We start from the raw sequence: 49,530 nt of genomic DNA on the forward strand, positions 1-49,530 counted from the left end.
CTTGCCCACCCAGTCGAGCGCCCGGACGGGATCGCCCATCAGCTCCCAGAGCCCGACGATGAGCAGGTTGCCGATGACGTGGCCGCGCATCTCGCCCTCGCCGGCGAAGCGGTGCTGGACGACGTCGGCCCACGTGCGGCCCCACTCGTCGTCGCCGCACAGGGCGGCGAGCGCCATCCGTAGGTCGCCGGGAGGCAGCACACCGAACTCGCCGCGGAGCCGACCGGACGAGCCGCCGTTGTCGGCCACCGTCACGACGGCGGTGAGCTCGTCCAGGGTCAGCTCGGCGACGAGGTGGCGCAGCGCGCTCAGACTGGCGAAGAGCCCGTGACCGCCCCCCAGGGCGACCGCGGACTGCGCGGTGGATCGAGCCATCGAGGCGTCACTCCCGCCCGAGGTCGCGATGGCTGGCGCGCGAGTCGATGCCGTGGCTCCTGAGCCGGGCCGCAATTTCCTCGGTCATGGCCACGCTGCGGTGCTTGCCGCCCGTGCAACCGATCGCGACGGTCATGAACCGCTTGCCCTCCGTGAGGTAGCCGCCGGCGACGTTCTCCAGCATCGGGACGTACTGGTCCAGGAACGTCTGGGCACTCGGGCGCATCTTGACGTAATCGGCGACGTCCTCGTCCCGACCGGTCCGCGGGCGGAGCTCCGGCACCCAGTGGGGGTTGGGCAGGAAGCGCATGTCGGCCACGAAGTCGGCGTCGACGGGGATGCCATACTTGAAGCCGAAGGAGACCACCGTGACCTTGAGCGCGGTCGTCTCCGGGGTCCCGAACTGCGCGGCGATCCGGTCGGTGAGCTGGTGCACGTTGAGGTTGGTGGTGTCGATCACGACGTCGCAGTCGCCGCGCACCTCGGCCAGCACCTCCCGCTCGCGGTGGAGCCCGTGCAGCAACCGGCCGCTCCCCTGCAGCGGGTGTGGACGGCGCGCGGCCTCCTGGCGGCGTACGAGCACGTCGTCGGTCGCCTCGAGGAACAGCAGCGTGGTGGGGCGACCGGTGACGCCCTGGTGCCGGTTGGCCTGCAGCGAGTCGAAGAAGGACCCGGAGCGCACGTCCACGACCACCGCGATCGGCTGGGTGATCCCCCGCGAGTCGTCGACGAGGCGGACGACGTCGCGCACCAGCGTCGGCGGCAGGTTGTCGACCACGAAGAAGCCGAGGTCCTCCAGCTCCTTCGCGGCGGTGCTGCGGCCGGCACCGGTCATGCCGGTGACGATGACGAGCTCGCCTGCTGTCGGCTCCATCAGTGCTCCTCGATGATCTCGCCGGTCGCGGTGTTGACCTGCACAGCGGCATTCTTGCGGGTCGTGTCGGCGCCCGCCACGGCCGCCTTGATCGCCTCGGCCGTGCGCGGCCCGATGCCGGGCACCATCGCGATCTCGGCAGCGTCGGCGAGCCGCAGCTTCTTGAGCGAGCCGAAGTGCTTCAGCAGGGTCTTGCGGCGGACCTCGCCCAGGCCCGGGACGTCGTCGAGCAGGCTCTCGACCATCGTCTTGGAGCGGCGCGAGCGGTGGTGGGTGATCGCGAACCGGTGGGCCTCGTCGCGCACCCGCTGGAGGAGGTAGAGGCCCTCGCTCGTGCGCGGGAGGATGACCGGGTCGTCCTCCGCCGGCAGCCAGACCTCCTCGAGGCGCTTGGCCAGGCCGCACACCGGGATGTCGGTGATTCCGAGCTCGGACAGGGCCTGCTGGGCGGCCGCGACCTGCGGCGGGCCGCCGTCGACGACCACGAGCCCGGGGGGGTAGGCGAACTTGCGGGGCCGGCCGGTCTCCGGATCGACCAGCATCGGGCCGGAGTCGGTGGTGACGGCCTGCGACCTCGCCTGCTCGTCGAGCAACCGGCGGAAGCGGCGGGTGATCACCTGGTGCATGTGGGCGACGTCGTTCTGCCCGACCGTGGTCTCGCCCGGCTCGGGCTTGATCACGAACCGGCGGTACTCGCCCTTGCGCGGCAGCCCGTCCTCGAAGACCACCATCGACGCCACCACCTCGGTGCCCTGCAGGTTGGAGACGTCGTAGCACTCGATCCGCAGCGGCACCTCGTCGAGCGCCAGGGCCTGCTGGATCTCCTCGAGCGCACGGTTGCGGGTGGTGAGGTCGCTGGCCCGACGGGTCTTGTGGAGCACCAGCGACTGCTTGGCGTTGCCGGCCACGGTCTCCTGCAACGACAGCTTGACCCCCCGCTGCGGCACCCGGATCACGACCCGGCTCCCCCGCCGGTCGCTCAGCAGCTCCTCCATCACACCGGCGTCGGGCGGCAGCGCCGGGACGAGCACCTCGCGCGGGATGGCGTCGGCCTCGTCGCCGTACAGCTGCAGCAGGAAGTCCTGGACGAGCTCGGGCGTGCCGCCGTCGTCGGTGCGGTCGGCGACCCAGCCGCGCTGGCCCTTGATCCGGCCGCCGCGGACGTAGAAGATCTGTACGGCGACCTCGAGCGGGTCCTCCGCGAGCGCGATGACGTCGGCGTCGGTGCCGTCGCCGAGCACCACCGCCTGCTTCTCCAAGGCCTTGGTGAGCGCCCCGAGGTCGTCGCGCAGGCGGGCGGCCTTCTCGAAGTCGAGGGCCTCCGAGGCGGCATACATCTCCCGCTCGACGCGCTTGACGAAGGCGGTCGTGTTGCCGGCCATGAAGTCGCAGAAGTCGTCGACGATCTCGCGGTGCTGCTCGGCCGTGACGTTGCCGACGCAGGGTGCGGCGCACTTGTCGATGTAGCCCAGCAGGCACGGGCGCCCGATCTGGCTGGAGCGCTTGAAGACGCCGTTGCTGCACGAGCGCATCGGGAAGACGCGCAGCAGCAGGTCGACGGTCTCCCGGATCGCCCAGGCGTGTCCGTAGGGACCGAAGTAGCGGGTGCCCTTGCGCTTGGCGCCGCGTCCGACCATGACCCGCGGGAACTCCTCGCCCACGGTCACGGCGAGCCAGGGGTAGGACTTGTCGTCGCGGTACTTCACGTTGAAGCGCGGGTCGAACTCCTTGATCCAGCTGTACTCCAGCTGGAGGGCCTCGACCTCGGTCTTGACCACGGTCCACTCGACGCTGGCCGCGCTGGTGACCATCGAGGCCGTGCGCGGGTGCAGGCCGCCGATGTCCTGGAAGTACGACGACAGGCGCGGGCGCAGGCTCTTGGCCTTGCCGACGTAGATGACCCGGCCCTTGCCGTCGCGGAAGCGGTAGACACCCGGTTGGGTCGGGATCGAGCCGGGCTCGGGTCGATAGCTGGCGGGTGACGGCACGACCTCAACCCTACGAGGCCGCACCGACACCTCTCGCGTCAGCGAACGAGGACCGTGCTCAGGCCCGTTCGATCAGGGCCGGTCGCACGCCATCCGTGTCAGGCCAGGGTGATGGTGTCCCCGTCAACCGAGATCTCGACCTCGGACAGGGGCGAGGTGGCCGGGCCCTGGAGCACCGATCCGTCCTCGATCGAGAACTCGCTGCCGTGGCAGCCGCACGGGATGACGCCGTCGGTGCTGGCACTGACGGTGCAGCCCTGGTGGGTGCAGACCGAGGTGAACGCCTTGAAGTCGCCCTCGGTGGGCTGGGTCACCACGATCTTGTGCTCGGAGAACACCGCGCACCCGCCGACGGGGATGTCGCCCGTCGCGGCCAGGGCGGCGGCACCGGACTCCGCGCCGTCACCGGTGGTCGGTCGCTCGCTGCCGGAGGGCGTCGAGCTCGTCGGGTCCGTCGCCGAGTCGGGCTCGTCGCTGCCGCAGGCGGCCAGGACGGGCAGGCCGATGGCAGCCGCGGTGGCGCCGCCGAGGACGTTGCGTCGGTTGAGTCCGGTGGTCATGGTCCGAGACTACTTCTTCGCCGCGGCCTTCTTGGCCGGCGCCTTCTTGGCGACCGGCTTCTCCGCTGCGGCCTTCTTGGCCGCGGTCGCTGCCTTCTTCGCCGCCGCCTTGCTGAGCGGTCGCGCCGGGGCTTCCTTCGGGCGGACCTTCCCGCTGGGCTGCTGGGCCGCGCGCCCCTCGAGCAGCGGCGCGAGGAAGGTGCCGGTGTGGCTCTCCGGGTTGGCCGCGACGTCCTCGGGCGTGCCCTCGGCCACCACGAGCCCGCCCCGGGAGCCGCCCTCGGGCCCCATGTCGATGAGCCAGTCGGCGGTCTTGATCACGTCGAGGTTGTGCTCGATGACCAGCACGGTGTTGCCCTGGTCGACGAGGCGGCCGAGCACGAGCAGCAGCTTGCGGATGTCCTCGAAGTGCAGGCCGGTGGTCGGCTCGTCGAGGACGTAGACGGTGCGGCCGGTGGACCGCTTCTGCAGCTCGCTCGACAGCTTGACCCGCTGGGCCTCACCGCCCGACAGCGTCGTCGCGGGCTGGCCGAGTCGGACGTAGCCGAGCCCGACCTCGCAGAGCGTCTTCATGTGCCGGCTGATCGCAGGAACCGCAGCGAAGAAGTCGGCTGCCTCCTCGATCGGCATGTCGAGGACCTCGGCGATGGTCTTGCCCTTGTAGTGCACCTCGAGCGTCTCGCGGTTGTAGCGAGCACCGTGGCAGACCTCGCACGGGACGTAGACATCCGGCAGGAAGTTCATCTCGATCTTGATCGTGCCGTCGCCCGAGCAGGCCTCGCAGCGACCGCCCTTGACGTTGAACGAGAAGCGGCCCTGGAGGTAGCCGCGCATCTTCGCCTCGGGGGTCGAGGCGAACAGCTTGCGGACGTGGTCGAAGACCCCGGTGTACGTCGCGGGGTTGGACCGCGGGGTGCGACCGATCGGCGACTGGTCGACGTGGATCACCTTGTCGACGTGCTCGACACCGGAGATCTTGGTGTGCCGCCCCGGGACGGTGCGGGCGTTGTAGATCTGCTTGGCGAGCGAGGTGTAGAGGATGTCGTTGACCAGCGTCGACTTGCCCGAGCCGGAGACGCCGGTGACCGCGCAGAAGACGCCGAGCGGGAAGCTCACGTCGACGTCTTGCAGGTTGTGCTCCTTCGCGCCGTGCACGGTCAGCTCCCGGCCGATGGTGCGCGGGCGGCGCACGGGCGGGACGGGGATCTCGCGACGGCCGCTGAGGTACTGGCCGGTCAACGAATCGGGGTGGTCGAGCAGTCCCTGCACGCTGCCGGAGTGGACGACCTGGCCGCCGTGCTCGCCGGCGCCCGGGCCGATGTCGACGACCCAGTCGGCGACGCGGATGGTGTCCTCGTCGTGCTCCACGACGATCAGGGTGTTGCCGAGGTCCTTGAGCCGGACCAGGGTCTCGATCAGGCGGTGGTTGTCGCGCTGGTGCAGCCCGATGGACGGCTCGTCGAGGACGTAGAGGACTCCGACCAGCCCGGCGCCGATCTGCGTGGCCAGCCGGATGCGCTGCGCCTCACCGCCCGACAGCGAGCCGGAGGGACGGTTGAGGGAGAGGTAGTCGAGCCCGACGTCGAGCAGGAAGTTGAGGCGCTCCTGGATCTCCTTCAGGACGCGCTCGCCGATCTGCTTCTCGCGCTCCGAGAGCTCGAGGTTGCGCAGGTAGTCGGCCGTCTCGTTGATCGGCATCGCGCAGACCTCGGCGATGTTGAGCCCGCCCTGGTCGCGCGCGCCGAGCGTCACCGCCATCGACACCGGCTTGAGCCGGCTGCCCCGGCAGGTCGGGCACGGCACCTCGCGCATGAAGCCCTCGAACCGCTCGCGGCTCGTGTCGGACTCGGCCTCCTTGTGGCGGCGCTCGATGTAGGGCCGGACGCCCTCGAACGCGGCGTAGTAGGCGCGCTGGCGACCGTAGCGGTTGGTGGTGACGACGTGGACCTTCGTCTTGTGTCCCTCGAGGATCGAGGTCCGCGCCAGCGGGGTGAGCTTCTGCCACGGAGTGTTGAGGTCGAAGCCGAGCTCCTCGCCGAGCGCGTTCATCAGGCGGAGGAAGTAGTCGGAGACGTGGGCGTGGCTCCACGGCTGGATCGCGCCCTCGCCCAGGGTCGCGCCCGGGTCGGGCACGACGAGCTCGGGGTCGACCTCCATGCGGGTGCCGAGGCCGCTGCACTGCGGGCAGGCACCGAACGGGGAGTTGAAGGAGAACGAACGCGGCTCGAGCTCGTCGGTGTCGATCGTGTGCTCGTTGGGGCAGGCCATCCGCTCGGAGAACCTGAGCTCGCGACCGGGGTCCTTCGCGTCGAGGTCGACGAAGTCGAACAGCACCAGGCCGCCGGCGAGGTTGAGCGCCGTCTCGACCGAGTCGGTGAGCCGGCGCTTCGAGCTCTCCTTGACCGCGAGCCGGTCGACCACGACCTCGATGGTGTGCTTCTTCTGCTTGTCCAGCTTGGGTGGGTCATCCAGCGTGTGCGTCTCGCCGTTGACGCGCGCCCGGGAGAAGCCCTGGGTCTGGAGGGTGCGGAACAGGTCGACGTACTCGCCCTTGCGGCCACGGATGACGGGCGCCAGGACCTGGAACCTCGCCCCCTCCTCGAGCGACAGGATCCGGTCGACGATCTGCTGGGGCGTCTGGCGCTCGATCGGCGACCCGCAGACGGGGCAGTGGGCGCGCCCGGCGCGGGCATAGAGCAGGCGGAGGTAGTCGTAGACCTCGGTGATGGTGCCGACGGTCGAGCGCGGGTTCTTGCTGGTGGACTTCTGGTCGATGCTCACCGCGGGCGAGAGACCCTCGATGAAGTCGACGTCGGGCTTGTCCATCTGGCCCAGGAACTGGCGGGCGTAGGCGGACAGGGACTCGACGTAGCGGCGCTGCCCCTCGGCGAAGATGGTGTCGAAGGCGAGGCTCGACTTGCCGGAGCCGGACAGGCCGGTGAACACGATCAGGGCGTCGCGCGGCAGATCGAGCGAGACGTCCTTGAGGTTGTGCTCCCGGGCGCCCCGGATGATGAGCTGGTCGATCACAGTCGTCCTTGAAGGTCTGTGCAAGAGAGTGGGTTCGAACAAGTGTTCGTCACATCACGCGCAGTTGCAACCCGCCACGCGGTCAGGCTCGATCCTACGGGGCTGCACACAGCCTCCCCATGTGTGTTGAATGACAGTCATGACCTCCTCCCCCGCGGCCACGCAGCTCGAGCTCCTCGCAGCTGCCAACCAGCGACTGATCCGCACCGTCGATGCCCTCGACGACGCCGTCTTCGGCGCACCGTCACTGCTTCCCGACTGGACCGTCGGCCACGTGGTCGCCCACCTCGCCCTCAACGGTGAGGCCCTGGCCGGCGCCTTGGAGGGCGTCACCTCCGGCACCGCCCGCGCCATGTATGCCTCCCAGGAGGACCGCGACGGTGACATCGCCGAGCTCGGCGTCGCGTCTCCCGGGGACCTGCGCTCGCGGCTGATGGCCTCGACCGAGCTCTTCGACCGCGAGGTCCGCGACCTCCCCGAGGACAGGTGGACGACGACCATCGAGCGCACGCCCGGTCGGCCGGCGTTCAGCGCGCGCTCGACGGTGCTGATGCGGCTGCGCGAGGTCGAGATCCACCACGCCGACCTCGGTGTCGGCTACACCTCCGCGGACTGGTCGCCGGAGTTCTCGGCGATCGTGATCGAGACCATGGACAAGCGTGACTTCCCCACCTCCTTCCGGGTGCTGGCGCGCGACCTGGCGCAGTCGTGGTCGTACGGCGACGACGACCCGACCACGACCGTCACCGGCGACTCGCACGCCCTGGCATGGTGGCTGACCGGGCGCGGTGACGGCGCCGGCCTCACGAGCGACCGCGGCGAGCTGCCGGCGGTGCCGGCATGGTGACCTACACCGGTGACGTCACGCCCGGCGGCGAGGCGCAGACCCGGCAGGCCGGCTGCGTGACCATCACCAAAGTGGCCGTCGACCCGCAGATGTCCAACAACGCCTACCTCCTGCACTGCGAGGAGACCGACGAGCTGGTGCTCATCGACGCAGCCCACGACGCCCCCACCCTGCTGGCCCTGGTCGGCGACCGGTCGCTGACCGCGGTCGTCACGACCCACCAGCACTGGGACCACCACCGCGCCCTCGCCGAGGTCGTCGCGGCGACCGGCGCCACGGTGGTCGCCGGCGAGCCCGACGCCGCCGCGATCACCGAGCAGACGGGTGTCGCGGTCGATCGCACCGTCACCCAGGGCGACCGGATCGCCGTCGGCACCTGCGACCTGACGGTGATCGCCCTCGCCGGCCATACACCGGGCTCGATCGCGCTCTTCTGGGAGGACCCCACCGGGCAGGGCCACCTGTTCACCGGAGACTCGCTGTTCCCGGGCGGCGTCGGCAACACGTTCGGCGACGCGGACGCGTTCCTGACCCTGATCGACGAGGTCTCCACCAAGATCTTCGACGTGTACGGCGACGACGTCTGGTTCTACCCCGGTCACGGGGGCGACTCGACGCTCGGCGCCGAGCGGCCCCACCTCGACGAGTGGCGGGAGCGGGGTTGGTGACGGATCGAGCGCACCCCGGCGTTGACGCCTACATCGAAGGGCTACCGGACTGGCAGCAGGAGATCTGCCGCAAGGTCCGCGGCATCGTGTGGGCGGCCGATCCGGAGATCGAGGAGACGATCAAGCGGACCGTCCAGCCCTACTTCGTCCTGGACGGCAACGTGTGCGCGTTGCTGTCCACCAAGGACCACGTCAACCTGTTCCTCTACGACCCGACCGTTCCCGACCCGCACAGACTTGTCAACCAGGGACACGGCAACGCCACCGGACGGGCGATCCAGATCTACCAGGACGATCCCATCGACCGCGAGCCCCTCGTCGAGCTGCTGCGCGCCATCGTCGCCAACAACCGGGCCGGCGGGTGGCGCAAGCTCGGCCGCGAGACGCCCCCTCCGGTTAGGGAGAACTCTCACCGCGACCCGTGAGAACTTCGGTTTCGTGACGGCGCTGGCGCGCCTCCTCAACCTCCGACGACCACGCTGGCGCGCCTCCTCAACCTCCGACAACCACGCTGGCGCTCAGCCTCGAGCAGCGGGAGGCCTCAGCTGTAGGAGACCTTGACCGTCTCGGCGGTCGCGGGGACGGACTGGCAGCCGAGGCGGATGCCCTCGTCGAGGTCCTCCTGCTCGAGCACGTCGTTGTGCAGCATCCGCACCTCGCCGGAGACCAGCCGGATGGCGCAGGCGGAACACTCGCCCTCGCGACACGAGTACGGCGCCTTCACGCCCTTGGACTCCAGGAAGTCGAGCAGCTTCTCGCCGGGCTGCCAGTCGTCGAAGACGTGCTCCTCGCCGTCGAGCTCGACCTCGACCTTGACCGGGCCGGACGGGCCGGCAGGCACCGCCTCGTCCGACTCGTCGGCGTCGTCGGCTGCCTCCACGCTCGCCCGGGCGGCCAGCACCTCCTCGACGTCGCCGAAGGGGTTGCCGCCGAGGGAGACGAACTTCTCCTGGTGGCGTCGGTCGCGCGGGAAGTCGAGGGCGCGCAGCGAGTTGGAGACGGCCTTCATGAAGGGCGCGGGGCCGCAGCAGAAGCTCGTCCACGACGTGTACGCCGATGCGAACTCGCGCAGCTGGTCCTCGCTCGGCAGGCCCTGGACCGACTCGAGCCAGTGCACCACCTGGAGCCGGTCGGGGTGCGCGGCCGCGAGCTCGCGGAGCGCGGCGGCGAAGATGACCGAGCCCTCGTCGCGGTTGGCGTAGAACAGCACGACCCGGTTCGAGTGCTCAGCCAGCGCCGTACGCACGATCGACATGATCGGCGTGACACCGGACCCACCCGCGAACAGCAGCAGGTCGGCCGTCCAGTCCTTCGGGGAGAAGATCCCCGAGGGCGGCAGCACCCGCACGGTGTCGCCCGGCTTGAGGTTGTCGTTGAGCCAGTTGGACGCGTAGCCCTCGACGGTCCGCTTGACCGTCACCGTGAGCGGCTCGCCGGGCGGCGTGCAGATGGAGTAGCAGCGCGCGGCGAGCCCGGTCTGGTCCGAGGGCACGCCGACGGTGAGGAACTGGCCGGGACGGTAGGTGAAGGCCTCGGCCGCGTCGGCGGGGACCTCGAAGACGATCGACGACGCGTCGGCGGTCTCCGCGACCACCTCGCGCACCTCGAGGAGGTAGGAGTCAGTATCCATCTTCGGCTCCGATCGTGAGCTGTCCGCCGCGCACGGCGGCATCGATGCTCGCCTGCATGCGGGGACACGATGCCCGGATCGGGCGGCCGGTCGGTGCCGCGTCCAGTCGGCGGAACTCCGCGCACTCTGCCAGCGACTCCGCGTGCCACTGGATGGAGGTGTGGTGCTCGGAGTTCTTCTTGACCCCGACGCGGGCCAGGCAGTCCAGGCACGCGACCTCGGTCAGGCGGGCCTGCGTGTAGAGCCGCTGGTCCTCGAGGGTGTCGGCGCTGGAGGGCACGATGTAGGCCATCAGGTGGTGGCCGTCGCGTCCTCGGCCGACTTCTTCGCGAGGTTCGCCTCGACCTCGGCGCGCCAGAACTCGTTGGCCTTGCTGGTGTCGACCTCGAACTCGAAGCGCTCGGTCATCTCGTCGGTGACGTCGGCGGCGTCGACGTAGAACTGCTCGTACCACCGGCGCAGCTGGTAGACGGGCCCGTCCTCCTCGCAGAGCAGGGGGTTCTGCACCGGCGCCTTGTTCAGCCAGATGTGCACGTCCTGCAGGAAGCCGTCGCCGAACATGTCGGAGTACTTCTTGGCGATGTAGCGCGCGGTCTTGTCGTCGAGTCCGTCGGGCTTCTCGACGGCGAGGCCGTACTGCAGCTTGAACGAGTTGGGCCCGGTCGGGACGTGGCAGTTCACCAGGATGACCTTGGTCAGGAAGCCCTTGTAGTCGGTCTCCAGCCAGTTGATCATGAAGGACGGCCCGTAGTAGGTCGCCTCCGACTTGAGGATGAGATCCTCGTCGCCGTACCCCTCCCCGGCCATGTCCGGACGCCCGGTCGACTCCATGAACTGGGTCGCCATGTGGCCCTCGAAGACGTTGCGGAAGTTCGTCGGGAACGCGAAGTGGATGTAGAAGAAGTGGGCCATGTCCACGACGTTGTCCACGATCTCGCCACAGTGCGCGGTCGGGACGTCGAGGACGTTCCAGGTCCAGTCGGTGTAGCGCTCGGTGCCGATGCCCTCCAGCTCGGGCGGCAGGATGTCGTGGTTGGCGGGGCTGCCCTCCGCGTCGTGCCAGATCATCAGCATGCCGTTGCGGACCACCGACTCGTAGCGCGCGGTGCGGGCGCGCAGCGGCACCCGGCGGGCGTAGGGGATCGCCTTGCACTTCCCGTCGCCGCCCCAGCGCCAGTCGTGGAACGGGCAGGCGATCTCGTCGCCCTTGACGCTGCCCTGGGTGAGGTCGCCGCCCATGTGGCGGCAGTAGCCGTCGAGCACGTTGATGTTGCCCTGCGTGTCGGACCACACCACGAGCTTGCCGCCGAACGCCTCCACGCCGTGGGGCGTGCCGTCGGCGAGGTCGGTGGCCAGCCCGAGGCAGTGCCAACCACGGGCGAAGCGCTCGGGGACGGAACCGGTGTCGAGCATGCGGGTGTCACTCATGGAGCCATTATGGACCAAAACGAGAACACGTTCTAGTGTGGCCGCATGCACGTTGCCCTCTCGCCCGAGCACCTGGCCCTCCAACAGGAGCTCCGGGAGTACTTCGACGCCCTCGTCACGCCCGAGCGGCGCACCGCCCTGGCCCTGGCCACCGGCGAGTTCGGTGACGTCGCGACGTACAAGGAAGTCATCCGCCAGCTCGGCAGCGACGGCTGGCTGGGCATCGGCTGGCCGACGGAGTACGGCGGCCAGGAGCGCTCGATGATCGAGCAGCTGATCTTCACCGACGTCGCCGCGGTGGCCGGGGTGCCGATCCCCTATCTCACGCTGAACACCGTCGGGCCGACGATCATGCGCTACGGCACCGACGAGCAGAAGGACTACTTCCTGCCGAAGATCCTCGCCGGCGAGCTGCACTTCTCGATCGGCTACTCCGAGCCGGAGTCGGGCACCGACCTCGCGTCGCTGCGGACGCGTGCGACCCGCGAGGGCGACGAGTGGGTGATCAACGGCCAGAAGATGTGGACGTCGCTGATCCAGTACGCCGACTGGATCTGGATGGCCTGCCGCACCTTCCCCGACCTGCCGCGACACAAGGGCCTGTCGATGATCCTGGTGCCGGCGGACGCCCCCGGGTTCTCCTACACGCCCGTGCACACCGTCGCCGGCGTCGGCACCAGCGCCACCTACTACGAGGACGTGCGCGTCCCGGCGAGCAACCTCGTCGGCGAGCTCAACGGCGGCTGGTCCCTGATGACCAACCAGCTCAACCACGAGCGCGTCGCCCTGACATCGGCCGCGCCGTTGACGCACTCGCTGGAGCTGGTCGTCGCGTGGGCGAAGGGGACCAAGGACGCCGACGGCCAGCGCATCATCGACCGCGAGTGGGTGCAGGTGCTGCTCGGCCGGGCGCACGCGCGCATCGAGATGCTCAAGCTCCTCAACTGGAACATCGCCTCCGCCACCGGCGACCTCTCCCCCGCCGTGGCCAGCGCGACGAAGGTCTACGGCTCCGAGCTCGCCACCGAGGTCTACCGCTCGTTGATGGAGGTCGTCGGACCGCTGGCGTCGATCACCGGGGACAGCGAGGGGGCGGTGCTGGGCGGCCGACTCGAGCGCTACCACCGCGCGTCGCTGGTGATGACCTTCGGCGGCGGCACCAACGAGATCCAGCGCGACATCATCGGCTACGTGGGCCTCGGCCTGCCTGCAGCGAAGAGGTAACCCCATGGACTTCGACTTCTCCCCCGAGGCGGACGAGGCAGCCGCCCTGGCCGCCCGGATCCTCAAGGACTGCGCGACCCCCGAGCGCATGCGTGCGGTCGAGGAGGCGGGCGATCGCTGCGACCGCGACCTGTGGCGCTCGCTGGGCGAGGCCGGCCTCCTGGGCCTGTCCCTCCCTGAGGCGTACGGCGGCGCCGGGCTCGGCCTCGTCGAGGCGTGCCGCGTCCTGGTCGAGGTGGGGCGCACCGTCGCCCCCGTCCCGGTCGCGACCCACGTCGCCGCATCCCGGCTGATCGCCGAGCTGGGCTCGGCTGAGCAGCAGGGGCAGTTCCTGCCGGCTGCCGCGAGTGGCGCCTCGATCCTGACCGCCGCCATGGCCGAGGACCTCGCTCCCACTCCTGGTCGCCCGACGACCACCGCCACCCGCGAGGGCTCCGGCTGGCGGCTCAGCGGGGCCAAGGCCGCCGTGCCGGCGGGCACGGTCGCCGACGTCTTCCTCATCCCGGCCTCGACCGACGACGGCGTGGCCGTCTTCATCGTCACCGCCGACGAGGTCACCCTCACGCCGCAGACGTCCTCCGACGGTGACGCGGTGGCCCGCATCGAGCTGAACCACGTGCCCGTGGGCGAGGAGCGACTCCTGGCCGGAGCCGGCGAGCGGCTGCGCGACCTGGTGACCCTGGGCGCGTGCGCCCAGCAGCTCGGCGTCACCGAGGGCGCACTGGCGCTCACGTCGACGTACGCGAGGACGCGCGAGCAGTTCGGGCGCCCGATCGGCACCTTCCAGGCCGTGTCGCAGCGGCTCGCCGACGGCTACATCGACACCCTCGGACAACGGTTGACGCTCTGGCAGGCTGCCTGGCTGCTCGACTCGGAGCTCCCCGCCACGAAGGAGCTCGCCGCGGCCGCGCTGTTCGCCGCTGACGCCGGCCACCGAGTCGCGCACACGGCCGTGCACGTCCACGGTGGCGTCGGCATCGACCTCGACGGCGAGACCCACCGCTACTTCACGGCCGCGAAGCGCTGGGAGTTCGCCTGCGGCGGCACCACCCAGCAGGCCCTGGCGATCGGCAAGGCCCTGGCTGCCGAACCCTCCTGATCAGCGCAGCAGCTCGGCGACCCCGTTGGTGAGCTTCACGTTGTAGAACCCCGAGTTGGCGTCGGTGTACCAGACACTGCCGCGCTTGCGGTCCCACGCCGGCGCTGACATCGCGTAGGCGCCGGCGACGTCCGGGAACGTCGGACGACTGCCGGGGCGCTGCGGCTTGTTGAAGTAGGCCACCTCACGCGGGTGCTTCACGTCGCTGATGTCGAAGAGCCGCAGCCCGGAGACGATCATGGAGCATCCGGCGATCTTCGGGTCGTTTGCACGGGGCACCGAGCAGTAGTGCCCGGCGTAGCCCTGTGCGGGGAAGCTGGCGCCCGGGTCGTCGCGCTGCTCGCCGCCGTGCACGTCGGCCTGGTGCACCTCGAGGCGCAGCTGCGAGACCACGAACGGGTTGCGCGGGTCGTCGACGTTGATGATCCGGCCGGCTCCCACCGGCGCGTTGCGCATGTCAGCCAATCCCTTGAGGGAGAACTGGTCGGCGTACTCATCCATCTCGAGGACGTAGTCGTGGCCGTCCTGGGTGAACGGATCGGCCGACTGCGGGATCGACGCATCGGGCCACCTCAGCTCGGACAGCACCGTCGTGACGGCCCCCGGCACCCGGTCGTGCACCTTGCTCACGTCGAGGATGTCGAGCCCTGCGTTGCTGGCCAGGTCGAGCGTTCCCAGGTCAGGCCGGCCGATGTCGGCGGCGTACATGGTGTCGCCGTCGGCGGAGAAGCGCAGACCGTGGTAGCTCACGCCCGACTGGACCATGATCGGCACCGGAGACCTCGGGTTGGCCAGGTCGATGGCCACGAGGGTGCCGACCGTGCTGGCCGTCCAGAAGGTCTTGCCGTCGGGCGCGAACCCGCTCTCGTGCCCGAGCAGGCCGCTCGGCGTGCTCGACAGCAGCTTGGGGTGCCGGCAGTCGGTCTTCACGTCGTAGACGTCGAGGACCCCGGGGTAGGTCAGGGCCGTGCCCAGGGTGGCGGCGAGCAGGCCGCGCTTCTTGTTGAGCAGCAGGGACTCGTGGGGGCTCACCATCGCGGGCGAGGTGAGCACGGTGGTCTGGCGCGGCTTGCGCGGGTTGTCCATCGCGAGCACGACGACGCCGATGCCTGAGGTCAGGTTGTAGACGAGGTCGCGGGGGAAGACGAGCGTGCTGTCGTAGAACGCGCAGGTCTGGCCCTTCGCGTCGACGTAGCGGTGGACCTTGAAGCCCCCCGTCTTCCCGACGTGGGCCAGCGCACGGGCGTTGCAGCGGTAGCCGCGGTCGACGCGGCCCGAGGCATAGTCGCTCGCCGGCACCCTGCCCTGGATGCCGGTCTCGGGGCGCGAACCCTTGCCGCAGTCGGCTCGGGGCACGGGTTGCGGCTCGCGCCCGCCCTGCGCCTGCCCCGTGACGGCCATCGTGCCGCCCATCACCAGGCCGGCGGCCAGCACCGACACCGCCAGCCGTGTTCGGGTGCGTGCTCGACCTGACATCTTCTTCGCTCCCATGCTCACGACAACGGGCTCGATCGTGCCGGGCTACGCACCGGCGATGCCACCGATCCTCGCTGCGGCCTGCTCGAAGCCCGCGACCAGGTCGGCCATCACGTCCGCGACCGGGCGCACCTCGTTCATCGACCCGACGATCTGGCCGACGGGCATCGAGATCACGTCGGGATCGCCGTGGGCGTTCATCCGGTTGTGGGCGTCGGCGACCAGGAGGTTCTGCAGCGGCATCGGCAGCGGCGCGGGTGCCTCGTCCGTCTCCCACGCCTGGGTCCACCGCGTCCTGAGCAGCCGGGCGGGCTTGCCGGTGTAGATCCGGGTGCGCACGGTGTCGGCGCTGGTCGCGCGGAGGAACGCGTCGGTCATGCCCTGGTTGGTGTTGAGCTGCTGGTATTCCTGCGTCGTCAGCCAGACCGAGCCGGTCCACACGCCCTGTGCGCCGAGGGCGAGCGAGGCGGCGACCTGCCGGCCGGTGCCGATGCCGCCGGCGCCGAGCACCGGCACGCCCGGTCCCACCGCGTCGACGATCTCGGGGGTCAGGACCATGCTGGCGATCTCCCCGGTGTGCCCGCCCGCCTCGTAGCCCTGCGCGACGATCACGTCGACGCCGTTGGCGACATGTGACAGCGCGTGCTTGGCCGCGCCCGCGAGCGCCGCCACCTTCACGCCCGCGGCGTGGGCCTGCTCGATGACGTCGACCGGCGGGGAGCCGAGGGCGTTGGCGATCAGCACCGGGCGGTGCGTCAGGGCGACGTCGACGTGCGAGCGCGCGACGGAGTGGAGCCAGCCGAGCACGCCCTCGCGCCCCTCGCCCTCGGGCAGCGGGGGCACGCCCAGCTGCTGCAGGGTGCGGTCCACGAAGGACACGTGCTCCGGCGGGATCATCGTCGCCAGGTCGACGCCGGTCCCCTCGGTGGGCACCGTCATCGGCATGACCACGTCCACGCCGTACGGCCTGCCGTCCGTGTTGTCGTCGAGCCAGGTCAACGTGCGGTCGAGCTCGGCCGGGTCGTTGAAGCGTACGGCGCCGAGCACCCCGAGCCCGCCGGCCCGCGACACCGCCGCGGCGACGTGCTCGGACGGTGTGAAGGCGAAGATCGGGAAGTCGATCCCGAAGAGCTCGCACAGCTCGGTGCGCATCAGACGCGCGCCTCCAGAGCGGCCAGGGCGAGCTCCTTGGCCCGTGGGTAGTTGGCCTTGCCCGTGGCGCTGCGCGGGATCTCGTCGACGAAGGAGACCGAGCGCGGCAGCTTGTAGCCCGACAGCTGGCCGCGCAGGAACTCCCGCAGCCCCTCGAGCGTGGGCTGCGTGCCTTCGCGCGCCTGGACGACCGCGCTGACGGACTGCCCGTAGCTCTCGTCCGCGACGCCGACGACCAGCACGTCGTAGACGTCGGGGTGGCCCTTGAGCGCCATCTCGACCTCTTCGGGATAGACCTTCTCGCCGCCGGTGTTGATGCAGTTGGAGCCGCGACCGAGCAGGGTGACCTTGTTGCCCTCCTCGATCCGCGCGAAGTCGCCCGGCACCGAGTAGCGGACGCCGTCGACGGTGATGAAGGTCTTCGCCGACTTCGCCTCGTCCTTGTAGTAGCCGATCGGCACGCTGCCCGTGCGGGCCAGCCGGCCGATCTGGCCGACGCTGGTCTCCGGGTCGAGGACGCGGTTGTCCTCGTCGAGGATCACCGACTCGAGCCCCAGCGCGATCTGCGGGCCCTCGCCCTTGATGTTCTCCGAGTCCTGCAGGCCGGTGCCCTGGAAGCCGGTCTCGCTCGAGCCGACGGAGTCGGTGAAGAAGGTGTTGGGGAAGGCCTTCATCCAGCGCTCCTTGACCGGACGGCTGAAGATCGCGGCACTGCTCGCGACGGCGATCAGGGTGTCCGCCTTGTAGTCGCCGCGCTCGTACTCCTCGATCAGCGGCCGGGCCATCGCGTCACCGGTCATGAAGATCAGCTGCACGCCGTTGTCCTCGATCGTGCGCCAGACCTCCGCCGCGTCGAACTTGGGCGCCAGGATCGTGCGGTGCCCGGCGAAGAGGTGCATCAGCATCGCCGCCTGCGCCCCGCCGTGCATGAGCGGGCTGAGCGGGAAGGTCACCATCGGCTCGCTGCTCGCGGCCGACTTCGACTGGTCGTGCTCCTCGAGGCGGTTGCCACTCATGAAGTCGATGCCGCCACCCAGCACCCGCCAGAAGTCGGCCTGGCGCCACATCACGCCCTTCGGGAAGCCGGTCGTGCCGCCGGTGTAGACGATGTAGAGGTCGTCCTCCGAGCGCGGCCCGAAGTCGCGCTCGGCACTCTGCCCCGCCAGTGCGTCGTCCCACTCGATCCCGCCGTACGCCGAGATGTCGGCCGTCGAGGCGGGCTCGGTCGGGTCCGGGATGGCCACCACCGTCTGCAACCCGGCGTGCTTGGGCGCGGTGCTCGCGACGAGCGGCGCGTAGGGGCGCTCGTGCAGCAGCGCGACGAGGTCGGAGTTGTCGAAGATGTAGTCGAGCTCGCCCTCGACGTAGCGGTAGTTCACGTTGATCACCACTGCGCGGATCTTGAAGATCGCGAGCAGGGCGACGACGTGCTCGACGCTGTTCTTGGCATAGATGCCGACGTGGTCGCCCGGTGCCACCCCGCGGGACTGCAGGAAGTGCGCGAGCCGGTTGGCGTCGGCCTCCAGGTCGGCGTACGACACGATCCGGTCGGCGACCTGGATGATGCCGCGGTCGGGGACGACGTCGACGGCGTGCTCGAAGAGATCGGCGATGTTGAGGGCCATGGTCGGAGACTAGAACACGTTCTTGTTTCTGACTAGGATCGTTTGCATGTCGGAAGAAGCCCCGCACTGTCTCGTCTCGCTCGACGGCCACGTGCTGACCGTGACCATGAACCGGCCCGCGAAGAAGAACGCCCTGTCCGGCGAGATGCTGCAGCTGATGAGCGAGGCCTGGGACCTGGCCAACTCGTCCGACGCGGTGCGCGTCGTCATCCTCACCGGGGCGGGTGGCGCCTTCTGCGCAGGCGCCGACCTGTCGGCGATGTCGGCCTCCTCGCCGTCGGCGAAGTTCTCGTCCGGTGAGTTCGACCCGGCCGTGATCAAGCCGCTGCTCAAGGGGTTCCGGCTCACCAAGCCGCTCATCGCGGCGGTCGAGGGTCCGGCGATCGCGGGCGGCACCGAGATCCTGCAGGCCACCGACATCAGGGTCGCCGGTGCCTCTGCCCGGTTCGGGGTCTCGGAGGTGAAGTGGGGGCTCTATCCGCTCGGCGGTTCGGCCGTGCGACTCCCCCGCCAGATCCCCTACACCGTCGCCGCCGACCTGCTGCTGACCGGACGGCACATCACCGCCGACGAGGCGTTGTCCTACGGCCTGATCGGCCACGTCGTCCCGGACGGCACGGCGTTGGACAAGGCGCGCTCGCTCGCAGACCTGATCTGCGCCAACGGGCCACTCGCGGTTCAGTCGGTGCTCGCGACGATGCGCACGTCCGAGGGCAAGCACGAGGACGACTGCTGGGCCGACGACGCGCGCGTCGGCGCCGCGGTGTTCGCCTCCTCCGACGCGGCCGAGGGGCCGCGGGCGTTCGTGGAGAAGCGGCCGCCGGAGTTCATGGGGCGCTGAGCCGCGTCGCGGCGCACCGGACGCGAGCGCACTGCGCCACCGGCGCAGGCAATCACGACCAGGCCGCCCGCCAGGGTCAGCCAGCCGACCTGCTCGCGCAGGAGGAGTGCCGCCCAGCCGATCGTCATGATCGGCTGGACCAGCTGCACCTGGCTGACCCGGGACATGGGACCGATCGCCAGACCTCGATACCAGGCGAAGAACCCGAGGAACATGCTGATCGCCGACAGGTAGCCAAAACAGGCCCACTCGACCAGCGTGCCCGAGGGCGGATGGCGTACGGCAGCGACCGCAGTGAGCACGATCATCAGGGGCGCGGCGACCACGAGAGCCCACGACACCGTCTGCCACGAGCCGATCTCGCGCGCCAGCGTGCCGCCTTCCGCATAGCCGACGGCGGCGGCGAGCACGGCCCCGAACAGGAGGAGGTCCGCCCAGCCGACGTGACCGGCTCCGCCGCTGTGCAGCAGGGCGAACAGCACCGCTGCGGTCGCGCCTGCGGCGGAGAACGACCAGAAGGCCCGGCCCGGCCGCTCACCGACCCGCAGCACGGCAGCGACGGCCGTGGCGGCCGGAAGCAGCGCGATGACGACCGCCCCGTGACTGGCTGGCGTCACCGTGAGCGCGTAGGAGGTGAGGATCGGGAAGCCGACGACCACGCCCGCCGCCACCACGCCGATCCGCAGCCACTGGGCCCCCGCGGGGCGCGACTGTCGGGTGGCGGCGAGGGCGGCCCCCGCGAGCAACGCCGCGACCACCGCACGGCCCGAGCCGATGAAGAGCGGTGAAAGGCCCCCGACCGCGACGCGGGTGAGAGGAACCGTCAGCGAGAAGGCGACGACACCCGTCAGCCCCCACCACAGGCCGGCCGACGTGGCCGGTATCGGGATCGTCCATGGGGCAGTAGCGCTACTCTGTCTCGACATGTCCAACGATAGCAGTGGCCGGATCGCCGATGATCTCCGCCGATGGGTGGCGACCGCGGCACCCGGGGCACGCCTACCCTCCTCGCGGCAGCTCGTGACGGAGTACGCCGCCAGCCCGGTCACGGTCCAGAAGGCGCTCCGGTCCCTTGCTCGTGAGGGACTGGTCGAGAGCAGGCCCGGAGTCGGAAGCTTCGTCCGGGCTGCGCGCACACTGCGCCCGCAGGACTACGGCTGGCAGACAGCGGCACTGCGGACGCCGCGGATCGAGCTGCCGCCCCTGTCCGCCGCGATGCGAACCGCTCCCCCGGAAGCGCAGGCGCTCCATTCCGGCTATCCGGACCCCGACCTGCTGCCGGGGCGACTCGTGCGCACAGCCCTGGTGCGCGCTGCCCGCGGCACCGCAGCCACGTCCAGGCCGCCATCCGCAGGACTGCCCGACCTCCGCTCCTGGTTCGCGACCGAGCTGGCCGGTAGCACTCCCGCCGGCGTCGCGGCTCCCACCGCACAGGACGTGCTGGTCGTGCCGGGGAGCCAGAGCGGACTGACCTCCGTCTTTCGCGCCCTCGTACCGCCAGCCGGCCCGTTGCTGATCGAGTCGCCGACGTACTGGGGAGCGATCCTGGCGGCGCGCCAGTCCGGTGTGCGCCTGGTGCCGGTGCCGAGCGACGCCCACGGACCCGACCCGGCGGAGCTGGACCGGTGCTTCCGCGAGACCGGGGCCAGGGCGTTCTACGCCCAGCCCAACTACGCCAACCCCACTGGTTCGCAGTGGTCGGCCGGGCGGGCAGATGCCGTCCTGGATGTCGTCCGGGAGCACGGTGCCTTCCTCGTCGAGGACGACTGGGCCCACGACCTCGGCATCGACACCCGCCCGCGCCCGGTCGCAGCGCACGACGACGCGGGTCACGTCGTCCACGTCCGCTCCCTCACCAAGAGCATGTCGCCGGCGGTCCGGATCGGCGCGGTGATCGCTCGCGGACCTGCGCGTGACCGCATCCTGGCGGACCGCTCCGCCGAGTCGATGTATGTCAGCGGCCTCCTCCAGCAAGCCGCGCTCGAGGTCCTGAGCGACCCGGGGTGGACCACGCACCTGCGGCGACTCCGCACCCAGCTCCACGACCGCCGCGACCTGCTGGTCGACAGCATCCGCGAGCACGCGCCGAGCCTGCGCGTCGACCACGTGCCCCGAGGTGGGCTGCACCTCTGGGCACGACTGCCCGACCACACCGACACGCAACGACTGGTCCGCGACTGCGAGGCCGCCGGCACCTACGTCGCGGCCGGCGACGAGTGGTTCCCCGCCGAACCGTCAGGCCCCTTCCTGCGCCTCAACTTCTCGGGGCCCCACCCGGCGGGGTTTGCCGCTGCTGCCCGGACGATCGAAACCGCCATCGCTGCGCAGTCGTGACGTGGTCCGGGCGCGGCGCCCGGTTTCAGGCCGCCGAGAGCAGCTGGGCCAGCAGGCGTTCCACCGGGCTCATTCCGTCCGGAAGCTTCCTCATCGGACGTCCTCTCGGCTCGATGATCGGCGGAGCCGTCGAAAGGTATCGGTGTCCCGTCGGCGTGATCGTCTCGACGGTGTGCACAGGCCCGGGACGCGGCCATGCCTGCCAGCCGATCGCCTCCTTGGCGTAGTTGCACGCCTCGCACAGTCCCTGCGCGTTGGCCGCGCTGGTGGGACCGCCGTGGGCGGCGGTCACGACGTGGTCGCGGTGGCGCACCGGGGCATCGCACCACGGGGTGCGGCACTGCTGGTCGCGCAGCTCGATGAAGTCGGCGAGGCTGCCGTCGAACGCGCGCCTTCTTGACTCCATCGCCACCAGTGCGCCCGTGCTCGGCTCGGCGAACAAGCGCCGCAGACTGACCTCGACGCCGGCGTCCAGCCCGTCGCGGATCCACTCGCGCAAGAGATCGGCCGGGATCGGACCATAGCCAGGGATCGTGGCGGGGTCATCGCTCTCACCCAGAAGTGTGTCCACGCTGACGACGACGTTGACGGCCAGCGCAGGAACGCCCGGGCCCTCCTGCGCACCACCGTGCAGGACCCGATTGACGAGGGTGTCGGCCATGATCTGGCCGCGGCTGCGCTCGTCACCCGCGGCGATCAGGCGCGTGGCCTCGCGCTTGAGCACTGCGAACACGGCGACCCCGTCGCGCACCGGCAACGAGGCGGTCAGCCAGGTCATGGTGTCGGGCGCGGGACGCACGGTCACCGTCCGCTCGCCCTCCGCGCGACGTCGGCGCGCGGCCACGGAAGCGGGATCGAGTCGAGACGCCAGCCTGCGGGCCTCGCGCTCGGTCTCGAGATCTCCCATGGCTGAGAGTCGATCAGCGTCGGCGGCCAGGATCTTGTCGATCTCCCGGCGGCGCTCGACGTCGAGACAGGCCGTCTCGCGAGCCAGGATCGTCGCCCGCCACTCGGTGATGAAGCCGCCGCGCAGCGCACGCATGGTGTGCGGCATCTCCGCCTTGAGGATCTTCGCCAGGCCGAGGTGTCGGCTTCCCTTCTGCGGGGACTCGCGGCGTGCCAGCGCGATCTGATGACCGATCCCGTCGCCCTGCTTCTCGGACCGGACTCCGCGCTCGCTGGCAACCTGCCGCTGAGAGGCATCGAAGCCAACGGCGATCGCGGCCTGCGCACCCTCGACCGCACACTTGAGCTGCTCCAACCCACGGAGCACGTCCATGCGGGCGACGTCGTCAGCCGGCAGCGCCGCGGTCGTCACCTGCGACAGCATCAGCTCGACCTGAGCAGGGTCGAGAACCAGAGACGGTGTGCCGCCTCCGGGGCGCTCCCGCCCGGTCGTCCTGATCATGTCTTCGACCCTAGACGTGACCACCGACATCGATCCTCGGCGCAGAATCCGTTCGCCGAAGCCACCCAGAACCGCGAGACTCCCCCCGTGGATGACGCGACGCTGGCCCGTTCCCTGCCCGCCTTGCTGGCAGATCTGTGGGGCCTCGAGGACGTGGACGTGCGGCCACTCGGCGGCGGCATGAATTCTGCGACCTGCCTGGTCACCGCCACGGGCGGCGATCGCTTCGTCGCGAAGTGGTCGAGTGATGCCGAGTCCCTCGAAGCCGGCTGCTCGGCTGCCACCCTCCTCGGACGGCAGGGAGTGCGCACTGGCGAACCGGTCGGCTCAACTGCCGGTGCCCCGGTCGTAGCAATGGCCGGAGGCGCACTCGCACTGCTGCGCCACGTGCCCGGTCGCGAGCTCGACGGCGATTCAGGGCACGAGCAACAGCTGATCGGAACCGCCCTCGCGACGGCGCACACCGCGGGATGCCCCGCATCGGACACCGGTCCGTTCATGAGTGAATGGCTCTACCCCGCGGAGGATGTGCTCGCCGTCGCGACCTGGCTTCCGCCCGCGCTGGCCGAGATCCGACGCGAGTACAACGCGCTTCCGCAACTCACCTGGACCCAGCTGCACACCGATCCGGCACCTGAGGCCTTCATCCACGACGACGCCACCGGGTCGACGGGTCTCATCGACTGGGCTGGGAGCCGCCGTGGTCCGGCGCTCTACGACGTCGCCTCCGCTGTGATGTATCTCGGCGGACCCCAGCAGGCCGAGCAGTTCTTGTCGTCGTACGCCGATCGCGGTCCTGTCGAGAACGACGAGCTGGCCCTCCTCGACATCTTCCGCCGGTTCCGCTGGGCCATCCAGGCCAGCTACTTCGCGGGCCGCATCGTGGCGGACGACCGGACGGGGATCGTGGACGACACGGACCACAACACCGAGGCGCTCGCACGTGCTCGGCGCGGCCTTGCGGAGGCCCGCTGACTGCGCCACGTACGCTGAATTCATGAGCACGCGAGAGCTGACAGCTGAGTCCTTCGAGGAGACCATCTCCGGCGAGGGCATCGTCCTGGTCGACTTCTGGGCCGAGTGGTGTGGTCCGTGCAAGCAGTTCGGGCCGGTCTTCGAGGCAGCCGCGGAGGCCAACCCCGACATCACGTTCGGCAAGGTCGACACGGAGGCCGAGCAGCAGCTCGCCGCCCAGGCCGGCATCTCCTCCATCCCCACGTTGATGCTCTTCCGCGACGGGGTCCTGCTCTTCAACCAGGCCGGCGCACTGCCGCCCCAGGCGCTCGGCGACATCATCAAGCAGGCGCGCGACCTGGACATGGACGAGGTACGCCGCCAGGCCGGCGCCGCAGCGCAGGCAGCCGAGGCGGGCGAGGTGGGCCTGGACGACTTCGCGGCGGCCCACGCGGCCGGTGCCGTCGTGGTGGACGTCCGTGAGGACCACGAGTTCACCGCGGGGCACGTGCCCGGTGCGGTGCACGTGCCGATGGGTGAGCTGCCCGGCCGCGTCGCGGAGCTGCCGACGGACCAACCCTTCTTCGTGATCTGCGCCGTGGGCGGCCGCAGCCGCCAGGTCGTCGATCACCTGCGCGCGCAAGGCCTCAACGCGTTCAACGTCAGCGACGGCACCAACGGCTGGGCCCAGCGCGGCTGGCCCCTCGAGCGCTGAGGCTCACCACATCCGCGGCAGCAGCCGCTTGCCGACCACGAGCGCGACGTGCGCAGCCAGGACGACGAAGAACGCGACGTGTGCTGCGACGTGCAGCCACAACAGGTCGTCCTCACTGCTGAGCACCAGCACAAGGCCGGTCGCGGGGATCACGAGCAGCAGCCCCATCAGGCACCGCTCGGTCCAGGTCGCGAGCGTCCGCTGCCGAGCGCCCAGCCGATCCGACCACGGGGGCAGTCCGTCGACCCGGCGCCAGGCCAACCGCGCCAGCGCGAGCACGATGATCAGGACACCGAGCGAGACGTGCAGGGTGAGCAACCGGTCGTCGAGCACGCCGTAGCCCTCCTCGCCCCCACGCCCGCGTCCGCGCCCGGAGCCACCGCCACGACCCCGGCCGCGCCCTCGGCCCCCGCCATCGACGTCCATCGCGTAGCCGACGACGAACTGGGCGACCAGCGCCAGCACGGTCCCCCAGTGCAGCACCTTGCTGAGCCAGCCGTAGCCCTCCGGTCCGTTGTGCAGCACGGCGACGACGCTAGCCGGAGGCGAACCGCGCGCGCAGCGCCTTCTTGTCCGGCTTCCCCAGTCCGGTGAGCGGGATCGCGTCGACCGCGATCACCTGCTTGGGGGCGTGCAGCGAGCCCTTGCGCTCCTTCACCAGCGCGACGATGCTCGCGACGTCCGCCTCGCTCAGCGTGGACCGGGGCACGACGAGGGCGGTCACCGCCTCGCCGTACCTCTCGTGCGGGACGCCGATGACCGCGACCTGCGCGACCGCGGGATGCGTGGCGACGACGTCCTCGACCTCGCGCGGGAAGACGTTGAAGCCGCCGGTCACGATCATGTCCTTCGTGCGATCGACGATGTACCAGAACCCGTCTTCATCCTCGCGCGCGACGTCACCCGTGTGCAGCCAGCCGTCGCGGAAGGTCTCGGCCGTCTCGTCGGGCAGCTTCCAGTAGCCACCCGCGAGCAGCGGCCCGGCCACGCAGATCTCCCCCGGTTCACCGACGGCGACCGGCGTGCCGTCGTCGGCGAGCAGCGCCGTACGGATGAAGGCACTGGGCCGGCCGCAGGACGCCAGGCGCTCGGGGGTGTGGTCGGCCTTGGCGAGGTAGGTGATCGCCATCGGCGCCTCGGACTGGCCGTAGGACTGCGCGAAGATCGGCCCGAACCGCTCGATCGCCTCGGCCAACCTGGTCGGGTTGATCGCCGAGGCGCCGTAGTAGACCGTCTCCAGCGACGACAGGTCGCGGGTGTGGCTGTCGGGGTGGTCGAGCAGGGCGTAGAGCATCGACGGCACGAGCATCGTGGCGGTGATGCGGTCGCGCTCGATGGCCTCGAGCACCAGTGCCGGGTCGAACTTCGCCAAGACGTTCAGCGACCCGCCCCGGATCACCGTCGGCACGAAGAACGCGGCGCCGGCGTGCGACAGCGGCGTGCACATCAGGAACCGCGGAGCGACCGGCCACTCCCACTCCGCCAGCTGGATCTGGCTCATCGTGTTCATCGCCTGCGCGGTCCCGATGACGCCCTTGGGCCTGCCGGTGGTGCCGCCGGTGTAGGCGATCGACACGATGTGGTCGGGGGGCAGGTCGAGGGCCGCGAGCGGTCGTGTGTCGTACGTCGCCGCGCTGGCCACCAGGTCGACGGCGACGTCCGCCAGGGCCGGCGGCACCGGGCCGATGGTCAGCACCTGCCGCAGCCCGGGGCAGCGCTCGAGCAGGCCCACCGCACGCTCGGCGAAGACGGGGTCCACGATCAGCGTCGTGATCTCTGCGTCGTCGATGACGTAGGCGTGGTCATCGAGGCTGCCGAGCGGGTGCAGGCTCGTGCGCCGGTAGCCCTGCGTCTGCCCGGCGCCGAGGATGACGAGCACCTCGGGCCGGTTGGGCGAGAGCAGCGCGGAGCCACCACCGTCGCCCAGCGCTTCGAAGGCCTGCACGTAGCGGCTGATCTCGTCGGCCACCTCACCGCCGGTGAGCGTGACGTCGCCGAGGTGCAGGACCGGCTGGTCGTGGTGCCGCTTCAGTGCGGCCACCATGAGGTGGCCGTTGTGGATGGGCAGGCGCAAGGAGTCGGTCACACCCCGCACACTAGAACGCGTTCTAGTGTGCGGCAACGGTTCAGCGGTGCCGGCCCAGCCAGTCGATGACGTCAGCGGTGACCGCAGCGCGGTTGGTCTCGTTGAAGATCTCGTGCCGGGCGCCGTCGTAGGTCTTGACCGTCACGTCCTTCACGCCCGCCTCGCGGTAGCGGTGGCCGAGCAGCTGGACGAGCTCGCCACCCCCGGCCAGCGGGTCGGCGGAGCCGGAGACGATCAGGATCGGCAGGTCGGACCGGATGCCCGCGAGCGCCTTCGGGTCCGCGAGCGTGGCCGCGGCGCCGAACAGGCTGGGCACCGTCTCGTCGGGCAGGTCGAATCCGCACAGCGGGTCGGCGACGTACGCATCGACCTCGGCCTCGTCGCGCGAGAGCCACTCGTAGCCCGTGCGGTGCTCGAAGCCGGCGTTGAACGCCTCGAGCCCGGCCGGGTCCTCGGACTCGGCGAGCCCGGCGGCGAGCACGTCGAGCGCGGTGGAGCCGGACAGCACGACGCCGGCATACAGGTCGGAGTGCTCCAGCAGCACCGACTGCGCGGCGAACGACCCCATCGAGTGGGCGATCAGGAAGAGCGGCAGGTCGGGGCGGTCCTCGCGGAGCGTGGCGCCGTACGCCGCCGTGTCGGCGATCAGGGCGTCGAACCCGCCCTTGCCGAAGTCACCCGGCGTGCCGTCGATCGACTTGCCGTGTCCGCGGTGGTCGTGGGCGTGCACGAGATAGCCGGCGCCGTTGAGCGCCTGCGCGAGCCGGTCGTAGCGGGCGGAGTGCTCGGCGAGGCCGTGGGCTATCTGGACCGCGGCCGCGGGGACGAACAGATTGTCCCAGCTGTAGGTCGCGAGGATGGTCGCGTCAGTCGGCGAGGTGAAGGTGGAACCCGAGGCGGTCATGGCGACACGCTAGGCCTTAGGCGAGCACTTCGGCGATCTTGGCGACCTCCTCGGCGGTTCGGCACGACAGCAACAGGGTCGTGACACCGGTGGTTTCCCACTCCGCAGCGCGCTCCTTGACGTAGCCCGCGTCGCCGATGATGTGCATGTCGTGCACCAGCTCGTCGGGGATCAGGGCGGTCGCGTCCGCCTTGCGGCCCTCGAGGTAGAGCCGCTGCACCTCGTCGGACAGCGCCTGGTGGCCCATGCGCTCGAAGACCTGCTTGTGGAAGTTGGCGTCCTTGGCGCCCATGCCGCCCATGTAGAGCGACACCACGCCCTTCATCGTGTCGACCACGGCGGCCCGCTCCGCGGCCGAGGTGGTGACCTGCACGTGACAGGTCGCTGCGATCTCGAAGTCCGCCCGCGTGCGGCGGGCTCCCGGTCGGGCGAAGCCCTCGTCGAGCCACGGCTGGTACATCGCGGCGGAGCCGGGCGTGTAGAAGATCGGGATCCAGCCGTCCGCGATCTCCGCGGTGAGCGCGACGTTCTTCGGCCCCTCGGCGCCGAGCCAGATCGGGACGTCGGCGCGCAACGGGTGCACGATCGACTTGAGCGGCTTGCCGAGCCCGGTCGCATCGGCGCCGGAGTAGGGCAACGGGTGGTGCGGACCAGCGCTGGTCACCGGCGCCTCGCGGGCGAGCACCTGCCGGATGATGTCGACCACCTCGCGGGTGCGCGCCAGTGGCTTGGCGAACGGGGCGCCGTACCAGCCCTCGACGACCTGCGGACCGCTCACGCCCATGCCGAGGACGACCCGGCCGCCGGAGAGGTGGTCGAGGGTCAGGGCGTGCATCGCGATGCTCGCCGGGCTGCGCCCCGACATCTGCACGATCGAGGTGCCGAGCCGCACCCGCGACGTCTCGCGGCCCCACCAGGCCAGCGGCGTGAACGCGTCGGAGCCCCAGGCCTCGGCGGTGAAGATCGCGTCGAACCCCGATGCCTCGGCGGCCGCAACGAGCTCGGCGACGCCGGAAGGGGGCTGCGCGCCCCAGTAGCCCAGCTGAAGTCCCAGTTTCATGGTCACACTCTCGCAGAAGCATTGCCCGCAAAACTAGAACGTGTTTCACTCTTGCCATGGCGCGCACGCTCTCCCAGCCCGTGACGGTGACCTTCGACTACACCCGCTCGACGGGCCCGGTCATCGGCCGCTTCCTCACCGGGCTGCGCGACGGCGTCGTCCTCGGAGGTCGTACGGCGGATGGCCGGGTGCTCGTCCCGCCGCCGGAGTTCGACCCGCAGACCCATGCCGCGACCACCGACTTCGTCGAGGTCGGTCCGGGCGGTGTCGTGGACAGCTGGACGTGGGTGCCCGAGCCGGTCGCCGGGCAGCCGTTCGACCGGCCCTTCGCCTGGGCGCTGGTGCGGTTCGACGGCGCAGACTGCGCGATGCTGCTCGCCCTCGACGCCGACCACGACGCGATCGCGACCGGGATGCGCGTCACCGTCCGGTGGGCCGACGAACGGGTCGGGGCGATCACCGACATCGCGTGCGTGGAGCCTTCGGCCGGGGACCTCGGTTTCGACACGCTCGCTGCACTCGCTGCTCAACCAGCGGCCGGGGAACCCGTCACCGGCGTCGTCTCCCCCATCTCGCTGGACTACCTCTACGCCGCGTCCCCGGAGGAGTCGGCGTTCTTCTCCGGCCTTGCCGAGGGCCGGATCATCGGCCAGCGCTGCCCGGTCTGCCACAAGGTCTACGTCCCTCCACGCGGCGCGTGCCCGGTCGACGGGGTCCCGACGACCGACGAGGTGGAGCTGCCGGACAGCGGCACGATCACGACGTTCTGCATCGTCAACGTGCCGTTCCTGGGGCAGCGGATCAGCCCGCCCTACGTCAGCGCCTACGTCCTCCTCGACGGCGCAGACATCGCGATCCAGCACCTGATCCTGGAGGTCCCGGCCGACGAGGTGCGGATGGGCATGCGGGTCGAGGCGGTGTGGCGACCACGCGACGAGTGGGGCACCACGATCGAGAACATCGCGCACTTCCGCCCGACCGGCGAGCCCGATGCCGACTACGAGACCTACCGGATGCACCTGTGAGGGACGTTGGCGTCGTCGCCTTCGCCCAGCGGCAGATGCGGGAGTTCGACGGCTCCCCCACGTGCGTCGAGCTGCTCGTGCCGATCTTCGCCGAGTGCTACGAGCAGACCGGCTTCACCCGCCAGGACATCGGCTTCTGGTGCTCCGGCTCGAGCGATTACCTCGCCGGCCGCTCGTTCTCCTTCGTCAGCGCGGTCGACGCGATCGGCGCCCTCCCGCCGGTCAACGAGTCCCACGTCGAGATGGACGCGGCCTGGGCGCTCTACGAGGCCTGGCTCAAGATCCAGACCGGCGAGGTCGACACCGCGCTGGTCTACGGGTTCGGCAAGTCCAGTGCGGGCACGCTGCGCCGTACCCTCGCGCTCCAGCTCGACCCCTACACGATGACGCCGCTGTGGCCCGACACCGTCTCCATCGCCGCGCTGCAGGCGCGGCTCGGCCTCGACGCGGGGCTGTGGGACGAGGCCGCCCTGGCCGCCGTGGCCGACCGCTCGCTGCGCGACGCGGAGCACAACGAGTGGGCGATCCGCCGCGGCGGCTCGAGCGTCGAGGACCTCCTGGCCCGACCGTTGTACGCCGATCCGCTGCGCAAGCACGACATCGCACCCGTCTCCGACGGAGCGTCCGCGATCGTGCTCGCCGCCGGCGACCGGGCGCGCGACGCGTGCGAGCGGCCGGCGTGGATCACGCACTTCTCGCACCACATCGACCCGTTGCACCTCGGTGCGCGCGACCTCACGACGTCGCTGTCGACGCGGCGTTCGGCACCGGCGACCCGCGTCGACCTCGCCGAGCTGCACGCGCCGTTCTCCCACCAGGAGCTGGTCCTGCGCCGCGAGCTGGGCCTGGGTGAGGACATCGTGATCAACCCGAGCGGTGGGGCCCTCACCGCCAACCCGATGTTCAGCGCCGGCCTCAACCGGATCGGCGAGGCGGCCGGGCGGGTGTGGGACGGCACCGCCGACAGGGTGCTCGGGCACGCCACCAGCGGCCCCGCCCTGCAGCAGAACCTCGTGTGCGCGATGGGAGCAACACCGTGACGAAACAGCCCGCAGCCGTCATCGGCATCGGCCAGACCCACCACCGCGCCAAGCGCGAGGACGTCTCGATGGCGGGGTTGTGCCGCGAGGCGATCGACCGTGCGCTGCTCGACGCCGGCATGACGTTCGACGACATCGACGCGGTGGTCGTCGGGAAGGCGCCCGACCTCTTCGAGGGCGTGATGATGCCCGAGCTGTTCCTCGCCGAGGCGCTCGGTGCGGCGGGCAAGCCCCTGCTGCGGGTGCACACGGCCGGCTCCGTCGGCGGCTCGACCGCGATCGTGGCGGCCTCGCTCGTCCAGGCCGGCGTGCACCGGCGGGTGCTGACGGTGGCGTTCGAGAAGCAGTCGGAGTCCAACGCGATGTGGGCGCTCAGCGTCCCGGTGCCGTTCGTGATGCCCGTCCACGCAGGTGCCGGCGGCTACTTCGCCCCGCACGTCCGTTCCTACATCCGACGCTCGGGGGCACCGACCCACGTCGGCGCGATCGTGGCGGCCAAGGATCGGCAGAACGCGCTGCTCAACCCCTACGCCCACCTCAAGAACCCCGACACCACAGTGGAGTCGGTGCTCGCCAGCCAGATGCTGTGGGACCCGATCCGCTACGACGAGACCTGCCCGTCCTCGGACGGCGCGTGCGCCCTCGTCATCGCCGACGCCGACACCGCGGCCTCGATCACCGACCCGGCCTGGATCCACGGCACCGTCATGCGCAGCGAGCCGACCACGGCGGCCGAGCGGGACCAGGTCAACCCGCTCGCCGGGCGCGCGGCCGCAGCCGCCCTCTGGAAGCAGGCGGGGATCACCAACCCGCTCGAGGAGATCGACGCCGCCGAGATCTACGTGCCCTTCTCGTGGTTCGAGCCGATGTGGCTGGAGAACCTCGGCTTCGCCCCGGAGGGCACCGGCTGGCAGCTGACCGAGGCCGGGGACACCGCCCTCGACGGCCGACTGCCCGTCAACGCGTCCGGTGGCGTGCTGTCGTCCAACCCGATCGGGGCGTCCGGCATGCTGCGGTTCGCCGAGGCTGCCCTGCAGGTCCGGGGGCAGGCCGGCGAGCACCAGGTCGACGGCGTACGGCGAGCGCTGGGCCATGCCTACGGCGGCGGCTCGCAGTTCTTCGCGATGTGGGTCGTCGGCGCCGAGAAGCCTTGACTCACGCGTAGCGGACCGGAAGCTCCTTGATCCCGTTGATCCACCCGGACCGCAGCCGCCGCTCGGGACCGTTGGCCACGATGTCGGGCATCCGGTCAGCGATCGCGTTGAACATGATCTCGACCTCGAGCCGGGCCAGGTTGGCACCGATGCAGTAGTGCGCACCGTGGCCGCCGAAGGCGACGTGCGGGTTGGGGTCGCGGGTGATGTCGAAGGCGTCGGGGTCGGTGAAGACCTCGTCGTCGTGGTTGGCGCTGGCATAGAAGATCCCGACACGCTGGCCGGCCTTGATCTGCTGGCCGCTGACCTCGGTGTCGACCGTCGCCGTACGCTGGAAGACCGTCACCGGCGTGGCCCAGCGGATGATCTCGTCGACCGTCGTCTTCGGACGCTCCTTCTTGAACAGCTCCCACTGGTCGGGGTGGTCGAAGAAGGCCTTCATGCCGTGCGTGATCGCGTTGCGGGTCGTCTCGTTGCCGGCGACCGCGAGCAGGATGACGAAGTAGCCGAACTCGTCGTCACCGAGGTGTCCGTGGCCGTCGATGTCGGCCGTGACGAGCTTGGTGATGATGTCGTCGCGCGGGTTGGCGCGACGGTCCTCGGCCATCCCCATGGCGTAGCCGAGGATCTCGGCCGCGGCGACGGCCGGGTCGACGTCGTAGTCGGGGTCGTCGTAGGCCAGCATCTGGTTGGACCAGTCGAAGAGCTTGCGGCGGTCGTCCTGCGGCACGCCGAGCAGCTCGGCGATGGCCTGCAGCGGCAGCTCGGCGGCGACGTCCTCGACGAAGTCGCCGGAGCCCTTCGCGATCGCGTCGTCGACGATCTTCTCGGCCCACTCCTGCAGCGTGCCGTGCAGGGCTCCGATGGCGCGCGGCGTGAAGCCGCGACTGATGATCTGCCGGCTCTTGGTGTGGTCCGGCGGGTCCTGGTTGATCAGCATGACCCGCTGGAGCTCGACCTCCTCACGCGTGATCTCGGAGTTGAGCCGGATGATCGCGGTGTTCTCCGAGGTGACGAAGTCCTTGGACTTGGAAACCAAGGAGACGTCCTCGTGGCGACTGATCGCCCAGTAGCCGGTGCCGCCCTCCATGCCGGCACGCGCCTCCGGCGGCTGCTCGACCCAGAAGACCGGGGCGTTCTTGCGCAGCGCGAGGAACTCCGCGTGCGGGACGCCGATCTCGTTGATGGCCGGATCGGTCGGGTCGAAGCCCGTGGGCAGGTCGAGGTCGTGGAGCTGTGCGGTCACGTGGACAGGTTGCCACGGGGCTTGTCCGAATACAAGAACGTGTTCTAGTTTTGTCGCATGGGCACCCCTGTGATCGTCGAAGCCGTCCGTACGCCGCTGGGCAAGCGCCGAGGCTGGCTGGCCGGCGTTCACCCGGCTGAGCTGCTCGGGGCGTCGCTCGTCGAGGTCGTCAAGCGCTCCGGGGTGGACCCCGCGCTGGTCGGGCAGGTCGTCGGCGGCTGTGTGACCCAGGCGGGCGAGCAGTCGAACAACATGGTGCGGCGCGCCTGGATGCACGCCGGGCTGCCCAACGAGGTGGCCTCCACCGTCATCGACGCGCAGTGCTCGAGTGCCCAGCAGGCCACCCACCTCATCAACGCCATGATCACCGCCGGCGTGATCGACGCCGGCATCGCGTGCGGGATCGAGTCCATGTCACGCGTCGGCCTCGGCGCCAACGTCCCTCCCGGCACGGGCGACCCGCGGCCCTCCTCGTGGGACATCGACCTGCCCAACCAGTTCGAGGGAGCCGACCGGATCGTCCGCGACCGCGGGTTCAGTCGTGCGCAGGTCGACGAGTTCGGACTCTGGTCGCAGCAGAAGGCACGGGTCGCGCTCGACGAGGGTCGGTTCGCCCGGGAGACCTTCGCGGTGACCGCCCCCCAGCTCCTCGAGGACGGCAGCGTCGGCGAGACCCGGTCGGTCGACACGGACCAGGGGGTCCGCGACACCTCCCTCGACGGCCTCGCCGCGCTCAAGCCGGTGCTGGAGGGCGGCATCCACACGGCCGGCACGTCGTCCCAGATCTCCGACGGCTCCTCGGCGCTGCTGCTGATGGACTCAGCCCTCGCGGCCTCGCTCGGCCTGACCCCCCGGGCCCGGATCGTCGCGTCCTGCCTCGTGGGCGCCGACCCCTACTATCACCTCGACGGACCGGTGCAGGCGACGTCACGCGTGCTCGCGGACTCCGGCATGTCGATCGCGGACCTCGACATCTGCGAGGTCAACGAGGCCTTCGCGGGGGTGGTCATGTCCTGGGCGAAGGTGCACGCCGTACCGCCCGAGAAGATCAACGTGAACGGCGGCGCGATCGCGCTCGGCCACCCGGTCGGCTCGACCGGGACCCGCCTGCTCACGACTGCCCTGCACGAGCTGGAGCGTCGCGACGCCTCCACCGCACTCGTCTCGATGTGTGCCGGTGGCGCCCAGGCGTCCGCCACGATCATCGAGCGGATCTGATGCCCTCGCGGCAGGTCAGTGCATGACGGAGTCGGCGCGCGTGAGCCGCTTGAGCGAGTCGGACGCGCCGGCGGGCAGGAGCGAGAAGAGGCGCCCCTGGACCGCGATCTCCTTCGGGACGCACACCTCGAGCTCGTGGGTCCGCATCGCCTCGACGACCCGGTCCGCGACCATGCTGGGCTCGACGACACGCACACCCATGGCGGCGTTGAAGTCCTTCGTCATCTCGGTGCGGATGACACCGGGCATGACGACCGAGGTCTTCACCCCGGTGTCGCGCAGCTCGCCGCGCAGGGCCCGGGTGAACCCGAGCACCGCGTGCTTGGTCGCGGAGTAGACCGCGCCGTTGGCCGTGGCGATCATCCCCGCACTCGAGGCCATGTTGACGATGTGCCCCTGGTCGCGCGGCAGCATCCGGTCCAGCGCCAGCCGGGTGCCGGTCAGGACACCGCCGATGTTGACGTCGAGCTGCAGCTGGACGTCCTCGGCCGGGAGCTCGCTGAAGGGACCCATGCGCAGGATGCCGGCGTTGTTGACGAGGGCGTGGAGCGGTCCCTGCTCTGCCTCGACGGTGTCGAGGAAGCGGCGGAAGTCCGCCTCGTCGCGCACGTCGACCGTCAGCCCCAGCACGTCGGGACCGATCTCGGCGGCAGCTTCCTTCACGAGGGTCTCGTCCAGGTCGCCGATGGCCACCGACATGCCGGCCCGATGGCACGAGCGCGCGATCTCCAACCCGATTCCGCGCCCCCCGCCGGTGATGGCGACGACGAGACCGGTGAGGTCCTGGTTCTTCATAGCGGGCACGAGATCCTTCTTCCGAACAGCTGGCGGGCAGACCCCTCATCGTCTCCCGGGACGTCCCGGGAGGGCTTGACTCACCAGGACAGCTAGTTGACTTCTGCGGACACTCGCAAGGCAAGACGGGCTGCCCGGGGAGATGCTGCGAACCAGTGCCGGCAGCGTCTCGAGAAGGTGCTCTGCTCGGAGTAGCCCAGCAGTCCGGAGATCTGGCCGAGCGGCATGTCGGTGTCCCGCAGGAGCTTGCCGGCGACGTCTCGGCGCACCGAGTCGACCAGCTGGTCGAACGTGTGGCCCTGGGCTGCGAGCTGGCGCTGGAGCGTCTTGGGGTGCAGGGCGAGGTGTGCCGCCACCACACCGATCATGAGGCGTCTGGTCGGAAGGAGGTGCCTGACCAGGGTCGTGACCGACGCGACCAGGTCGGATCTCTCGTCGGAGGGCGGCTCGTCGGCGAGCGCCCGGTCCAGGTAGCTGGTGACGCACCGGTGGAGCTCGCCACCGTGTCCCAGGGGCCTGTCGAGGTCCCGGGTCCGGAGCGTGAACCCCATCGAGGGCTCCGCGAAGCGGACCTGAGCGCCGAGGTGGCGCTCGTAGGTGTCCGGTGCGGACACCGGGTCATGCGGCACGTGCACGCACAGGGGTCGCGAATCACTCAGCAGCCGCATGATCTTGAGCGTGAGGCCCAGCGTGAGCTCGGTCGTCTGCCGGTGCGCGGGCGGGTCCTCGATCATGAAGGCCAGGCCGAGGAGGACACGCTCGGGTTGGTCGGTGGCCGCCAGCGACACCCGGAGGCCCCGGCTGTAGAAGGCGAGATAGCGCCCGATCGCCGCGATCCCCTCCCCCACGGTCGGAGCGCTGAGGGCGACCGCGCTGACCGGCCCGAGGATGTCCATGTCCTGCCGCTGGGCGAGCTGCAGGCCGAAGTCGGGCGCGCCCGTGACCCGCGCCGCGGACTCGAGGGTGTCCATCACGTGGGAGTAGCCGACGAAGGAGTCGATGTCCCCCACCGCGTCCAGTGCGATCCCGGATGCCCGCAGGACCGGCTCGGGATCCGCACCGAGGTCACGCATCAGTTCCGGGAAGCCCACCAGGCAGGTCCCGCGGATGAGTGTCACGGGGGCAAGCGTCAGAGGCAGGAGTGTCCCTGTCAAGCCGCCGGGTGCGAGATCGGGATCCGCACCTCGAACACGGTGTGCCCCGGCTCGGGATGGATCACGATCTCGCCACCGTGCCGCTCGACGACGATGCGACGCGCGATGTCCAGGCCGAGACCGGTCCCCTGGCCGACGTCCTTCGTCGTGAAGAAGGCCTCGAAGGCACGCTCCGCGACGTCCGGGGCCAGCCCCGGTCCGGTGTCCCCGACCTCGACCACCACCTGGTCGCCGTCGCGGCGGGTCGCGACGTGCAGGACGCCGGTGTCCCCCATCGCGTCCAGCGCGTTGTCGACCAGGTTGGTCCACACCTGGTTGAGCTCTCCCGGGAACGCGTCCACCAGCGGGACGTCGTCGCCGTACACGCGGACCACCCGCACACCGTCGGGCACCTTGTGGCCGAGCATCACCAGCGTGCTGTCGATGCCCTCGGTGACCTGCGTGGGCTGGCGCGAACCGCGGTCCATCTGCGAGTAGGAACGGACTGCGGAGACCAGCTCGGAGACGCGCCGGGTCGACTCACGGATCTCGCCGAGCGTCGAGGACAGCGAGATGGTCGCCGACACCCAGCTCAGCCCGGCCCCGAGGGCCGGCCCGAGCAGGTCATCGGCGCGCTCGCACCACGCGACGTCGGCCCCCGCCGCGGCGAGCGGGGACGCGAGCTCCCACCCGCACTCGACCCCGCGTCGCTCCAGCCAGCGGTCGAGCAGGTCCTCGGTGTCGGCGAGGACGAGCGCGTCGGCAGAGTGCGGTCGTTCGTCGAGCTCGCGGCGCAGCAGGTCGAGGCCGGCGAACTGCTCGGCCGTGATCCGCAGCTGGGCGAGGTCGCCCAGCGAGGCCAGCAGCGACGTACTGTGCGCCTCCATGGCCGCGACGGCGCGCACCGCTGCCGCGGCCGGGTTGTTCAGCTCGTGCGCGAGGCCTGCGGCCATTCGGCCCAGGGTCACCAACGAGTCGCGCTGGCGTGCGGTCGCCTCGATGCGCCGCGCCGTACCGAAGATGCCGTTGACGATGTGGACACCGAACGGGAACCACTCGTCGAGGAGCGTGCGCAGGGCCGCCGAGGGCAGCCGGAACATCCGTCCCGGCTCGACCCCGCGGGCGGTCGCGAGATAGACGCCCTGCTCGTCCCACGCCCGGAACCCGCCGGCCCAGAGCCCGGCGCGGGCCATCCGACCGACCACGACGTCCTCGCGACCGACGTGTCGCACCAGCTCGATGGCGCCCTCGACCAGCACCCACCAGAAGTCGGCGTGCTCGCCCTCGCTGAACAGCTGGACGCCGTCGTCGATCGCGACCTCCTCACCGGCCGCGAGCAGCTCCGCCAGCTGTGCTTCGTCGAGCCCGTCGAAGAGCGGGATCGGGCGCAGCTCCTCCGCGCGCATCACGTCGTCCCGAGGTAGCGGTGGACGTGGTAGACCGACATCGCACCCTCGCCGACCGCCGACGCGACGCGCTTCATCGAGTCGAGCCGCACGTCTCCGGCGGCGAAGACGCCCGGGATGCTGGTCTCGAGGGAGTACGGCGCCCGCTCGAGCGGCCAGCCGGCGCCCACGTCCGGTCCGGTGACCACGAACCCGTGGCTGTCCCTCGTGACGCTCCCGCCCAGCCAGTCCGTGCGCGGCTCTGCACCGATGAAGACGAACAGCCAGCTGGCCGTCACGACCTCCGTGGCGCCGGTCGTGCGCTCGGCGATGGTCAGGCACTCGAGGTGCCGGTCACCGCCGACGGCCACGACCTCGCTGGAGAGGCGCACCTCGATGGTCTGCGCCTCCCGGATCCGGTCGACGAGGTACTGCGACATTCCGGCCTCGAGCGTCGGTCCGCGCACCAGCAGCACGACCCTCTTCGCGTGCTTGGCCAGGTTGAGCGCCGCCTGGCCGGCGGAGTTGGCGTCCCCGACGAGGTAGACGTCGTCGCCGGTGCACTGGGACGCCTCGGTGGCGTCGGCACCGTAGTAGACACCGCGACCGGTGAGGGCCTCGACGCCCTCGGCACCCAGCCGTCGGTAGGACACCCCGGTCGCCACGATCACGGACCGGGCCTCAATCTCGGCGGTCTGGCCGGCCTCCTCGTAGAGGACCACGCGCGCAGGCCCGCGCGCCTCCAGTCCGGCCACCTCGCGGGCGAGCACCAGCTCGGCGCCGAAGCGGGTGACCTGCGCCAGCGCGCGGTGCGTGAGGTCGGCGCCGCTGAGCCCGCGCGGGAAGCCGAGGTAGTTCTCGATCGCGGCACTCTGCCCGGCCTGCCCTCCGGGAGCCTCCCGCTCGACGATCACGGTGCTGAGGCCTTCGGAGGCGGCGTACACCGCAGCCGCGAGGCCGGCCGGGCCGGCGCCGACGATGCAGACGTCGTAGAGCTGTTGCTGCGCGGTGGTGCGCAGCCCGAGAGCCCGGGCGACCTCCAGCGGGTGCGGGCTGATGAGCGGTTCGCTGTCGGCGACGAGCACCATCGGAAGTGCGCCGGGGTCGAGGCCAGCGGCGGCGAGCAGCCGCTCCCCCTCCGGGTCGGTCTCGACGTCGAGCCACTTGTACGGCACGTGGTTGCGGGTCAGGAAGCGTCGGAGCTCGTGGGCACGCTCGGACCAGCGGTGACCGACGATGCGGACCGCGACCGTGCTCTCGGGGTTCTCGGCACGCCAGTCGGAGAGCAGGTCGTCGATGACCGGGTAGAGCCGATCCTCCGGCGGGTCCCACGGCTTGAGGAGGTAGTAGTCGAGGCCGATGTCGTTGATCGCCTGGATGGCGACGCCGGTGTCGGCATAGGCCGTGAGCAGGAGGTACTTCGCCGTGGCGGCGTGGGCGCGGGCCTGCCCCAGCAGCTCGATGCCCGTCATCTGCGGCATCCGCTGGTCGGCGGCGACCAGCGCCACCGGCTGGTTGCGCAGGCTCATCCGGGAGAGCAGGTCCAGCGCCTCCGCGCCGGAGGTCGCGCGCACGATGCGGTAGTCGCGGCCGTACCTGACGCGCAGGTCCCGGCTAATCGCGGCCGAGACGCCGACGTCGTCGTCGACGGTCAGGATCGCGGGCTTGACGGAGTCCATCACGGGGACGCTAGGACGAGTGCGGACCCCGCCGGCGAGGATGGGCCCGGCTTACCCAATCAGGGTGAGGATCTCGGCCCCGTCCTCGGTGATGGCGATCGTGTGCTCGCTGTGCGCCGTCCGGCAACCGGTCGCGCTGCGCAGGGTCCAGCCGTCGTGGTCGGTGACGAGCTCGGCGGTGTCGGCCATGACCCACGGCTCGAGCGCCAGCAGCAGCCCCGGACGCAGCGTGAAGCCGCGGCCCGGGCGCCCGGTGTTCGAGATGTGCGGGTCCTGGTGCATCGTCGAACCGATGCCGTGGCCGCCGAACTCGGTGTTGATCGGATAGCCCGCCTCCGTGAGGACCGTGCCGATGGCGTGGGACAGGTCGCCGATGCGAGCCCCCGGTCCGGCCGCGGCGATCCCCGCGGCCAGCGCGCGCTCGGTGGCCTCGATCATGGCGACGCTCTCCGGCGGCCTGGTCTCGCCCACGATGAAGCTGATGGCGGAGTCGGCGGCGATCCCGGCCTTGGACACGGCGAGGTCGAGGGTCAGCAGGTCGCCGTCGGCCAGGGCGTAGTCGTGGGGCAGGCCGTGGAGCACGGCGTCGTTGACCGCCGTACAGATGTAGTGGCCGAACGGCCCGCGGCCGAAGGACGGCGCGTAGTCGACGTAGCAGGACTCGGCCCCGGCCTCGGCGATCATGGCCTTCGTCCAGCGGTCGATGTCCAGCAGGTTGGTGCCGACCACGGCGCGGCTCCGCATGGTCCGCAGGATGTCGGCCACGAGGGCGCCCGACTCCCGGGCCAGGGCCACCCGGGCCGGATTCAGGATCTCGATCATGCGAGGACCACCTTTCCGCCGTCGACCTGCCAGCGCTGGTCGAGCTTCACGTTGGCGAGGAGCCGACGGTCGTGGGAGACGAGCAGGAGCGTGCCGTCGTACGACTCGAGAGCCTGTTCCAGCTGCTCGATCGCCGGCAGGTCGAGGTGGTTGGTGGGCTCGTCCAGGACGAGCAGGTTGACCCCGCGGGCCTGCAGGAGCGCCATCGCGGCGCGGGTGCGCTCGCCGGGCGAGAGCCGCTCGACGAGGCTGGCGACCTGGTCGGCCTTGAGCCCGAACTTCGCCAGCAGGGTGCGCACCTCAGCCGGGGTCATCGCGGGCACGACGGCCTCGAAGGCGTCACCGAGCGGCAGGTCCTCGGCCAGGGAGGTGCGGGCCTGGTCGATCTCGCCGATCGCGACGGTGGCGCCCAGGGAGGCGCGTCCCTCGTCCGGCTCGGTGTGGCCGAGCAGGAGCCGCAGCAACGTCGTCTTGCCGGCCCCGTTGGGCCCGGTGATCGCGATCCGGTCGCCGGCCGTGACCTGCAGGGAGACCGGGCCGAGCACGAAGTCGCCGAGCCGCTTCGTCGCGGCGTCGAGGGTCGCGACGACGCTCGAGGAGCGCGGCGCGGCGGCGATGTCGAACTGCAGCACCCACTCCTTGCGCGGCTCCTCGACCTCGTCGAGACGGGCGATCCGCGACTCCATCTGCCGGACCTTCTGGCCCTGCTTCTCCGACGACTCGGTCTGCGCCTTGCGGCGGATCTTGTCGTTGTCGGGCGACTTCTTCATCGCGTTGCGGACGCCCTGCGAGCTCCACTCGCGCTGGGTGCGCGCCCGGGACACGAGGTCGGCCTTCTTGTCGGCGAACTCCTCGTAGGCCTCGCGGGCGTGCCGCCGGGCGACGGCGCGCTCCTCGAGGAAGGCGTCGTAGCCACCGTCGTAGACCGCGACCTGCTGCTGGGCGAGGTCGAGCTCGACGATCCGGGTGACGCAGCGGGCCAGGAACTCGCGGTCGTGGGAGACGAGCACGACACCGGCGCGCAGGCCACGCACGAAGGACTCGAGGCGCTCGAGGCCGTCGAGGTCGAGGTCGTTGGTCGGTTCGTCGAGCAGCACGATGTCGAAGCGGCTGAGCAGCAGCGCCGCGAGGGCGACCCGCGCTGCCTGCCCGCCGGACAGCGAGGTCATCAGAGCGTCCGTGCCGACGCCCAGCCCGAGCTCGGCGAGGGTGGCGGGCGCCCGGTCCTCCAGGTCGGCCGCGCCGCTGGCCAGCCAGTGGTCGAGCGCGACCGCGTAGTTGTCACCCGCGTCGGGGTCGTCCGACTCCAGCGCCGCGGCTGTCTCCTCCATCGCGGCGGTCGCCGCGGCTGCGCCCGTACGGCGGGCAAGGTAGCCGCCCACGGTCTCCCCCGGCACGCGCTCGTGCTCCTGCGGGAGCGAGCCGACGAAGGCGTCAGCGGGCGCGGTGGACACCGTCCCGGCCATCGGCGTCGTCTCGCCGGCGAGCAGTCGCAGCAGGGTGGACTTGCCGGCGCCGTTGGCGCCCACCACGCCGACCACGTCGCCGGGCGCGACCGTCAGGTTCAAGGACTCGAAGAGGGTGCGGTGACCGTGGCCGCCGGCCAGGTCCTTCGCTATCAGGGTGCCACTCACCGACGCAGCCTAGCCGTGGCTCACCCGACGTCGATGCTGCCCTCGATCCGCGTCACGGCGTCGCCCGAGACCCAGACCTGCGTGCCGGCGGACTCGATGTGGACGCGCCCGTTGCGGCCGATGACCGACCCCTGCCGCGCGACATAGCTCTCGGGCAGGGCACCCGTCCCGATGAGCCACTGCGCGAGCGCGGCGTTGGCGCTGCCCGTGACCGGGTCCTCGCCGAAGTCGCGACCGTCGGCATAGAAGGCGCGCACCTCGACGTCGGCCCCGAGGTCGGCTGCGCTCGCGTCGTCCCACCGACCGACGATCGCGACCTTGAGGTCCGCGAAGGCCGCGACGTCGGGGACCACGTCGACGACCGCCCGGGCGGCGCCGAGGTCGACGCCCACCCAGCCCGGGCCGTTGTCGGTCCAGGCCATGTCGAGGACCGCGGACTCGTCGACGGCGAGCGCCTTGACGATGCGCGCCCGCAGCTCGGGCTCCACCTCACCCGAGCGTCGCAGCGGTGGCGCGACGAAGCCGAGGCGCGGCTCGCGGCGGACCTGGACGAGCCCGACACCGCACTCCTGCACGATCACGTCGCCCCGGGGCGAGCCGCCGGCCTCGAGCCACGCGTGGGCGCTGCCGATCGTCGGGTGTCCCGCGAAGGGCAGCTCGCCGCCCGTCGTCCAGATGCGCACGCGGTAGTCGGCTGCCGGGTCGGTCGGGGAGCACAGGAAGGTCGTCTCCGACAGGTTCGTCCATCGGGCGATCGCGGCCATCTGCGCGTCGCTCAGGTCGTCGGCGTCGTGGATGACGGCGAGCGGGTTGCCCAGCCACGGCTCGGCGGAGAAGACGTCGACCTGTCGGAAGGGCAGCATGTCGCCATCTCACCAGAGTGCTCACCCGTTTGCTTGGATGACGACATGACCAACTCGCTGCTGAGCCCGTCGACCCTGCCCTTCGCCCTCCCGGACTACGCCAACCTGTCGGACGCTGACTTCCGCGAGGCGATCGAGCGGGGCATGGCCGAGCACCTGGTCGAGCTGGACGCCGTGGCGCAGGACACCGAGCCCGCCACCGTCGCCAACGTCCTCGAGGCGTGGGAGCGCAGCGGCAGCCTGCTGACCCGGGCGATGAACGCCTTCTGGGTCGCCAAGGCCGCCGACACCAACGACGAGCGCGACGCGATCGAGGAGGACATCGCACCCAGGCTGGCCCAGCACGAGGACGCGATCCTGCTCAACGCGGGGCTCTACGCGCGGCTGACCCAGCTGCGCGCCCGCCGCGACAGCGGCGAGGTCACCCTGGACGCCCAGGAGACCCACCTGCTCGCCGAGCAGCTCAAGGACTTCGAGCGCGGCGGCATCGCGCTGCCCGAGGACGAGCAGGCGCGGCTGCGCGAGCTCAACACCGAGCTGGCGACGCTGGCGACGAAGTTCGACCAGCTGCTGGTCGCCGGCCGCAACGCCGCGGGTGTCCTGATCACCGACGAGGCCGAGCTCGACGGCCTCGACGACGGGGAGCGGGCCGGGGCGAAGGAGGCCGCCCAGGAGGTCGGCGAGGACGGCTGGCTGCTCACGATCACCAACACCACCGGCCAGCCCGTGCTCGCCTCCCTGCGCAACCGCGCCGTCCGCGAGCGCGTGTGGCGGGCCAGCGCCGAGCGCGGACTCGTCGCCGGCGACCACGACACCCGTGGAGTGCTCCTCACGATGGCCAAGCTCCGCGACGAGCGGGCGCGGCTCCTGGGCTACCCGCACCACGCGGCCTATGCCGCCGAGGACGGTTGCGCCGGCAGCACCGACGCCGTCAACGAGATCCTCGGCCGTCTCGGCCCCGCCGCCTACGACCTCGTCCGCGCCCGCGGCGAGCAGCTCCAGGCCCACCTCGAGGAGCTCGAGCCCGGCGCCACCCTCGAAGCCTGGGACTGGGCGTACGTCGACAGCCAGCTGCGGCACGAGGAGGCCGAGCTCGACCAGGGCGCACTGCGCCCCTACCTCGAGTTCGACCGGGTGCTGGAGCACGGGGTGCTCGCCGCCGCGACCGCGCTCTACGGCATCACCTTCCACCGGCGCGAGGACCTCGTCGGCTACACCGCGGACGCCCGCGTCTACGAGGTCCGCGAGGAGGACGGCGACCACCTCGGTGTCGTGGTCATCGACCCCTACACCCGCTCGACCAAGCAGGGCGGCGCGTGGATGACGAGCATCGTCGACCAGAGCGAGCTCCTGGGCGACTCCCCCGTCGTGACGAACACCTGCAACTTCCCGCCGCCGGCGCCCGGCAGCCCGAGCCTGCTCTCGTGGGACAACGTCATCACGCTCTTCCACGAGTTCGGACACGACCTGCACGGCCTGCTCTCCGACGTGCGGTTCCCGAGCCGCAGCGGCACGTCCGTGCCGCGGGACTTCGTCGAGTTCCCCAGCCAGGTCAACGAGATCTGGGCCCGCGAGCCCAGCCTGCTGGCGACCTACGCCCGCCACCACGAGACCGGCGAGCCGTTGCCCGACGAGATGCTCGCCCAGCTGCTGGAGACCTCGGGCAAGGAGACCTTCCGCTACGCCGAGCTGCTGGGCGCGATGATCCTCGACCAGGCTTGGTACCAGACCCCCGCGACCGACCTGCCCTCCGATCCCGAGGGCGTCGAGGCCTTCGAGCTCGCGGCGCTCGAGAAGGCCGGTGTCCACTACGCGCCGGTGCCGCCGCGCTACCGCTCGACCTACTTCCACCACATCTTCGGCGGCGGCTACTCCGCGGCCTACTACTCCTACCTCTGGTCGGAGATCATGGACGCCGACACCGTCGCGTGGTTCGAGGGCCGGGGCGGCATGACGCGCGAGGCCGGCGAGCACTTCCGCCGCACGCTGCTGGCGCCGGGCGGATCAGTCGACGCGATGGAGTCCTACCGCGCGTTCCGCGGCGGCGACCCGGACCTCGGCCACCTGCTGGAGCGGATCGGCTAGAAGGACCGGAGGCGGTGCCACGCCAGGCTCACACCGGCCCGCACCGACCGGGGCGCGGGCACCGCGTCGAGGAGCGGTGCGTGCTGGCGGGTCCAGTCGGGGTCGCTCGGCATCGGGCCTTCCAGCCCGATCCCGTGCACAGCGCGCTCCATCCCCTCCCGCACGGTGAGCAGTGCGTCGCCGGACGCCGGCACCCAGGTCGCGGACGGTCGACACACCATGTCGTGGCGCAGTGACGCCACGAGCGCGGTGACGGTCCAGAAGGGTGCGCGGACGAGACCCGCCGTCCCGGCCGCGACCAGCACGGTCGGTGCGAGCAGCACCGGCACCCGCACCCGCAGGAGCTGGGCGGCACGCGCGTGGGCGGCCAGGAGTCGCGGGTAGCGGATCACGTCGGGGCCGCCGATGTCGAGGGCTCCTGTCATGGGCGGGTCGCAGGTCAGTGCCTCGACGAGCGCACGCACGGCATCGGTGACCGCGATCGGCTGGACGCGCGAGCGCAGCCACGAGGGGACCGGCTGGACGACCAGCAGGGTGCTGAGCTGGCGGACCACCTCGAAGGACGTCGAGCCCGCGCCGATGATGACGCCGGCGCGCAGGGCCACGCTCGCGGCCGTCGAGCGCAACAGCTCCTCCTCGACCTCCAGCCGGGAGGCGATGTGGGCGGACAGTTCGGCGCGCGGGACGTCGGGGACAAGCCCGCTGAGGTAGACGAGCCGGGGTACCGAGGCCGCATCGACCCCGCGGCGTACGACCTCGGCACCGACCCGGTCCGGGCCCGCGAAACCCCTCCGGTCGAAGGAGTGCACGAGGTAGCAGACGGCGTCGACGTCGACGAGCGCCGCGTCCACGTCCGCACGCGACGTGACGTCGCAGCGCACCCAGTCGACCGACGCGCCCCAGTCGAACCGCTCCGGCGCGGGTTCCGACGACGAGGCCGCGACCACTGCGTGGCCCTCGTCGAGCAGGGCCGGGACCAGTCGTGAGCCGACATAGCCGGTGGCACCGAGCACGAGGATCCGCACGTCACTCCCCCAGGTGGCGCAGCATGTTGGCGGCGAACCGCTTGCCCATGGCCGCGACGACCCCGCCCATCACCGTCTCCACGGCGATCCGCGAGATCCTGGGCAGCGGCAGGTCGCACCAGACCTCGAGGTCGATCGCGACGTGCGTCCCGGAGCCGGCCGGCGTGAGGAGGTAGGTGCCCTCGACGCCGGTGCGTTCGTCGGTCTTCGCCGGGTCGTGCGCGAAGACGATGCGGGTCGGCTCCTCGAAGGTCATCACCTCGGTGAAGGTGGGCGTGATGGTCGCGCTCATCACCGGGATCCGGGTGAGGTGCCACGTCCAGCGGTCGCCGTCGACCTCGATGCGCTTGAGGTACGGCGTGAGCCGTGGGAGCAGCTCCGGGTCGGTCAGGACGTCCCACACCCGGTCGGGCGCGGAGCGCAGGTTTGCCTCGGAGCTGTTGTGCGCGCGGAAGCGGTTCACGCGACCGAGCCTAGGAGACCCCGTAAACCGGCTCCGGTGTCGCGCCCTCCGCGACCAGCTCGCGCATGGCCGCGCCGACCTCGGCCGCATCCCAGCGCCGGCCCAGGTCGCGGGAGGCGCCATGGCGCCAGCCGTCCTCGAGGGTGAGCTTCCCGCCCTCGATCTCGATGACCCGGCCGGTGAGCTCGCAGTCGGTCGAGGCCAGCCAGGCGACGACCGGCGAGTTGTCCTCGGGCTCGGGCAGCTTCGCCGCGAACACGCCCTCGGTCATCCGGGTCTTCGCGACCGGTGCGATCGCGTTGACCGCGACCCCGACGCGACCGAGCTCCGCCGCCGCGACCAGTGTGAGCCCCGCGATCCCGGCCTTGGCCGCTGAGTAGGCGGCCTGCCCGATCGAGCCCTGCAACCCGGCGCCCGAGGAGGTGTTGACGACGCGCGCGACGCGCTGGCGCCCGGCCTTCGACTCCAGCCGCCAGTACGCCGCGGCGTGCCGCAGCGGAGCGAAGTGCCCCTTCAGGTGGACCCGGATGACCGCGTCCCACTCGTCCTCGGTGGCGTTGACCAGCATCCGGTCGCGCACGAAGCCGGCGTTGTTGACCAGGACGTCGAGGCCGCCGAAGGTGTCGATCGCCTGCTGCACCATGGCCTCCGCCTGGGCGAAGTCCGCGACGTCCGCCGCGTTGGCCACGGCCTCGCCGCCGGCCTCGCGGATGAGCGCGACGACCTCGTCGGCCGGCGAGACGGCGTCGGAGGGCTTCTCGCCGGCCAGCGAGACGCCGAAGTCGTTGACCACGACCTTGGCGCCCTGGCGGGCGAGCTCCAGGGCGTGCGCGCGGCCGATGCCGCGGCCGGCTCCGGTGACGATCGCGATGCGGCCTTCAAGGAGGGTCATGAGGACTCCAAGCTGTTGACGTGGGTGGAGATGGGGGGTGCGCCCACCCTACCAAGCAATTGCTTGGTCGGGGTGCCGGTCCGTGTCCTCACCGTCGGGGCCAGCGTCGACCACCGCAGCGTCTAACCTCTGAGCGTGCTCATCTCCGACCAACGCCGGATGCTCTTCGTCCACATCCCGAAGACCGGCGGCGCCTCCGTGGAGCAGCTGCTCCGCGAGATGTGCCCGGACGCTCGCTCGGTCGGCAAGCAGCGGCACGCGCGGCTGCGCCGGATCCTCAAGCAGCACCCCGAGTTCGAGGGCTACTGGTCGTTCGGCTTCGTGCGCAACCCGTGGGCCCGGATGGTGTCGTGGTACTCCATGATCGAGACGTGGGACCGCCGCTGGGGCCCCGCCTCGGGCCGCCCCCAGGACGGCCAGTGGGGCTCGACGCGCGACGGCAACCCGCTGTGGCGCGCGGTCGCGGCGTACGCCGACTTCGACGAGTTCATCCTGCGTGGCACCGCCGAGATCGACCGGCTCGCGATGCCGCAGGTCGACTACCTCGTCGACGGGGACCAGCGCGCCGACTTCATCGGTCGCACCGAGTCGCTGGGCGAGGACATGGCGACCGTGCAGCGCGAGCTCGGGCTCCCGGTGACCGAGATCCCGCGCCGCAACACGACGTCGCACGGCTCCTACCGCGACTACTACACCCCGGCCGCGCGCGACCGGATCGGCGAGGTCTACGCGAAGGACGTCGAGGCCTTCGGCTACGACTTCTGAGCGTGCCCGGCCACGCTGCCACCAGCTGCTCAGAGCTAGGGTTCGCCTCGTGTCACGTCCGTCTGCGCTCGCTCTCGCCCTCCTGCTCGTCACCGGACTGACGGCGGGCTGCATGCCCGCCCGGGAGCAGGACCGCGTGCCCGGGCCGCCGGACTCGACCGCCGGTGTCACCGTCGGCGACCAGCCCAACATCGTGCTGATCACGTCCGACGACCAGACCAAGCTCGAGCTCAAGTGGATGCCGAAGACGAGGAAGCTGATCGGCCGGGCGGGCCTGACGTTCAAGAACATGATCGCGCCGCACCCCAACTGCTGCCCGGCGCGCGCCCAGATCCTCAGCGGCGGGTACGCCCACAACAACGGGGTCCGCACCAACTCCCCGCCGTGGGGCGGGCACGAGGGCTTCGACCCGACGACGGCCCTGCCGGTGTGGCTGCAGGCAGCCGGCTACAGCACTGCCTTCATCGGCAAGTACATGCACGGCTACGACGAGAACGACGGCATCGAGCCGGGCTGGGACCAGTGGAAGCCGATCGTCGGCACGCTGTCGGACTACCGCTCGTTCGTGCAGTACGACAACGGCACCCTCGTGCAGTTCGGCGAGACCGACTACTACACCGACGTCGTCGCGCAGCAGGCCGCCGCGGTCGTCACCGACTTCAGCGCGGCCGGTGAGCCGTTCTTCCTGTGGTCGAGCTTCATCGCGCCGCACGGCACCTGCCAGGGCAACACCGAGGCCGACTGCTCCGGGCCTCCCCCGGCCGCGGACCGGCACGCCGGCATCCTCGGCGACGTCGCACTGCCGTCGCTGTCCTCGCCCTCCTTCAACGAGCCGGACGTCAGCGACAAGCGCAAGGACGTCAAGGCGCAGCCGGGCGTGGACCCGGCCACCCAGCAGGCGCTGTTCACCCAGCGGCTGCGCACGCTCGCCGCGCTCGACGAGGCCGTCGCCGGCATCGTGGCTTCCCTCGAGGCCGCCGGCACGCTCGACGACACGGTCATCATGTTCACCAGCGACAACGGCTATCTCTTCGGTGAGCACCGACTGGTGGGCAAGAACGTGCCCTACGAGGAGTCCATCCGGGTGCCGCTCGTGATGCGCGGCCCCGGCATCCCCGCCGGCGAGCGACGCAGGCAGACCGTCGCGATGGTCGACCTCGCGCCCACCATCGCCGAGCTCGCGGACGCCGACCCGACGGTCGGCATCGACGGCCGCAGCCTGTTGGGGTACGCCGTCCACGACCGCCGCCAGCGCGACCGCGGACTGCTCCTGCAGGCCGGGTCGAAGGGCAAGGACGAGAAGACGGCCTGGCGCTGGCGCGGGGTCCGCACCAAGCGCTACACGCTCGTCCGCTGGCAGGGCCCGCGGTTCGTCGAGCTCTACGACCGCACCACCGACCCCCTCCAGCTGACCAACGTCGCGCTGGACCCGGCCTACCGCAAGGTCCGTCGCGTGCTGGCCGGCTACCTCGACACCCTCGAGGACTGCGCCGAGGCGAAGTGCCGGACGCTGGTGCCGGAGCTGCCGGCTCCCAAGCCCCTCGTCTAGAGCCGCTCGATGATGGTCACGTTGGCCTGACCGCCGCCCTCGCACATCGTCTGCAGGCCGTAGCGGCCACCGGTGCGCTCCAGCTCGTTGAGCATCGTCGTCATCAGCCGGGTGCCGGTCGCACCGATCGGGTGGCCGAGCGCGATCCCACCCCCGTTGACGTTGACCTTGTCGTGCGGGACGTCGAGCTCCTTCATCCACGCCAGCACGACGCTGGCGAAGGCCTCGTTGCACTCGAACAGGTCGATGTCCTCGATGCCCAGGCCCGACTTGGCCAGCGCGTGCCGGGTGGCCGTGATCGGGCCGGTGAGCATCCAGATCGGGTCGTCGCCGCGGACCGACAGGTGGTGGATGCGAGCGCGCGGGGTGAGTCCGTGCTCGGCCACCGCCCGCTCGGAGGCGATCAGCATCGCCGAGGAGGCGTCACAGATCTGGCTGGCGACGGCGGCGGTGATCCGGCCGCCGGGGGCGAGCGGCTG

General features: G+C 70.9%; 43 protein-coding genes and 2 pseudogenes. 16 read left to right on the forward strand and 29 right to left on the reverse strand.

Going from position 1 to position 49,530, the window contains the following annotated elements; all coding sequences use genetic code 11:
- The 5 genes from CF8_RS21535 to uvrA form a co-directional block, all read right to left on the reverse strand.
- Nucleotides 1-375, reverse strand: a 375-nt coding sequence (locus tag CF8_RS21535; RefSeq protein ID WP_036490712.1) for a gluconeogenesis factor YvcK family protein, incomplete at its 3' end; no start/stop codon positions are given.
- Nucleotides 376-382: 7 nt separating this feature from the next.
- Complete coding sequence (gene rapZ, locus CF8_RS10295) at nt 383-1,249, reverse strand: RNase adapter RapZ (protein ID WP_010833054.1); 867 nt, start codon at nt 1,247-1,249, stop codon at nt 383-385.
- Nucleotides 1,249-3,237, reverse strand: a complete 1,989-nt coding sequence (uvrC, locus tag CF8_RS10300) for an excinuclease ABC subunit UvrC (RefSeq protein ID WP_010833055.1) — start codon at nt 3,235-3,237, stop codon at nt 1,249-1,251. The genes rapZ and uvrC overlap by 1 nt, the downstream gene beginning before the upstream one ends.
- A 98-nt stretch (nt 3,238-3,335) precedes the next feature.
- A complete protein-coding gene (locus CF8_RS10305; RefSeq protein ID WP_010833056.1) occupies nt 3,336-3,797 on the reverse strand; it encodes a Rieske (2Fe-2S) protein in 462 nt (153 codons plus the stop codon).
- Nucleotides 3,798-3,806: 9 nt separating this feature from the next.
- A complete protein-coding gene (gene uvrA / locus CF8_RS10310; RefSeq protein WP_010833057.1) occupies nt 3,807-6,827 on the reverse strand; it encodes an excinuclease ABC subunit UvrA in 3,021 nt (1,006 codons plus the stop codon).
- Between the two features lie 139 nt (nt 6,828-6,966).
- On the opposite strand from uvrA, the gene CF8_RS10315 reads away from it, so the two are divergent.
- Genes CF8_RS10315 through CF8_RS10325 form a run of 3 tightly spaced genes read left to right on the forward strand, consistent with a single transcriptional unit; the run spans nt 6,967 to nt 8,767 of the window.
- A complete protein-coding gene (locus CF8_RS10315) occupies nt 6,967-7,674 on the forward strand; it encodes a maleylpyruvate isomerase family mycothiol-dependent enzyme (protein ID WP_010833058.1) in 708 nt (235 codons plus the stop codon).
- The gene (locus tag CF8_RS10320) at nt 7,668-8,342 is read left to right on the forward strand and encodes an MBL fold metallo-hydrolase (protein WP_010833059.1); all 675 of its coding nucleotides are present in this window, start codon (nt 7,668-7,670) and stop codon (nt 8,340-8,342) included. The genes CF8_RS10315 and CF8_RS10320 overlap by 7 nt, the downstream gene beginning before the upstream one ends.
- On the forward strand, nt 8,339-8,767 hold the full coding sequence (locus CF8_RS10325; protein ID WP_051204194.1) for a DUF1801 domain-containing protein: 429 nt from the start codon (nt 8,339-8,341) through the stop codon (nt 8,765-8,767). Before CF8_RS10320 ends, CF8_RS10325 begins: the two co-directional genes overlap by 4 nt.
- 116 nt (nt 8,768-8,883) lie before the next feature.
- Here CF8_RS10325 and CF8_RS10330 read toward each other — a convergent pair whose 3' ends face one another.
- The 3 genes from CF8_RS10330 to CF8_RS10340 are packed head-to-tail and all read right to left on the reverse strand — an operon-like array spanning nt 8,884 to nt 11,400.
- Complete coding sequence (locus CF8_RS10330) at nt 8,884-9,972, reverse strand: ferredoxin--NADP reductase (RefSeq protein WP_010833061.1); 1,089 nt, start codon at nt 9,970-9,972, stop codon at nt 8,884-8,886.
- Nucleotides 9,962-10,264, reverse strand: coding sequence for a hypothetical protein (locus CF8_RS10335; protein ID WP_010833062.1), 303 nt, complete (start codon nt 10,262-10,264; stop codon nt 9,962-9,964). Before CF8_RS10335 ends, CF8_RS10330 begins: the two co-directional genes overlap by 11 nt.
- Nucleotides 10,264-11,400, reverse strand: a complete 1,137-nt coding sequence (locus CF8_RS10340; protein WP_010833063.1) for a Rieske 2Fe-2S domain-containing protein — start codon at nt 11,398-11,400, stop codon at nt 10,264-10,266. The genes CF8_RS10335 and CF8_RS10340 overlap by 1 nt, the downstream gene beginning before the upstream one ends.
- 45 nt (nt 11,401-11,445) lie before the next feature.
- Here CF8_RS10340 and CF8_RS10345 point away from each other — a divergent pair, with 45 nt between their 5' ends.
- Both CF8_RS10345 and CF8_RS10350 read left to right on the forward strand, forming a co-directional pair.
- Nucleotides 11,446-12,624, forward strand: a complete 1,179-nt coding sequence (locus tag CF8_RS10345) for an acyl-CoA dehydrogenase family protein (RefSeq protein ID WP_010833064.1) — start codon at nt 11,446-11,448, stop codon at nt 12,622-12,624.
- Nucleotides 12,625-12,628: 4 nt separating this feature from the next.
- On the forward strand, nt 12,629-13,723 hold the full coding sequence (locus CF8_RS10350) for an acyl-CoA dehydrogenase family protein (protein WP_010833065.1): 1,095 nt from the start codon (nt 12,629-12,631) through the stop codon (nt 13,721-13,723).
- Here CF8_RS10350 and CF8_RS10355 read toward each other — a convergent pair whose 3' ends face one another.
- The 3 genes from CF8_RS10355 to CF8_RS10365 are packed head-to-tail and all read right to left on the reverse strand — an operon-like array spanning nt 13,724 to nt 17,976.
- Entirely contained in the window at nt 13,724-15,199 is a 1,476-nt protein-coding gene (locus CF8_RS10355; RefSeq protein ID WP_156887205.1) for a hypothetical protein, read from the reverse strand.
- A 45-nt stretch (nt 15,200-15,244) separates the two neighbouring features.
- Nucleotides 15,245-16,351, reverse strand: coding sequence for an NAD(P)H-dependent flavin oxidoreductase (locus CF8_RS10360; protein WP_010833067.1), 1,107 nt, complete (start codon nt 16,349-16,351; stop codon nt 15,245-15,247).
- On the reverse strand, nt 16,351-17,976 hold the full coding sequence (locus CF8_RS10365) for an acyl-CoA synthetase (protein WP_010833068.1): 1,626 nt from the start codon (nt 17,974-17,976) through the stop codon (nt 16,351-16,353). The genes CF8_RS10360 and CF8_RS10365 overlap by 1 nt, the downstream gene beginning before the upstream one ends.
- Before the next feature lie 46 nt (nt 17,977-18,022).
- On the opposite strand from CF8_RS10365, the gene CF8_RS10370 reads away from it, so the two are divergent.
- Nucleotides 18,023-18,817 carry a crotonase/enoyl-CoA hydratase family protein gene (locus CF8_RS10370; RefSeq protein WP_010833069.1) on the forward strand — a complete coding sequence of 265 codons (795 nt, stop codon included), beginning with the start codon at nt 18,023-18,025 and terminating at the stop codon, nt 18,815-18,817.
- 59 nt (nt 18,818-18,876) lie between these two features.
- On the opposite strand, the pseudogene CF8_RS21540 reads toward CF8_RS10370, so the two are convergent.
- Nucleotides 18,877-19,743: pseudogene (locus tag CF8_RS21540) on the reverse strand (DMT family transporter); the annotation flags it as partial.
- Between CF8_RS21540 and CF8_RS10375 the strand changes: the two are divergent.
- A complete protein-coding gene (locus CF8_RS10375; RefSeq protein WP_010833071.1) occupies nt 19,742-21,151 on the forward strand; it encodes an aminotransferase-like domain-containing protein in 1,410 nt (469 codons plus the stop codon). The pseudogene CF8_RS21540 and the gene CF8_RS10375 overlap by 2 nt on opposite strands.
- Nucleotides 21,152-21,176: 25 nt before the next feature.
- Here the strand turns inward: CF8_RS10375 and CF8_RS10380 are convergent, their stop codons facing one another.
- Nucleotides 21,177-22,559, reverse strand: a complete 1,383-nt coding sequence (locus tag CF8_RS10380) for an HNH endonuclease (RefSeq protein WP_198016813.1) — start codon at nt 22,557-22,559, stop codon at nt 21,177-21,179.
- A gap of 87 nt (nt 22,560-22,646) precedes the next feature.
- On the opposite strand from CF8_RS10380, the gene CF8_RS10385 reads away from it, so the two are divergent.
- Nucleotides 22,647-23,534: a phosphotransferase enzyme family protein gene (locus CF8_RS10385; RefSeq protein WP_010833073.1), complete on the forward strand. Its 888-nt coding sequence runs from the start codon at nt 22,647-22,649 to the stop codon at nt 23,532-23,534.
- 22 nt (nt 23,535-23,556) lie between these two features.
- Nucleotides 23,557-24,228, forward strand: coding sequence for a thioredoxin (gene trxA / locus CF8_RS23605; protein WP_010833074.1), 672 nt, complete (start codon nt 23,557-23,559; stop codon nt 24,226-24,228).
- Between the two features lie 3 nt (nt 24,229-24,231).
- Here trxA and CF8_RS10395 read toward each other — a convergent pair whose 3' ends face one another.
- Genes CF8_RS10395 through CF8_RS10410 form a run of 4 tightly spaced genes read right to left on the reverse strand, consistent with a single transcriptional unit; the run spans nt 24,232 to nt 28,278 of the window.
- Nucleotides 24,232-24,753, reverse strand: a complete 522-nt coding sequence (locus CF8_RS10395; protein WP_010833075.1) for a cytochrome b — start codon at nt 24,751-24,753, stop codon at nt 24,232-24,234.
- Nucleotides 24,754-24,763: 10 nt separating this feature from the next.
- Entirely contained in the window at nt 24,764-26,314 is a 1,551-nt protein-coding gene (gene fadD8, locus CF8_RS10400; RefSeq protein ID WP_010833076.1) for a fatty-acid--CoA ligase FadD8, read from the reverse strand.
- 40 nt (nt 26,315-26,354) lie between these two features.
- Nucleotides 26,355-27,218 (reverse strand): alpha/beta hydrolase, encoded by an 864-nt coding sequence (locus CF8_RS10405; RefSeq protein ID WP_010833077.1) that lies wholly within the window; start codon nt 27,216-27,218, stop codon nt 26,355-26,357.
- Nucleotides 27,219-27,234: 16 nt separating this feature from the next.
- On the reverse strand, nt 27,235-28,278 hold the full coding sequence (locus CF8_RS10410; protein WP_036492828.1) for an LLM class F420-dependent oxidoreductase: 1,044 nt from the start codon (nt 28,276-28,278) through the stop codon (nt 27,235-27,237).
- A 56-nt stretch (nt 28,279-28,334) separates the two neighbouring features.
- Here CF8_RS10410 and CF8_RS10415 point away from each other — a divergent pair, with 56 nt between their 5' ends.
- The 3 genes from CF8_RS10415 to CF8_RS10425 are packed head-to-tail and all read left to right on the forward strand — an operon-like array spanning nt 28,335 to nt 31,497.
- A complete protein-coding gene (locus tag CF8_RS10415) occupies nt 28,335-29,303 on the forward strand; it encodes a Zn-ribbon domain-containing OB-fold protein (protein ID WP_010833079.1) in 969 nt (322 codons plus the stop codon).
- On the forward strand, nt 29,300-30,343 hold the full coding sequence (locus CF8_RS10420) for a thiolase domain-containing protein (RefSeq protein ID WP_010833080.1): 1,044 nt from the start codon (nt 29,300-29,302) through the stop codon (nt 30,341-30,343). Before CF8_RS10415 ends, CF8_RS10420 begins: the two co-directional genes overlap by 4 nt.
- Nucleotides 30,340-31,497, forward strand: a complete 1,158-nt coding sequence (locus tag CF8_RS10425; protein ID WP_010833081.1) for a thiolase domain-containing protein — start codon at nt 30,340-30,342, stop codon at nt 31,495-31,497. Before CF8_RS10420 ends, CF8_RS10425 begins: the two co-directional genes overlap by 4 nt.
- Nucleotide 31,498: 1 nt before the next feature.
- Here CF8_RS10425 and CF8_RS10430 read toward each other — a convergent pair whose 3' ends face one another.
- Nucleotides 31,499-32,743 (reverse strand): cytochrome P450, encoded by a 1,245-nt coding sequence (locus CF8_RS10430; protein ID WP_010833082.1) that lies wholly within the window; start codon nt 32,741-32,743, stop codon nt 31,499-31,501.
- Between the two features lie 57 nt (nt 32,744-32,800).
- Between CF8_RS10430 and CF8_RS10435 the strand changes: the two genes are divergently transcribed.
- Nucleotides 32,801-33,961 (forward strand): steroid 3-ketoacyl-CoA thiolase, encoded by a 1,161-nt coding sequence (locus CF8_RS10435; protein WP_036490716.1) that lies wholly within the window; start codon nt 32,801-32,803, stop codon nt 33,959-33,961.
- Between the two features lie 15 nt (nt 33,962-33,976).
- Here CF8_RS10435 and CF8_RS10440 read toward each other — a convergent pair whose 3' ends face one another.
- The 7 genes from CF8_RS10440 to CF8_RS10470 all read right to left on the reverse strand — a co-directional run bounded on the left by CF8_RS10440 (nt 33,977) and on the right by CF8_RS10470 (nt 42,272).
- Complete coding sequence (locus CF8_RS10440; RefSeq protein WP_010833084.1) at nt 33,977-34,756, reverse strand: SDR family NAD(P)-dependent oxidoreductase; 780 nt, start codon at nt 34,754-34,756, stop codon at nt 33,977-33,979.
- A 92-nt stretch (nt 34,757-34,848) separates the two neighbouring features.
- Nucleotides 34,849-35,874 (reverse strand): AraC family transcriptional regulator, encoded by a 1,026-nt coding sequence (locus tag CF8_RS10445; RefSeq protein WP_010833085.1) that lies wholly within the window; start codon nt 35,872-35,874, stop codon nt 34,849-34,851.
- Between the two features lie 32 nt (nt 35,875-35,906).
- The gene (locus CF8_RS10450; RefSeq protein ID WP_036490718.1) at nt 35,907-37,295 is read right to left on the reverse strand and encodes a sensor histidine kinase; all 1,389 of its coding nucleotides are present in this window, start codon (nt 37,293-37,295) and stop codon (nt 35,907-35,909) included.
- Nucleotides 37,295-38,953 (reverse strand): FAD-dependent oxidoreductase, encoded by a 1,659-nt coding sequence (locus CF8_RS10455; RefSeq protein ID WP_010833087.1) that lies wholly within the window; start codon nt 38,951-38,953, stop codon nt 37,295-37,297. Before CF8_RS10455 ends, CF8_RS10450 begins: the two co-directional genes overlap by 1 nt.
- A 51-nt stretch (nt 38,954-39,004) precedes the next feature.
- Nucleotides 39,005-39,775: a type I methionyl aminopeptidase gene (gene map / locus CF8_RS10460; protein WP_010833088.1), complete on the reverse strand. Its 771-nt coding sequence runs from the start codon at nt 39,773-39,775 to the stop codon at nt 39,005-39,007.
- On the reverse strand, nt 39,772-41,409 hold the full coding sequence (abc-f, locus tag CF8_RS10465) for a ribosomal protection-like ABC-F family protein (RefSeq protein WP_010833089.1): 1,638 nt from the start codon (nt 41,407-41,409) through the stop codon (nt 39,772-39,774). The genes map and abc-f overlap by 4 nt, the downstream gene beginning before the upstream one ends.
- 20 nt (nt 41,410-41,429) lie before the next feature.
- Nucleotides 41,430-42,272, reverse strand: a complete 843-nt coding sequence (locus CF8_RS10470; RefSeq protein ID WP_010833090.1) for a PhzF family phenazine biosynthesis protein — start codon at nt 42,270-42,272, stop codon at nt 41,430-41,432.
- A 45-nt stretch (nt 42,273-42,317) separates the two neighbouring features.
- Between CF8_RS10470 and CF8_RS10475 the strand changes: the two genes are divergently transcribed.
- Nucleotides 42,318-44,357, forward strand: coding sequence for a M3 family metallopeptidase (locus tag CF8_RS10475; protein ID WP_036490720.1), 2,040 nt, complete (start codon nt 42,318-42,320; stop codon nt 44,355-44,357).
- Here the strand turns inward: CF8_RS10475 and CF8_RS10480 are convergent.
- From CF8_RS10480 to CF8_RS10490, 3 genes are read right to left on the reverse strand one after another with little or no spacing between them, the layout of a single operon-like run.
- Nucleotides 44,354-45,382, reverse strand: coding sequence for an NAD(P)H-binding protein (locus CF8_RS10480; RefSeq protein ID WP_010833092.1), 1,029 nt, complete (start codon nt 45,380-45,382; stop codon nt 44,354-44,356). The two genes, CF8_RS10475 and CF8_RS10480, sit on opposite strands and share 4 nt — an antisense overlap.
- 1 nt (nt 45,383) lies before the next feature.
- Nucleotides 45,384-45,845 carry an SRPBCC family protein gene (locus CF8_RS10485; protein ID WP_010833093.1) on the reverse strand — a complete coding sequence of 154 codons (462 nt, stop codon included), beginning with the start codon at nt 45,843-45,845 and terminating at the stop codon, nt 45,384-45,386.
- 10 nt (nt 45,846-45,855) lie between these two features.
- Complete coding sequence (locus CF8_RS10490; protein ID WP_010833094.1) at nt 45,856-46,737, reverse strand: SDR family oxidoreductase; 882 nt, start codon at nt 46,735-46,737, stop codon at nt 45,856-45,858.
- A 135-nt stretch (nt 46,738-46,872) separates the two neighbouring features.
- Between CF8_RS10490 and CF8_RS10495 the strand changes: the two genes are divergently transcribed.
- Both CF8_RS10495 and CF8_RS10500 read left to right on the forward strand, forming a co-directional pair.
- On the forward strand, nt 46,873-47,502 hold the full coding sequence (locus tag CF8_RS10495; RefSeq protein ID WP_010833095.1) for a sulfotransferase family 2 domain-containing protein: 630 nt from the start codon (nt 46,873-46,875) through the stop codon (nt 47,500-47,502).
- 49 nt (nt 47,503-47,551) lie between these two features.
- Nucleotides 47,552-49,051: a sulfatase family protein gene (locus CF8_RS10500; RefSeq protein WP_010833096.1), complete on the forward strand. Its 1,500-nt coding sequence runs from the start codon at nt 47,552-47,554 to the stop codon at nt 49,049-49,051.
- Here the strand turns inward: CF8_RS10500 and CF8_RS23105 are convergent.
- Nucleotides 49,048-49,530 (reverse strand): annotated as a pseudogene (locus CF8_RS23105) (acetyl-CoA C-acetyltransferase); the annotation flags it as partial. The gene CF8_RS10500 and the pseudogene CF8_RS23105 overlap by 4 nt on opposite strands.

The sequence above is a fragment of the Nocardioides sp. CF8 genome (assembly GCF_000389985.1).
GTDB lineage: Bacteria > Actinomycetota > Actinomycetes > Propionibacteriales > Nocardioidaceae > Nocardioides > Nocardioides allogilvus.

Excerpts from the sequence above, each read along its gene's own strand:
- rapZ (WP_010833054.1), bottom strand. The coding sequence starts at position 1,249 with ATGGAGCCGACAGCAGGCGAGCTCGTCATCGTCACCGGCATGACCGGT.
- CF8_RS10305 (WP_010833056.1), bottom strand. The coding sequence starts at position 3,797 with ATGACCACCGGACTCAACCGACGCAACGTCCTCGGCGGCGCCACCGCG.
- CF8_RS10315 (WP_010833058.1), top strand. The coding sequence starts at position 6,967 with ATGACCTCCTCCCCCGCGGCCACGCAGCTCGAGCTCCTCGCAGCTGCC.
- CF8_RS10320 (WP_010833059.1), top strand. The coding sequence starts at position 7,668 with ATGGTGACCTACACCGGTGACGTCACGCCCGGCGGCGAGGCGCAGACC.
- CF8_RS10330 (WP_010833061.1), bottom strand. The coding sequence starts at position 9,972 with ATGGATACTGACTCCTACCTCCTCGAGGTGCGCGAGGTGGTCGCGGAG.
- CF8_RS10335 (WP_010833062.1), bottom strand. The coding sequence starts at position 10,264 with ATGGCCTACATCGTGCCCTCCAGCGCCGACACCCTCGAGGACCAGCGG.
- CF8_RS10340 (WP_010833063.1), bottom strand. The coding sequence starts at position 11,400 with ATGAGTGACACCCGCATGCTCGACACCGGTTCCGTCCCCGAGCGCTTC.
- CF8_RS10345 (WP_010833064.1), top strand. The coding sequence starts at position 11,446 with ATGCACGTTGCCCTCTCGCCCGAGCACCTGGCCCTCCAACAGGAGCTC.
- CF8_RS10350 (WP_010833065.1), top strand. The coding sequence starts at position 12,629 with ATGGACTTCGACTTCTCCCCCGAGGCGGACGAGGCAGCCGCCCTGGCC.
- CF8_RS10355 (WP_156887205.1), bottom strand. The coding sequence starts at position 15,199 with ATGTCAGGTCGAGCACGCACCCGAACACGGCTGGCGGTGTCGGTGCTG.
- CF8_RS10360 (WP_010833067.1), bottom strand. The coding sequence starts at position 16,351 with ATGCGCACCGAGCTGTGCGAGCTCTTCGGGATCGACTTCCCGATCTTC.
- CF8_RS10365 (WP_010833068.1), bottom strand. The coding sequence starts at position 17,976 with ATGGCCCTCAACATCGCCGATCTCTTCGAGCACGCCGTCGACGTCGTC.
- CF8_RS10370 (WP_010833069.1), top strand. The coding sequence starts at position 18,023 with ATGTCGGAAGAAGCCCCGCACTGTCTCGTCTCGCTCGACGGCCACGTG.
- CF8_RS10375 (WP_010833071.1), top strand. The coding sequence starts at position 19,742 with ATGTCCAACGATAGCAGTGGCCGGATCGCCGATGATCTCCGCCGATGG.
- CF8_RS10380 (WP_198016813.1), bottom strand. The coding sequence starts at position 22,559 with ATGATCAGGACGACCGGGCGGGAGCGCCCCGGAGGCGGCACACCGTCT.
- trxA (WP_010833074.1), top strand. The coding sequence starts at position 23,557 with ATGAGCACGCGAGAGCTGACAGCTGAGTCCTTCGAGGAGACCATCTCC.
- CF8_RS10405 (WP_010833077.1), bottom strand. The coding sequence starts at position 27,218 with ATGACCGCCTCGGGTTCCACCTTCACCTCGCCGACTGACGCGACCATC.
- CF8_RS10410 (WP_036492828.1), bottom strand. The coding sequence starts at position 28,278 with ATGAAACTGGGACTTCAGCTGGGCTACTGGGGCGCGCAGCCCCCTTCC.
- CF8_RS10415 (WP_010833079.1), top strand. The coding sequence starts at position 28,335 with ATGGCGCGCACGCTCTCCCAGCCCGTGACGGTGACCTTCGACTACACC.
- CF8_RS10435 (WP_036490716.1), top strand. The coding sequence starts at position 32,801 with ATGGGCACCCCTGTGATCGTCGAAGCCGTCCGTACGCCGCTGGGCAAG.
- CF8_RS10440 (WP_010833084.1), bottom strand. The coding sequence starts at position 34,756 with ATGAAGAACCAGGACCTCACCGGTCTCGTCGTCGCCATCACCGGCGGG.
- CF8_RS10450 (WP_036490718.1), bottom strand. The coding sequence starts at position 37,295 with ATGCGCGCGGAGGAGCTGCGCCCGATCCCGCTCTTCGACGGGCTCGAC.
- CF8_RS10455 (WP_010833087.1), bottom strand. The coding sequence starts at position 38,953 with ATGGACTCCGTCAAGCCCGCGATCCTGACCGTCGACGACGACGTCGGC.
- map (WP_010833088.1), bottom strand. The coding sequence starts at position 39,775 with ATGATCGAGATCCTGAATCCGGCCCGGGTGGCCCTGGCCCGGGAGTCG.
- CF8_RS10470 (WP_010833090.1), bottom strand. The coding sequence starts at position 42,272 with ATGCTGCCCTTCCGACAGGTCGACGTCTTCTCCGCCGAGCCGTGGCTG.
- CF8_RS10475 (WP_036490720.1), top strand. The coding sequence starts at position 42,318 with ATGACCAACTCGCTGCTGAGCCCGTCGACCCTGCCCTTCGCCCTCCCG.
- CF8_RS10490 (WP_010833094.1), bottom strand. The coding sequence starts at position 46,737 with ATGACCCTCCTTGAAGGCCGCATCGCGATCGTCACCGGAGCCGGCCGC.